This is a genomic window from Hassallia byssoidea VB512170 (assembly GCF_000817785.2).
GTDB classification, from domain to species: Bacteria; Cyanobacteriota; Cyanobacteriia; order Cyanobacteriales; family Nostocaceae; genus Hassallia; species Hassallia carrinoi.
The window spans coordinates 1-57,671 of sequence record NZ_JTCM02000005.1 but is presented as its reverse complement, the minus strand read 5'-3'; the positions used below and the strand labels follow the sequence as shown (position 1 = coordinate 57,671).

Annotated in this window: 57 protein-coding genes and 2 pseudogenes (1 of these 59 running past the window's edge); 9 read left to right on the top strand and 50 right to left on the bottom strand. The window is 41.1% G+C overall.

All coding sequences use genetic code 11. The features are described 5' to 3' along the window. The 3 genes from PI95_RS35545 to PI95_RS03945 form a co-directional block, all read right to left on the bottom strand. Positions 1-481, bottom strand: the 5' portion of a protein-coding gene (locus PI95_RS35545) for a YpsA SLOG family protein (RefSeq protein ID WP_236116919.1). 9,515 nt of this gene lie to the left of the window's left edge; the window shows 481 of its 9,996 coding nt (coding positions 1-481); its start codon is at positions 479-481; the stop codon falls past the left edge of the window. A 622-nt stretch (positions 482-1,103) separates the two neighbouring features. Beyond that, positions 1,104-2,861 (bottom strand): relaxase/mobilization nuclease domain-containing protein, encoded by a 1,758-nt coding sequence (locus tag PI95_RS03950; protein ID WP_236116918.1) that lies wholly within the window; start codon positions 2,859-2,861, stop codon positions 1,104-1,106. Positions 2,862-2,911: 50 nt separating this feature from the next. Continuing rightward, complete coding sequence (locus tag PI95_RS03945) at positions 2,912-3,259, bottom strand: plasmid mobilization protein (RefSeq protein WP_039744606.1); 348 nt, start codon at positions 3,257-3,259, stop codon at positions 2,912-2,914. A gap of 1,427 nt (positions 3,260-4,686) precedes the next feature. On the opposite strand from PI95_RS03945, the gene PI95_RS03940 reads away from it, so the two are divergent. Then, complete coding sequence (locus PI95_RS03940) at positions 4,687-5,229, top strand: hypothetical protein (RefSeq protein WP_039744604.1); 543 nt, start codon at positions 4,687-4,689, stop codon at positions 5,227-5,229. Positions 5,230-5,362: 133 nt separating this feature from the next. Here the strand turns inward: PI95_RS03940 and PI95_RS03935 are convergent, their stop codons facing one another. Both PI95_RS03935 and PI95_RS03930 read right to left on the bottom strand, forming a co-directional pair. Then, positions 5,363-7,300 carry a DEAD/DEAH box helicase gene (locus PI95_RS03935; protein WP_039744602.1) on the bottom strand — a complete coding sequence of 646 codons (1,938 nt, stop codon included), beginning with the start codon at positions 7,298-7,300 and terminating at the stop codon, positions 5,363-5,365. A gap of 441 nt (positions 7,301-7,741) precedes the next feature. After that, positions 7,742-8,029: a hypothetical protein gene (locus PI95_RS03930; protein ID WP_039744600.1), complete on the bottom strand. Its 288-nt coding sequence runs from the start codon at positions 8,027-8,029 to the stop codon at positions 7,742-7,744. Positions 8,030-8,161: 132 nt separating this feature from the next. Between PI95_RS03930 and PI95_RS03925 the strand changes: the two genes are divergently transcribed. Beyond that, positions 8,162-9,406: a ParM/StbA family protein gene (locus tag PI95_RS03925; protein WP_039744597.1), complete on the top strand. Its 1,245-nt coding sequence runs from the start codon at positions 8,162-8,164 to the stop codon at positions 9,404-9,406. 42 nt (positions 9,407-9,448) lie between these two features. On the opposite strand, the gene PI95_RS03920 is transcribed toward PI95_RS03925, so the two are convergent. The 3 genes from PI95_RS03920 to PI95_RS03910 form a co-directional block, all read right to left on the bottom strand. Beyond that, the gene (locus PI95_RS03920; protein WP_039744595.1) at positions 9,449-9,979 is read right to left on the bottom strand and encodes a hypothetical protein; all 531 of its coding nucleotides are present in this window, start codon (positions 9,977-9,979) and stop codon (positions 9,449-9,451) included. 1,119 nt (positions 9,980-11,098) lie between these two features. Then, entirely contained in the window at positions 11,099-11,401 is a 303-nt protein-coding gene (locus tag PI95_RS03915) for a hypothetical protein (protein WP_039744593.1), read from the bottom strand. Between the two features lie 28 nt (positions 11,402-11,429). Beyond that, positions 11,430-12,383: a ParM/StbA family protein gene (locus tag PI95_RS03910; RefSeq protein WP_039744591.1), complete on the bottom strand. Its 954-nt coding sequence runs from the start codon at positions 12,381-12,383 to the stop codon at positions 11,430-11,432. Between the two features lie 286 nt (positions 12,384-12,669). Between PI95_RS03910 and PI95_RS35540 the strand changes: the two are divergent. Further along, positions 12,670-12,789, top strand: a pseudogene (locus tag PI95_RS35540) (glycosyltransferase family 4 protein); the annotation flags it as partial. A gap of 559 nt (positions 12,790-13,348) precedes the next feature. Continuing rightward, positions 13,349-13,741, top strand: coding sequence for a hypothetical protein (locus tag PI95_RS03900; RefSeq protein ID WP_039744589.1), 393 nt, complete (start codon positions 13,349-13,351; stop codon positions 13,739-13,741). Between the two features lie 2 nt (positions 13,742-13,743). Here the strand turns inward: PI95_RS03900 and PI95_RS03895 are convergent, their stop codons facing one another. Next, complete coding sequence (locus tag PI95_RS03895) at positions 13,744-13,986, bottom strand: hypothetical protein (RefSeq protein WP_163518589.1); 243 nt, start codon at positions 13,984-13,986, stop codon at positions 13,744-13,746. 670 nt (positions 13,987-14,656) lie between these two features. Here PI95_RS03895 and PI95_RS03890 point away from each other — a divergent pair. Both PI95_RS03890 and PI95_RS03885 read left to right on the top strand, forming a co-directional pair. Beyond that, on the top strand, positions 14,657-15,520 hold the full coding sequence (locus PI95_RS03890) for a ParA family protein (RefSeq protein ID WP_039744585.1): 864 nt from the start codon (positions 14,657-14,659) through the stop codon (positions 15,518-15,520). Next, positions 15,520-16,683, top strand: coding sequence for a ParB/RepB/Spo0J family partition protein (locus tag PI95_RS03885; RefSeq protein WP_039744582.1), 1,164 nt, complete (start codon positions 15,520-15,522; stop codon positions 16,681-16,683). The genes PI95_RS03890 and PI95_RS03885 overlap by 1 nt, the downstream gene beginning before the upstream one ends. A 166-nt stretch (positions 16,684-16,849) precedes the next feature. On the opposite strand, the gene PI95_RS03880 is transcribed toward PI95_RS03885, so the two are convergent. From PI95_RS03880 to PI95_RS03870, 3 genes are all read right to left on the bottom strand, one after another. Next, a complete protein-coding gene (locus tag PI95_RS03880) occupies positions 16,850-17,272 on the bottom strand; it encodes a hypothetical protein (protein WP_039744580.1) in 423 nt (140 codons plus the stop codon). Between the two features lie 70 nt (positions 17,273-17,342). Next, positions 17,343-17,756 carry a single-stranded DNA-binding protein gene (gene ssb / locus PI95_RS03875; RefSeq protein WP_236116917.1) on the bottom strand — a complete coding sequence of 138 codons (414 nt, stop codon included), beginning with the start codon at positions 17,754-17,756 and terminating at the stop codon, positions 17,343-17,345. Positions 17,757-17,873: 117 nt separating this feature from the next. Next, positions 17,874-18,278, bottom strand: coding sequence for a hypothetical protein (locus PI95_RS03870; protein WP_039744579.1), 405 nt, complete (start codon positions 18,276-18,278; stop codon positions 17,874-17,876). Between the two features lie 44 nt (positions 18,279-18,322). Between PI95_RS03870 and PI95_RS03865 the strand changes: the two genes are divergently transcribed. After that, positions 18,323-19,543, top strand: a complete 1,221-nt coding sequence (locus PI95_RS03865; RefSeq protein ID WP_039744578.1) for a hypothetical protein — start codon at positions 18,323-18,325, stop codon at positions 19,541-19,543. 219 nt (positions 19,544-19,762) lie between these two features. On the opposite strand, the gene PI95_RS36640 is transcribed toward PI95_RS03865, so the two are convergent. From PI95_RS36640 to PI95_RS03700, 34 genes are all read right to left on the bottom strand, one after another. Continuing rightward, entirely contained in the window at positions 19,763-19,888 is a 126-nt protein-coding gene (locus tag PI95_RS36640; protein WP_268896635.1) for a hypothetical protein, read from the bottom strand. Next, positions 19,881-20,567, bottom strand: coding sequence for a hypothetical protein (locus PI95_RS03860; protein ID WP_039744575.1), 687 nt, complete (start codon positions 20,565-20,567; stop codon positions 19,881-19,883). Before PI95_RS03860 ends, PI95_RS36640 begins: the two co-directional genes overlap by 8 nt. A gap of 70 nt (positions 20,568-20,637) precedes the next feature. After that, positions 20,638-21,480, bottom strand: coding sequence for a DNA polymerase III delta subunit-related protein (locus tag PI95_RS03855; protein ID WP_039744572.1), 843 nt, complete (start codon positions 21,478-21,480; stop codon positions 20,638-20,640). A 5-nt stretch (positions 21,481-21,485) separates the two neighbouring features. Further along, complete coding sequence (gene holA / locus PI95_RS03850) at positions 21,486-22,523, bottom strand: DNA polymerase III subunit delta (RefSeq protein ID WP_163518587.1); 1,038 nt, start codon at positions 22,521-22,523, stop codon at positions 21,486-21,488. 303 nt (positions 22,524-22,826) lie between these two features. Beyond that, a complete protein-coding gene (locus PI95_RS03845; RefSeq protein WP_163518585.1) occupies positions 22,827-23,078 on the bottom strand; it encodes a hypothetical protein in 252 nt (83 codons plus the stop codon). A 168-nt stretch (positions 23,079-23,246) separates the two neighbouring features. Further along, positions 23,247-23,975: a hypothetical protein gene (locus PI95_RS03840; protein WP_236116916.1), complete on the bottom strand. Its 729-nt coding sequence runs from the start codon at positions 23,973-23,975 to the stop codon at positions 23,247-23,249. 72 nt (positions 23,976-24,047) lie between these two features. Then, the gene (locus PI95_RS03835) at positions 24,048-25,865 is read right to left on the bottom strand and encodes a ribonuclease H-like domain-containing protein (protein ID WP_039744568.1); all 1,818 of its coding nucleotides are present in this window, start codon (positions 25,863-25,865) and stop codon (positions 24,048-24,050) included. Positions 25,866-25,886: 21 nt separating this feature from the next. Further along, positions 25,887-26,807, bottom strand: a complete 921-nt coding sequence (locus PI95_RS03830; RefSeq protein WP_039744566.1) for a hypothetical protein — start codon at positions 26,805-26,807, stop codon at positions 25,887-25,889. Between the two features lie 238 nt (positions 26,808-27,045). Further along, on the bottom strand, positions 27,046-27,501 hold the full coding sequence (locus PI95_RS03825) for a hypothetical protein (RefSeq protein WP_039744563.1): 456 nt from the start codon (positions 27,499-27,501) through the stop codon (positions 27,046-27,048). A 299-nt stretch (positions 27,502-27,800) separates the two neighbouring features. After that, positions 27,801-29,087, bottom strand: a complete 1,287-nt coding sequence (gene dnaX, locus PI95_RS03820; protein ID WP_039744557.1) for a DNA polymerase III subunit gamma/tau — start codon at positions 29,085-29,087, stop codon at positions 27,801-27,803. 87 nt (positions 29,088-29,174) lie between these two features. Further along, a complete protein-coding gene (dnaN, locus tag PI95_RS03815) occupies positions 29,175-30,575 on the bottom strand; it encodes a DNA polymerase III subunit beta (RefSeq protein ID WP_039744553.1) in 1,401 nt (466 codons plus the stop codon). A 59-nt stretch (positions 30,576-30,634) separates the two neighbouring features. Next, complete coding sequence (locus tag PI95_RS03810; protein ID WP_039744551.1) at positions 30,635-31,651, bottom strand: DUF5895 domain-containing protein; 1,017 nt, start codon at positions 31,649-31,651, stop codon at positions 30,635-30,637. Between the two features lie 398 nt (positions 31,652-32,049). Further along, entirely contained in the window at positions 32,050-32,265 is a 216-nt protein-coding gene (locus PI95_RS03805; RefSeq protein WP_039744548.1) for a hypothetical protein, read from the bottom strand. A gap of 61 nt (positions 32,266-32,326) precedes the next feature. Continuing rightward, positions 32,327-33,373: a DNA methyltransferase family protein gene (locus PI95_RS03800; protein ID WP_052324945.1), complete on the bottom strand. Its 1,047-nt coding sequence runs from the start codon at positions 33,371-33,373 to the stop codon at positions 32,327-32,329. Continuing rightward, complete coding sequence (locus PI95_RS03795; RefSeq protein ID WP_039744546.1) at positions 33,336-33,677, bottom strand: hypothetical protein; 342 nt, start codon at positions 33,675-33,677, stop codon at positions 33,336-33,338. The genes PI95_RS03800 and PI95_RS03795 overlap by 38 nt, the downstream gene beginning before the upstream one ends. Further along, entirely contained in the window at positions 33,674-34,363 is a 690-nt protein-coding gene (locus tag PI95_RS03790) for a hypothetical protein (protein WP_039744544.1), read from the bottom strand. The genes PI95_RS03795 and PI95_RS03790 overlap by 4 nt, the downstream gene beginning before the upstream one ends. 37 nt (positions 34,364-34,400) lie before the next feature. Beyond that, a complete protein-coding gene (locus PI95_RS03785; protein WP_039744539.1) occupies positions 34,401-35,255 on the bottom strand; it encodes a ThiF family adenylyltransferase in 855 nt (284 codons plus the stop codon). After that, complete coding sequence (locus tag PI95_RS03780) at positions 35,243-35,839, bottom strand: Mov34/MPN/PAD-1 family protein (protein ID WP_039744536.1); 597 nt, start codon at positions 35,837-35,839, stop codon at positions 35,243-35,245. The genes PI95_RS03785 and PI95_RS03780 overlap by 13 nt, the downstream gene beginning before the upstream one ends. 3 nt (positions 35,840-35,842) lie before the next feature. After that, positions 35,843-36,613 carry a hypothetical protein gene (locus PI95_RS03775; protein WP_039744533.1) on the bottom strand — a complete coding sequence of 257 codons (771 nt, stop codon included), beginning with the start codon at positions 36,611-36,613 and terminating at the stop codon, positions 35,843-35,845. Positions 36,614-36,615: 2 nt separating this feature from the next. Further along, a complete protein-coding gene (locus PI95_RS03770; RefSeq protein WP_236116915.1) occupies positions 36,616-37,200 on the bottom strand; it encodes a hypothetical protein in 585 nt (194 codons plus the stop codon). 181 nt (positions 37,201-37,381) lie between these two features. After that, entirely contained in the window at positions 37,382-37,819 is a 438-nt protein-coding gene (locus PI95_RS03765) for a hypothetical protein (RefSeq protein WP_039744524.1), read from the bottom strand. Between the two features lie 8 nt (positions 37,820-37,827). Next, entirely contained in the window at positions 37,828-38,310 is a 483-nt protein-coding gene (locus PI95_RS03760; RefSeq protein ID WP_039744522.1) for a hypothetical protein, read from the bottom strand. A gap of 2 nt (positions 38,311-38,312) precedes the next feature. Beyond that, on the bottom strand, positions 38,313-39,290 hold the full coding sequence (locus PI95_RS03755) for a bifunctional DNA primase/polymerase (protein WP_039744521.1): 978 nt from the start codon (positions 39,288-39,290) through the stop codon (positions 38,313-38,315). Positions 39,291-39,352: 62 nt separating this feature from the next. After that, positions 39,353-39,571, bottom strand: coding sequence for a hypothetical protein (locus PI95_RS03750; RefSeq protein WP_039744519.1), 219 nt, complete (start codon positions 39,569-39,571; stop codon positions 39,353-39,355). 217 nt (positions 39,572-39,788) lie between these two features. Then, a complete protein-coding gene (locus PI95_RS03745; protein ID WP_163518583.1) occupies positions 39,789-40,385 on the bottom strand; it encodes a hypothetical protein in 597 nt (198 codons plus the stop codon). A 141-nt stretch (positions 40,386-40,526) separates the two neighbouring features. Continuing rightward, on the bottom strand, positions 40,527-41,273 hold the full coding sequence (locus PI95_RS03740) for a hypothetical protein (protein WP_039744516.1): 747 nt from the start codon (positions 41,271-41,273) through the stop codon (positions 40,527-40,529). A 111-nt stretch (positions 41,274-41,384) separates the two neighbouring features. Next, on the bottom strand, positions 41,385-44,111 hold the full coding sequence (locus PI95_RS03735; protein ID WP_163518581.1) for a DEAD/DEAH box helicase: 2,727 nt from the start codon (positions 44,109-44,111) through the stop codon (positions 41,385-41,387). 446 nt (positions 44,112-44,557) lie between these two features. Then, entirely contained in the window at positions 44,558-44,842 is a 285-nt protein-coding gene (locus PI95_RS03730) for a type II toxin-antitoxin system RelE/ParE family toxin (RefSeq protein ID WP_039744514.1), read from the bottom strand. Next, complete coding sequence (locus tag PI95_RS03725) at positions 44,842-45,120, bottom strand: type II toxin-antitoxin system ParD family antitoxin (RefSeq protein WP_039744512.1); 279 nt, start codon at positions 45,118-45,120, stop codon at positions 44,842-44,844. Before PI95_RS03725 ends, PI95_RS03730 begins: the two co-directional genes overlap by 1 nt. A 925-nt stretch (positions 45,121-46,045) precedes the next feature. Next, entirely contained in the window at positions 46,046-46,867 is an 822-nt protein-coding gene (locus PI95_RS03720) for a hypothetical protein (protein ID WP_039744789.1), read from the bottom strand. A gap of 131 nt (positions 46,868-46,998) precedes the next feature. Beyond that, positions 46,999-48,327: a DUF6884 domain-containing protein gene (locus PI95_RS03715; protein ID WP_039744508.1), complete on the bottom strand. Its 1,329-nt coding sequence runs from the start codon at positions 48,325-48,327 to the stop codon at positions 46,999-47,001. A gap of 400 nt (positions 48,328-48,727) precedes the next feature. Beyond that, positions 48,728-49,054 (bottom strand): NADAR family protein, encoded by a 327-nt coding sequence (locus PI95_RS03710; protein ID WP_052324943.1) that lies wholly within the window; start codon positions 49,052-49,054, stop codon positions 48,728-48,730. Positions 49,055-49,317: 263 nt separating this feature from the next. Beyond that, positions 49,318-49,563: a hypothetical protein gene (locus PI95_RS03705; RefSeq protein WP_039744506.1), complete on the bottom strand. Its 246-nt coding sequence runs from the start codon at positions 49,561-49,563 to the stop codon at positions 49,318-49,320. Positions 49,564-49,638: 75 nt separating this feature from the next. Next, positions 49,639-50,190: a hypothetical protein gene (locus PI95_RS03700; protein ID WP_039744504.1), complete on the bottom strand. Its 552-nt coding sequence runs from the start codon at positions 50,188-50,190 to the stop codon at positions 49,639-49,641. 669 nt (positions 50,191-50,859) lie between these two features. Between PI95_RS03700 and PI95_RS03695 the strand changes: the two genes are divergently transcribed. After that, on the top strand, positions 50,860-51,189 hold the full coding sequence (locus PI95_RS03695) for a hypothetical protein (RefSeq protein WP_039744502.1): 330 nt from the start codon (positions 50,860-50,862) through the stop codon (positions 51,187-51,189). Positions 51,190-51,423: 234 nt separating this feature from the next. On the opposite strand, the gene PI95_RS03690 is transcribed toward PI95_RS03695, so the two are convergent. The 3 genes from PI95_RS03690 to PI95_RS03680 all read right to left on the bottom strand — a co-directional run bounded on the left by PI95_RS03690 (position 51,424) and on the right by PI95_RS03680 (position 55,628). After that, positions 51,424-54,963 carry an RNA-binding domain-containing protein gene (locus tag PI95_RS03690; RefSeq protein ID WP_236116914.1) on the bottom strand — a complete coding sequence of 1,180 codons (3,540 nt, stop codon included), beginning with the start codon at positions 54,961-54,963 and terminating at the stop codon, positions 51,424-51,426. A gap of 11 nt (positions 54,964-54,974) precedes the next feature. Further along, a complete protein-coding gene (locus PI95_RS03685; RefSeq protein ID WP_039744497.1) occupies positions 54,975-55,304 on the bottom strand; it encodes a hypothetical protein in 330 nt (109 codons plus the stop codon). 75 nt (positions 55,305-55,379) lie between these two features. Next, the gene (locus PI95_RS03680) at positions 55,380-55,628 is read right to left on the bottom strand and encodes a helix-turn-helix domain-containing protein (protein WP_039744496.1); all 249 of its coding nucleotides are present in this window, start codon (positions 55,626-55,628) and stop codon (positions 55,380-55,382) included. A gap of 1,150 nt (positions 55,629-56,778) precedes the next feature. On the opposite strand from PI95_RS03680, the gene PI95_RS35535 reads away from it, so the two are divergent. Then, positions 56,779-57,198 (top strand): hypothetical protein, encoded by a 420-nt coding sequence (locus PI95_RS35535; RefSeq protein WP_236116913.1) that lies wholly within the window; start codon positions 56,779-56,781, stop codon positions 57,196-57,198. A 287-nt stretch (positions 57,199-57,485) separates the two neighbouring features. Here the strand turns inward: PI95_RS35535 and PI95_RS03670 are convergent. Next, positions 57,486-57,671, bottom strand: a pseudogene (locus PI95_RS03670) (tyrosine-type recombinase/integrase); the annotation flags it as partial.

Genomic DNA, 57,671 nt, shown 5'->3' with positions numbered 1-57,671 from the left:
GGTTGGTAAGTTCGTAATATAATTCTGTAGAGATTTGCCCGTAACAGTCGCCAGTTAGTCGATATGCCTGGTCATTGTTAATGATGCCGCCATTTTCACCATTACTGTCATCAACAATTAAGATGTTTAATTCTCGGTTGACGGCATTTTTGCACGCGCCAAGGAAGATAGAACCATAAGCGCCTCTATCTTTATTGTCTGGGCATAATTGTCTAATTGTGTCTAGACATTCCTCTGGTCCATATAATAACCGAGTTTTTGATGATAGTAATAATTTGTGTCTTTCAGGATGCTGTTCTAGCTGAAGAGCAGTAGACTTTTCGTCCATATGTCCGAACGAAAAGTTTACTCCTGGAAAGAAATGTTCTAGTAGGGTATTGTTAAGTTCTTCTTTTAAGAGTGAATTTGGGTTATTAGTATTACCATCGGTATGGATCCATTGATTTAATCTAGTATCAAAATGTTTAGCTTGAATAGTCATTTTTGAAATTATCAGTTAATTTAAATAAAAATTTATTAGTAAAATTATTAGTTAATTTAAATAAAAATCTATTAGCAGGATTTTACTTCTTATATTCTCAAAATACATCTAATAATTTTCTGATTTATGTATTTAAATTGTTTATTATAAAAGATACAGATTAAACCAGTATAAACGCTTAGAAGAGCAAATTTACGTCTTGACTATTTCTGGAATAAAGTAAAAATATACACCTGCTTTGGCAAAGGACTTAGTTTGGGCTGAAGCATTATTTTTTTCAAGTTGTTTGACGTGCGAATACTAATGGATATACAAGAGTTTGACTGTTGCGGTGCGGCAGGCTTTTGCCGATCAAGAGGGTTTATTTTAGTTAGTATCGGGCGTGTTGCGTTTTATTTTTCCACAGCAGCCCTTGGATTCTAGCTTGCGAAGGATTTAGGTTTTATCGACTAAGATGCGTAAAACCCGTGTTTATAGACACACTAGTGGTTTTTTATGCTATGATTATTGTTTTACTACTGATGCGCTGCGTGTTTGGTTGCGGGGCTACATGATTTTGGATACAGCACAGCTATTACTTCTATCGCTTTGATGGGGAAATCTGCTTGCGGGATGACCAAACTCAAAGTTCCATCCTTGCTTGGGATTGTGACTTGACTTGCGCTTGTTGGATATATCTTTTAAGGCTTTCAATCTGCTTGATTTCACTCTCAGTAAGTCGGGTGGGTATTTCTTCATACCACTTGCCATCACTTTTTCGGGTTTGCATCACAGGCGTATCATCAGAGTGTCGCCAAACAGTTAGGATATCCCCATCCTGGCTTGCACTCAATTCCTTACCTCTAATTCGGGGACTATTTGCTGCAAGCATGTACTCAGTGATGACTGAAGATAAGGTAGAAGCGATCTTTTCTTCTTTAGGAAGTGACCCAGTAGAAGCAAGGGTAAGGGAAGCGAGGTGCGGTTGTTGCAACTGTGTAGGGGGATATTCTTCTGTTTCTTTGGACACTTCACTTTCGGTCGTGATGCCCTCTTCTGAAACGTAAGAGTGTGCCAGTGCTAGTTCATCAAGACTAATTATTGGTTGTTCTTCTAGCGAGTGAGAGGGTACAAGGGTTTGGGAAGTTTTAATAGGCTCCTCCCTTTGGGGAAATTTCTTATGTTTCTGTTGATTCTCAACTTTAAAAAGTTCTTTGACTGGGTTTGGCTGTACCACTTCTTCCTGTTGTAACAGAGTCGGCAGTTGTTCCACTATCGCTTCAACTTCAACTGGTGTGGGAGGATTTTGGTTTACTATCGGCTCCAATTGAGACTGTTCTTCCGGTTTTGGTGATTGTACCGAGGTTTGTGGTTTCTTCCTTTTACCTAGTGTCTCCTGCCCTATGCCTTCTTCTACAACTAGTGTAATTATTAAATCTTGGTTTGGAGCCGCACTATCAATACTCAAGGAAGGTAAATGAGTTGTGTTACTATCTGTATTACCACTGCTGCCGCTTGTATTGCTATTGGTTGGTTTGTGGGCAGTATATTCTGGTTCACGCGATGAGGAATTATTGATATAGGCGATCGCTCGCTTGGTGCTAGATTGCAGTATGCTACTATCCCGCCCTTGGTCGTAAGATAGCCCATATTCAGATTGCAGTTTGTTCCAACTGTAGGGTTTGTATACTTGATAACCAGCTATTTTGACATCATTGTGGATGTAGGTAAAGCCGAGTAGCTCGTCTCCCCTCATTTTGGGTAATACCCCAATGTTGTTTTCCTCCAGTCGTTGGATGAAAGTAGATATGGTAGGGCTATCCTTAATCGCGTCCCCTATTGCTTCACGGATAATTTCCTTACTGGTCGGGGTTTTGTGCTTGCTGTTGATTGCCCTTATACTTTTCGAGCGCTTGGGACTGGTGGGAACGGTAATCTCGTACTCTTGTTTTAACCTAGAGGCGACAGCTTCATTCGTTGTTGGTGTTACCTCCAGCCCCAATTGAGCCGCAATGCGTCTGGTTGAAACCTGGGAGTTGAAATAGTCGTAGGAATCATCAACTAAGCTACCATCTAACCGAATCCGGGAGGCAATTATGTGCAAGTGTTCGTGGGATCGGTCATGGTGGCGCACTGCTACAAATTGACTCGTAGCATGGGATGCTTCGTCCTTGGGCAAATACCCCATGTCTCTTAGGAATTCCCTCGCCACATAACTATACTGACTATTGGACAAATGCTCGTGGTAGTCGGGACGGTGTGCGATTGAGATGATGAGGTGGGCGCACTGCCGTTTGACTGCCTTGTTGGTGTATTTAGTACTGAGGAACTGTTCGTTAAAAAAGTGCGGACTTGTTCCCATCATGTTGGTATCAACAATCGCAGCATCCTCCTTCCCCAAGACATACTTGAGTGTGTCGAGAAAATCGGATTTTTTGTAGATGACGGGAATCAAGGAGTAGGGGGTAGGGGGTAGGGAATGTCTAGGTTAAACGCAGCAGCGATGGTTTTATCTACGAGCGCGATCGCATTCTCGACAGTGTTGATAATTTGCTGGTTGTTTGTCTCAACACCGAGGTGCATTAGCAGCATCAGTTCGCTTTTGAGGGTTCCTGCTATCGCACGCACGGTTATCAAATCGGCGGGTGGCTTGGCTACTAGTACCCGCCTCAACCCACACGAGCGCAAGTACTCTGATGCAGTTACCCCCGTCGCGGCGGCTTTCTCCTCGATGGTGGCTTTCTCGTCATCGAACAAGTAAACCTTGATAGACTTAGTTCTGGTGGAGTTATTTACCATGCCTTGTTTAGGTGAGAAAGCAGGGGTAGTTGGGCTATTCGGGGATATTCAGTCCTTACAATTGTTATAACCTATACTAATGCCGTATATCTCCAGTGATGGTACTGCAACTACTACGCTCTACTGCTACAAGTATTGTAACTCAATGCAACCAATGTGTGCTGCGTTTCAATTTACCCACATTAATACTTAAGAAACAGTATTATTTACTGCTTAATATGTAACCGGAGTTTGAAGCGGTTTTATTGTAGTGGGGTGCTTCGCCCGGAGTGCGATCGTACTCTTGGCGCTAGGTACTTTCAAGCGCATAAAGTGCTTTTTTACAGAAGTATCGCATTCTTGGGTAGGTGTGCTTGTGGTTTGCACTACCACCTGATTGCCCTTATTTATAGTTTTTAGCTAACGGTCATTGGTTGGAGAATAATAACCGACCGGGCGGGTTAAAACAACGCAAAACTCAAAATTATCCTTTGCGTGAATGCGAATTTTAGTGGGCGATCGCGCTCTATATGACAATTGTCGTAAATTGTATTATTTAACGAGACGCACAGTAGGAAAATTATTATCAATTAATTATAGTTATTGACAATGGAATGAAGATACTACTGACCCTACTCTCCATACCTTGTTCAAAGAGGTCAGTTAAGCGATTGCAGTCAATGTGCAGCGGAGGTTTGTTCATAACTGCGGGCTAGACACAGAGAGGGCTGTGGGGTTTTTTAGGGTCTGGATGTCACTCTCGCTTTGCTCGTTTTGAGTAGGGGAGTATACCGGGAGTAAGAAGGGAATATACCAGGATTGTAGCAATTTGGTTGAGCCTTGATTTGAATTAAAAGATAAAGTGATATATAAATTGAACTGGCAATTAGATAATTATTCCCTTAGTGAGTAGGGACTACTAGGGGAATTAGGGGGGAATACTGAGGGAATAACCAGGGGCGTACAGCTATAGTAAAACACAATACAACCATTATACTGATAATCTTGAGTTAGTCTATCGACTATTAGAAGATATTCACTCCTATGTTGATAGGGATAGCGAGGATAAATTCTCCTATGCTTCGTGACTATCTTACTCCAAGTCGCATTTAGAAAAGTGACGAGCGAGTGCTGCTAACGGTTGACGGTAGAAAAGTAAGTACGGCGATCGCCCTTTAGGGTACTGCGCTCCGCGCAATCGCCATGTTTAGACTGCCTGCTAAAACTGGATTTCTTCATGCGGAAAGGATTGCTTAAGAGTCTGCCTTACGTAGGGGTAGTTGATACTTTCATGCATTGGATCTGGCAAGGGTGCTTTGTGTAAGTACTGTGTTCTCACTCGTGCAATCGATAAAAAAATTTAAGGGATTTAGGATTTGGGATTGGGACAAGGCGCTTTTTATTTTTGTTTTTAGTTTGATTAATTTGGAATTGGAGGAGTGGGGCATATGCCGAGGAAGAAGGTATTAGAAGAATTTGTGGAATTATCGATAGTTAGGAAGCGTACCTCAACTGAGGGGAGGTTGATTACACACTTGAAGGAGAGTGAGAAAGGGGCATCCGAGATGGTAATGCAGGCAGCTAATGCGTTTTACCTGCCATTTTTCTTGTACTCGGAGGGGGCGCGGGGAGAGGAATTACACTTTGCGCTGAGCGAATCAATTACCCAACTGGAGGCGCAGATAGTCAAGATAAAACGGGCTTTTGGGATGGAGGGGATATCGCAGGTAGTGCTGGTGCAGCCAACATTGGGAGAGAATAGCCCTTGGGGATACTCCAAAGCGCAAATTTCGGGTCACTCGAAAGGTGCGGGTGATTCTACGATTGGTACGGCGGTTATGTCACCCCTAGTAGAATCCGTAGTGGAACAAAAAGAAGAATTACTCCCAGTAGGGGATATTCAAGAGGAAGAGGAAGATGATTTTTTTAATGATGATTCTGATGTGATACCCGAGGGGTTAATAGAGGGAGATGCGGGATTTCAGGTGTAGGAAAGAGGAAATATGTGCTAAAGATATTTTTAAAGATTAATAACGCCAGTTGCGGCAGATTGCGGGAAGTTGTACATTTCTTGTTTACGTTCCTGATGCTTCCGAAATACAGCATCTGTGCCTTTTTTCTTGGTTAAGCAACAGGAATACTATCCCAGTGGTGAACGATAGCACTATCGATTTTCTCTTTTAGTTCAGTATTAATTGAATTTTCAATAATTTGTTTTTCTATCGAGCTTGAAGTTAGATACGCGGCGGCTAGAGCTTTGGGTTTATCTTTGAGGCTGTAGAGTATTTCTATCTTTGCTTTCGCTTTTTGTGTTACATCAAGGTAATATTTTAAGCCTTCATCATATGCTAAATTAAGTAGAGCCAATAAGTCGTGAGCGAATGTTTGATATTGGTAGTATTCGACTTTTAATTTGTAGCAATCGTCCATTTCTTCCTTACTATTAAAAGGTTTATCCTCCTGAAAAATTTCCCACCATCGTTTTAACTGGCAATCAACGCGCTCTCCAAACTCTAGTTGCATCATCTCGACTGTCCATGCTGTAACCTTACCGTTAATTGACTGCGGTTGTCGTAGTAGATAGCGTAAGTATATTTGTTGGTTGTAGTTTATTAACCTGGATTGGTTGTTGAAAACAGCATACTGCGCCCACTCTGGCGGTGCATTGTAGTTATATTTCTCCGTAAATTTTTCTTCTACAACCAACCGGGGTTTCTCTTCCTTGAAAGCCCAAACTATCAACTTGCGATAGTATTTAGCTTGTCTTTTTTGTCCCAATGAGAAGATTTCGCCAAAAGGAGGCAGTTCTTCTGGTTCAATGTCGGAGTTTTCACTTAGAGGAAAGACATATCCGCAATTGGGGCAGATTCTACTTGGTTTGGGGACAATGGCGTGACAATTGGGGCATTCTTTAAACCAATCGTCAAGTTCTTCCGAACGCTTGAAGGTTGGACACAGTGGCGTAGGATATCGATTAGTGGGAAATCCCATCCGGCTGATATTTTCGCAAAAATCAACCAACCAGCAATCTTCCTTACTAGGGTGCAATCGTAACCCTCGACCGCACATTTGTACAAGTAACGCCCTGCTTCGAGTAGGACGTGCCAAAATTACCGCTTCAACGGAGGGTTCATCAAAACCCTCGCAAAGTACGCAAACAGAAGTGATGATTTGAATTTCGCCAGAAGCAAATTTCTCGAAAATCGTAACTCTTTCTTCTTCAGGAGTGTCTGCAACTATGTAAGCTGAAGTGATACCAAGAGCGCTAAATTTAGCAGCCAAATCCTGCGATTGATTCACGCTAGCGCAGAATGCGATCGCCTTCCTTTGGGGACAAAGTTCTAAGTATTTTTCCACAACTTCATCGTTAAGTTGTGGCGTGCATACCCGTTGCATTGATTTTAGGGTATAGTCCCCAAGAGACGAGACATCGAGCTTGCTATAGTCAATTAGTCCGTTATAGCCAAATTGTCTTGCACGACACAGATAACCGGATTCGATTAGTTGTTGGGGATAGGGGGCGCGGGCGATCGCACCAAAGAATTGGCAAAATCCCTCAGTTGTCTTACTACGCCAAGGGGAAGCACTCAACCCAACAAAAAAGCATTTAGATAGTGCCCAGATCCCACCAGAATAGGTATCAAATATTGAGCGACAAATCTTGTAATATGCGCTCGTGTGTGCTTCGTCTACAATTACCAAACCAATATCTGGCGGTAGTTCCCGATGCTGGAGGGTTTGCAGCATTGCTATCTGGACGGGCTTCTCGTAATCTATCGGATAGTCCGCCCAAATGATGCCCGACTCGATTCCAAAATGCTTCAATAAGGTTTTTTGAGTTTGCTTGACCAAGCGTACCCTATGGACGCAGAACAAGACCCGCCGTCCTTTTGATATTGCGTCTGCTATAAACTTGGACGCAATCGCAGTTTTGCCAGCACCAGTAGGGGCATATACAAGTACTGATTTGATGCCGCATCTGTAGTAGTCATAAACCTGAGATCGTACATCAATTTGGTAGTCTCTCAAGCTAAACTTTTTCGCCTCTACTGGTAATAGCATTACTGTGTAAACTTTTTACATAAAGATTAAGTTATGTTTAAGGGTAATGGTATCTATAATGATACTTACAGCAGTACTTTGATGGCAATCTGCCGTATCTGGGTAATTACTGTAGGCAAGTAACTAATAATTTATATTTATAACCTATCAACTAGCGATCGCCTAGATGATCTTGGAGGGTTATTGGTTTGAGTGCGTGATTTTAGTTTGATGACTTCGGCAAGCAGTTTTTTCACGGGTTTGTACAGGTTGTATGAACTCATACCAGTTTTAACCCAACTATTTTGGATAGTAGGGATTCAAGATTGATGGATTTGAGCACTTCGTTCCCCATTTTCTTCGTAGGCGATGCCCTACGGGCATGCCGCTTCGCGGCATCGCACTCTTTAATAAAAAACAAACTCTACCTGAAGTAGGGTTTGTTTAAAGTAGATTGTGGATTTAGTCTTGTGGCGGCGTTATTTCGATGATTCGGAACCGGATTTCGCCCTCATCGGAATACCAGCTTATCGTGGTCTTTTGCTCCCCACTGATGGGGGCTGACTCAATTTGGAAGCAACCAGATTCCAACCAAACACCCCGACTGTCCACAACATTGGGTATGACTTGCCGGAATGCTGGACTGTCGGGACACCTGCCTTCTAGCAAGTTGTAGCGGATACGCCACTCAATTGAATTGAGTACGGATGTTACGAGGGAGTCGGTTGCGCCGTCGAAGAACATAGCCATAAGGTTTTTCTCTCTATATGTGTTTCCTGTAAAAACAGCGTTAGCTGCTGTAAAGAAACTGTTTAATAACGGTGTGCTTATTTCGGTTCGGTTAAATTGGGAACAATAGGAAAGATTAATAAAACTAAAGATATGGCAAAAACTAAAGAGAAAGCAGACTTAAAGAAAATTGCGTTAACGATCGATATGGGTGGCAGTAAGACAAAGGCTATTGTTCAAGAGTATCCAGAAGGGGAGCCTTTTGTCTTGCTCGTGGATTCAGAGGTGGCAGACGTGAGTAAGCCCTCGGTTGAGACTGTTGAAGCAGAAGGGCTACCCGAATCTCGTGCTTGGGTGGGAATAGGCGGAGAATACTACGCGCTGGGAGAGTTAGCACGCCGTCGGTTTGGGGGTATATTGCAGCTAAGAGAGCTTAAGTACGAACTAGCGGTTCCTAAGGTGTGCGGTGCAATTTGGCTGGCAAAGCAGAAGTTGAACCTTGATAACGATGTTGCAGCTTACTTGAGTATCCTGCTGCCGCCTGGGGAAGTGCAAGATAAAGAACAACTACAAACCCGCTTGAAGGATGCATTTCGCTCTTTCGATACGCCAACGGGTAGGATGCGGGTAAAAACGCTGCATTGCAACATAGCTTCAGAAGGAAGTGGTGTGTTTTTCCAACGCAAGAGAGTGTTTGGCGAGAATATGCTGGCTGAGATGTACGTGATGCTTGGTTATCGCAATGCGAGTATTTTCATTGTTCGAGGTGGCTCAAGTGGTGCCGGAACAACCAGTAATTTTGGGATGTCCTGGTTAGTAGATAATTTTGTCTCCAAGGCATCGGGACTAAGCCCTGATAATCCCAACATTGTCGAGGTATTGGTCGAAGCTGGCGCTAGTTGCGACCCCCTGGTGATGCAAAAACTCTCGCGTAAACGCAAACGCGAGGAAATTAAACTTGATGGCGAGCTGATGTCGAAGGCACTATTGCTTGCCAGAAATGAGTATTGGCGTGCTATTGTGAGGTGGCTGCGCTCAAAGATGGATGAAGATATTGAAGAACTAGTATTTTGCGGAGGGACTGCCGATTACATTCGCCCGGAGATAGACGCTTACTTCCAAAAAGAGGGGATTAAAGTGTCTTGGCACGCTGATATTTTTATACCCGATAAGATATCTTCTGGCATGGGTAATCGAATGGCGGATGTTTACGCATTGCACCAACATATGATTACTCAGCTTGATAAGATAACTGGCTATGTGCGTATTCAGGAGGAACAAGCTCGACCTTCGCAGCCTGATAATGTTAGATTGCTGCATAAGTCTCGGAAATTCGTTCCAGATTATACTCCCCGTCAAGCTCCTGAAGGTTTTTTGACTATAGATGATAATGTCTAGGAAAAATCAACCAGCCATCTTGAAAGGCTGGTTACGAATTTGTTAGAAGAAGGTATATTCCTTTTTGAATACGAGGTCGTATTCATTGATTTCATTTTGTTTCCATGTGATGGTTTTTACTTGCCCATCTTCTTCATGCGCAAGGATACCTTTGTCAATATAGTTACTTACCCAATAGTACAATTCTTCCATACTAAGAGTGCATGTATATAACATTATGTTGCGTTTATCTTGTTGCCAAAATAGTTCTTTAATGAGTTTAAAGATTAGCTCCCTTTCTTCAAAAGAAGCTATAACTTGTGGTTGGTACTGCTCCCAACGGGCTAATTCTTCCTCAACTTCATTATTGGATAAGAAATTTATGCATCCTTTTTCACTTGCATCAACTGATAGATGCAAAAGGCTACAATACTGTATTGAAAAAGCAGCACAATTTCCGCAACGAATTTCTTTACTAAAATCGTGTTCGTATTCCTTGCACGCCTGAGTCCATCCTCCTTTACAGTGCGTGGGGTTAACTGTACAACTTAAATTTTGGTTGACTGTAAAGAAACTACATGTAGAGCAATTCATGTTCCTATTTCCCTATATTTAATCGTTAAATAGTGCGTAGCAAGTGGGTTTGGAGGTGATACTAGATAGCGTTAGAACTTACGCATTGACAGAAAGTTGAGCATGTGGATTCAAGCCCACCTTTTGTTGAAGATGTTCCAGAATGAAATCACAAGCAATCAATAATGTCCTAACCTATGTGACGACGGCTATACTTGCTCAGATGTCTGGCAGTTAGACAAAAAATTTCAAATAACTGTCCTATAGATGACCTTGTAGTGACTTAACGCTCTCACACAACCGATGCCCTTAAAGTACCGTCTCAACCAGAGTTTTGCGCTTCTTAGGTACTGTTAGACCGTGTTCGCTTGCTCCAGTAGTCGTGCTACGCATGTGAACCATGTTACCGATTGAGCCAACGTGATAGCTTTCTTGCCAAAAATGGCATGACCCAGTAGCTCTTGATGACAACAACGCGCCGCCGTTGTACTATCCCCAACTCGCGACCCTGCTCCCATTGCACTGACAATGCCTCCAATCGTAAATGCAAAGACAACAGTTGCCAACCAGCTAATCAACGTCTGCTTATGTGGATTGGCTTTAGGGACACGCACAACAGTCCACAATGCTTGTTCGACCTACACTGGCTCATAAGATGGTATGCTATCAGTAAGCGGATCGAGTTGGGCGAGACAATCGCGACGCTCAGGCGAGTTGAACCATCTTTCTAGAGATTCTTGATCGGCAAACCGAAACACATAGCGCCTGTTACCCAGATTATCAGGTTCAACCCTTGGTCGTTCCGAGATAGCCTCTAAAGGTTGCTGATCGCAGAATCAGTTCAGAAATACGCTGCTCGAATAGGTCGCTTCTTTCCCCGGTTTGGGGGGAGCGAGTATGAATATAGGTTGCTCCGAATAGGTCGCGATGCCATAGAAAGGGTTACGGGGGTAAATCATAATACTGAGGAAATGCTGTGGTTATTTATAAAATTGCTACTACATTACCTTCAAGATGGAGTTGTACCTGTGCCAGTTTAAATCATCCCGCACTCTCTGCAACGCCGCAATTCTTGCTACCACGGAGCCGGAACTTGTCACAGTCGGTGCAGCGCTCAGTAGTTTGGTAATCTATAGTCATTCACAATTCCCAATCAAGCGTAAAAGTTTCCTCACCATCAACGGATTCAACTTGGGGGTCAACTGGGGTATGAGTTGACTCATCTACAGTAGGCTGATTTTGTTCTATGGGGGTTGTATGGGTGTTAACTACCGCAGACTGTATTGGTAACACGCCCTGCTTAAACGCAAAGTAGCAATCAACAATAAAGTATAGCGTCTCAAGGTAACTTTTACCCAATCGTTGCGATTCTGCTTTGATGCGATCGCGATAGCTGTCTTTGATTCGGACTTTTTCTGGAGTTTTATCTTGCTGAGAAACCATAATAAATATAATTCGTAATTCGTAATTGCTAAGCTTCGTTGGTAGAAGAAGAGTTGACAATGGTTTTAGCCATTTGCAATAGTCCACAAGAATTAGCCTCTACTGGGTTGTCTAGAATTTCAAACCCGTTCTGCACGAGCAGTTTTTTAAAACCAGGAAGCAAGCAACCGCCACCGATCGCCCAAATGTCATCCCCTTGGTGTTTGGCATCAAGAGCGAGATTGACTGGTTTTTTCAAATAGCTTTCATACCATTCCTTTAAGCAAACACTGTAAACATCTTTGATATCAATATCGCGGCTGTATTTGGTGTGTCCCATTTCTAAACAAAAGCGAATTTTCGATAAGTCCCCAAGCTTACCACCGTTGAGAGGTTTCATCTTCTTGGCAATCTCACCAATGAGAACTTCCACTCCTGCAGCGTAGGGGGTATGGACTTCTCTTTTACCTTGGTTGTAACGAGAATAAAGTGTTGTCCCATTCCCAAAATCTACAACAGTTAACTTTTTGGGGAGTTTTCTCCCCACCAGAGCACCCATACCTTCAGGTACGACTTTGAGAACTTCTACTTTGATATCAGATAGCTTGCCAGCCAATAAAGGTTGATATTCACCATTAAGCACTTTCAGCAAGTCATCAGTTAGAGCCACGTCATGCAAGCTAACAACGAGCTTTAAGTGCCAAGCCTTACGATATGGCAAGTGAGCTAACGCACCCAATAAAGTGATAAGGGCGTTATTTACTTTGTTAATGTTGTTGTCCGTATTCCGTTCAAAGTAGTATCCAGTGCGGAAAGCCGACTCACCAATAGTGTAGGCGTTGCCGTTATAAACCACCCGACCGGGTACATCCTCCATGTCTTCTCGTGAGATGTAACTGGGAATTCTCACCACATCAAAACCATCGACCAACAGTTTGACGCTTCCATAGCCATTATCAAAACCTGCACAAAAAATTTTTTGATTCGCGTGAATGTTCTTCATAGGGGTCAAATGGGGTATAATAACTTTAGATATTAAATATACCCTAAGAATAACCTATATATACCCGGTATAGGGGTTAATTTTCCAAAATTGCGATTAGGGTACGCATAGCCCCCACTCATACCCCATATGCTATTGAACAACTCAATCTACGGTTGTTCTCATAAATTAACATAACTTTGGTGGTAGATTTTGATAACCTTCAGGTTAAAAGAAAAGCAGAAGAACTGCATTGGTGCTTATCATCTGACACAATAAATTTAGTTGCGGCGACTCAACTTTTGAACCGCAGCATGCGATCGCCATTGCAAAAAAAGCTGGTTGGCATCTAAAAATGGCAGGAAAAATTAAAGCAATAGACTCTGAGTTCTTTGAACAAGAGGTTGCCCCACATATTGATGGTGAGATTGCGGGATGACAAAGAGGCTACAATGCTCCATCGATAGGAGTTGTAACACGTACAACTCTCGGAAAATCGGGTAGTTGTTGAGGCTTGAGACGTAGGGTGCGTTACGCGATTGCGCAGAGCGCAGTGCCCAAAGGGCAATCGCACTCTTGTATGCACCTACCTAAAAATCATTAAGCTGACTGTGCATTTGCTATAAATATTGACAAAATGCTGGTGTTATAAATGAAAATGCTTTGGAAAAGAATGCTTTATGAGACGTTGCAGAACTGGCGTTCAACAACTTGAAAAATTCCGCAACAACAGATTGGGAAAATTGTTTACTTCTTTATCTAATTCCAATTAGATGCGTAATATTACCGAACTGGATATGATAAGTGCATCTCTCAAGATTGTTTTAAGGCTATGGACGCATCTACACTTGTGCTTAATAAATTTTTCCGAGTAGGAAATTTGTTTTACAAGTGTAACTGTGCGTTCCTGGTAATAGAACAAGGGCTAACTACTTTTATTTAACTAATTTTTAAACCATTAGATTAAAAATTTGCGGTAAGCGAGAATGTACGAAAATCAATACGATGAGATAGCCACTCCACGAGCGTTTAAACATGCCACTTCCGGTATGATTCGGGGAATGCTTGAAAGGTCATTTGTCGATGTTGCTTTATTTCCTTGTCCTACCTATGGTACAGGAGCAATTTGGGATCTGGGAATTTGTGTAGGCTACTTTGTCTATGCCTTACCAGAACACATTGGCTATTTAAAAAATTGCGAAGATATCTTATCTCAGCTTGGGCATACTTTATCTCGGCTCTATTATACTTCAGATGATTTACGTCCTTATGGGATGGTTCGTGTTGTTTCGGATGTTCGCCTCTTTAATGCTTCCCTGGAATACAAAGCTTACTTCCTTGAATGCTGCTGGACTAAAACAGAAGTAGGAAAACAGTAGTTCTATTCTCTTACTAGTTCTTCTAGTTGAGCAAGTAACAGTGTAATTATTCCGTAAGAATATTTTTTTATCAGCCCTTCGGGCGGCTGTGGCACGCAAGTAAGGCAGAAGGGAAGAAAAAGTTTCAAGGTATGCCCTAATGCTAAAGCCCAAACCGCGTTTAAGATTAAGTAGCCAATATCTTTGATTTGTTGCACAGTGAGATTGGGTGGGGTCTGAATCCCCATCCAATTGCCGTGACTCATAGCTGCCTTCTCCTTCTCCTGCGCGAACGTCGCGAAGGTCGTCGCTGCGCGAACGTACTTCTGCCTTCTGAAATCAATTCAACACAATTAACCCCTAAGAATTACTCATAACTTTTTTCGGTTAATACAAGTGGTAGACAACCAATCAGTGTAGAATAAACTAACGTTAGTTTTGCTTGAGTTCATGAAACTAACGTTAGTTTTACTACTATTAGTAGTAAAACACAGCATTTTGGGCTAAACCTTGCTCAAAATGGAGCAACCTCAACTTTGGGTTATAGGTTCCGATTGACCGGGGAGAGTGGCAAAGTCTCCTAAAACCAGAAAATTAACTAAAAAATCTGACCAATAAGTGGAACATTTTGCCGAAGTTGACTTTTGCTTAAAAAACAGTTATGAAACTCCAATTCATTACGAGAAGTGGGGTTTTTAAGTTGGTCAGAAAAATTTATGATCTAACAATTTTCCACTCAGGTTCACTCACTCCTTACCATAGCCATTGGCTATAGCCAATAAGTCCATGAGTCTTAGGCATCGACCTGAAAAATGCCCAGATGTTGCCTTCTACCCAAAAGGCAGTTAGCGACACAACGAATACTCCAGGAGCCATTTCGATAACTGAATACTGTTGAGCATTTTAATAATTGCTTCCCTCTTAGAAGGTATTTCTATGAAAAAGAAACCTGCTCGAACCCAGGTTCGATTAACAATCGCCAGCAATGCGGGCGGATCGGGTAAAACCACAATGGCAACTCATTTAGCGTATGCTGTTGGTGCCAAAGGGTATAAAGTCACCCTGATAGAACTCGATCAAAATGGGTCATTGTGCATTTTTGCAAGACTTGCACCTGCGTCTATGGAGCAATCTCTTGCTACTGTCCTTAAAAAAACATTTAAAGGGGATTATCCCCTTGTTCCACTTTGGTCTGAACATCTTTCCACAGTAACGGCTATACAAGGTGGTAAATTTTTAGAAGAAAGCATCGGAGAAATATACAACTACAGTCGCCGTCACTACACTTTCAAAGATAAATTGGAAGACTTCCCCTTAAAGAGCGACTTGATTATTTTTGATACTCCTGCCTCTTTAGAGCCAATGGGGTTAATGGCACTAGCAGCAAGCACGCATGTACTGGTTCCCATCAAACCAGAATACAAAGATACGGGAGCTTTCGCGGGCTTTTTGGATTGGTTCTACAGCAAAGTGGATGACTTAAGACTCAAACCCAAACCCGAAATTCTGGGGTTTGTACCTACGCGGGTGGATTTGTACGACGTAGGGGCACACCGGGATATTCTGGGGTTAGACAAAAAAGGGAAACCAAGAACTGACATTGACCCAGCCAAAACTCTCCCCTTCCTGATTCAACAGATGGGTATTCATTGCTTCCCTTACATTAGAGAATCTAATTACCACCTCAAAGCTAGTGGTGCAGGACTACCTCTACACTTGTACCGACCTGGATGTGATGCCAGTGAAGACTTTAACCCAATAGTGGAGCGCCTAATCAAGTTAATGACGGAGGAATTTTAATGGCAAGCAAAAAACCCGTGGATATGACTCAATTATTCGGGCAAGCAGGGCAAACACAGCAAATCCACCAACTTAAAAGTCAGGTAGAGGAACTCGAAGCAGAAATTACACAACTGCGAGCAAATGCATTCAGTTCTGAAGAAAAAACTGCATTAGAGCAACAAATTGAGTCACTCACCAATCAACTAGCTAACCAAGGCGGAATACACGACATTGCGATCGACCTCATCGATCCCGACCCTACTCAACCTAGACAAACTTTCCCAGAATTAATAATTCAAGAACGAGTGGAGAGTCTACGTCGGCAGGGGCAAAAAAACCCAATTGTGCTAATTCCACAACTTGATGGACGGTACAAACTATTTGACGGAGAACTTAGGTGGCGATCAGCTCCATTAGCTGGAATGACAACCCTAAAAGCTGTGTTTCTGCTTAAAGAAGATGCTCAGGACGAAGCAGCAGTGTTTGAAGGTCAACTAGTAACCAGTATTCACTCCGAAAAACTTCATGACCTTGACTTAGCAACTGCTCTGATTCGATTAACCATTCATAAATACCCCAACTTCAAAGACCGAGAAAACGAGATTCCAAAGCTTCTTAATGCTTTCATTAACCGACTAATTCGTAGCAAGACCCTTGAGGAGCTTGCACTGATTAAGGATGCCGACCTGACAACTCAAGAGCAGTGGCTAGAAACGGCTGACTTCAAAGACGAGGAGGAACAAGATATTGTCTCAGTTTTGCTGGGGCTACAACTAAATCCAGTATCCATCAACAACAATATCTTTCCCCTACTCAAACTGGCAGAAGATCTCAAATGTGTCATTCGCTCTGTTGGACTGGAAAGCAGCAAAGCGAGAGAACTCAACAAACTCTCCTCTCTCGCACTGAATGTTGATGAAAATGAAGCTGTGGCAATCCGCACTCAGGTAACTCAGCAAGTTGTTCAAGAGAAACTATCACTCTCGCAGACTAGAACACTAGTCAAGCAAAAGCTTTTGGTGTACAATGCCCCAGATTCCAAAACCAAGCAGGACAAACAGATGGACAAAACCATCAAAACCGTCCAATCGATTGATCCCAAAGAATTGGGGCGAACCCGACTTGCCGAACTGCGCCAAGCCCTTCAAGAAAAGCTACAGGAGGTTGAAACCCTGATTTAGATATGCAGTCGAGTAAGAAGAGTTGACATCAACAGGTATTGTCAGGAAAACTTTTGCTGCTTAAAAAAATAATGCCAGTATGAACGTGTGCGTCCATACTGGCATTATTTTCTGATTTTCAGCTAACTACTATTTTCAAATTGAACACTAACAAAAGGTTCTTTTGCTAGAACGGGATCTCATCAGCTTGGTCTTTGTTTTCGTCTGCTACACTGTCATCTACTTCTACTAACTCCTTGGCGAAATCAGGAGTTTCAGGCTTTTGAACCTTAGGGTTGAACCTTTCGGATGGATTAGCTGAAGAAGGTGCAAATTGTCTTATGACGAATGTGGCAATTTTTTCCTTGTATGTTCCTCTGTCGTCTGTTTGTAAATCTATAAATCCTATTGCCGTTCCCAGAGTGGCTTCTCCAAGTTCGTTGATGATAACAGCAGGTGCACCTTTACTGCGATAAGGGATTTCGTCTGCTGTAGGTCCTTCTTTAGACCGATAGTGGAATTCCATGACTCCAAACACTATTAAACTTCCAGAGGAGTCGTGAGTTTGGTTGATTGTTTTGATGGTTGTGGTGCAAATGCTGTTAATCATAATTTTGACCTATGTAGATAAATGATGTTTGTTGCCCCAGGCGACCACATTCGCCTGGGGGTTGCTTTTGTTAAAAATTGGCGTTAGCAATCGCTGTTTCGGTGTTGCTGGGTTGTTCTTCTTTGCGTCCTCCCAGTAGTTCAATGGCATTGACTGTAATTACCGGTCGTTGTCTTGTGACGCCGGAGTTTCTATCAGCCCAGCGGTCGAACCCAAACTCGCCTGTAATCGCAATTTGAGTTCCTTTGCGAACGTAATTTCCAATAATTTCTGCTTGATTACCCCATGCGACTAAATCGAACCAGAGGGCTTGTTCGCTTCTGTAGGGAGGTCTGACAGCGAGGCTGATGCTTGCTTTTACCGCGCCCGACTCGAAATACTTCAGTTCGGGATCTTGTCCGCATCTGCCAACTAGCATGACCATGTTGAGGAAGTTGCTCATAGGAGTACTTGTTAATGTTTCCGCTCTTATTTGCGTAAGCATGAGTCTTCCTTCTGTGGTTATTAACTGATTATGTGTAATTTTTACTTTGACGTAAGCCACATCTGTAGGGGAGTTTGGTGTGCAGATGCGGACTCTCAAACGGAAGTGTTTACTTAATTAGGATGGTATTTCTTCCCTGGTTGCTTTTCCTTCTAGTTTTGCTGCTAACTTTTGTTTCCCCATCCTTTTATAGTTGCGTATTTTGTGGATTTCCCCCAGATGTTGTAATTGCTCGATTTCTAGGTTATCTAAATCTTCTTTTGTAAGCAGTCTTGGTACTTCTTGAGATGGTGTACCACCTATGATTGTTGCTATATCGACTGTTGGTTGACGCTTAAGGATAATTATTCGTTGATTGTTTGTTCCTTTTTTTACAATTACTATTGCACCATGTTGCCTAAGCAGGCTAGAAATTTTATCTAGTTGATTAAACTGTATAGAGATAGTATTCATGTGTGTAATATTTGTGACTTTTTGTTTCAAGTGCTTGGCACTTGATGTGGTTTGTATTTCTATGGGCATTTTGATGATATCTAATGCCTAAATAGTGATTATTGGAGAAGTTTATGACTAAACTGGAACGTCGGTTGCGGCGGAATATGGCTGTCTGTAAGCTAACCTTGCTTGCTCTTATGTGGTTGCAGCAGGATGAAGACAGTTATCTGCGATCTCAGGGTGAGATGCCCGCTTTGCCCGCTGATTATAGTAGCCATCTAGAAGTAACAAATGAGGCTTGGTTAGAAAATACCGATGGAATTGGGATTCGTCATTTTGGAGATATATCTAATACCCAGAGAATTGGTGTGCTACGAGAAGTCCTCGATTTATTGCTTACTCAACCTTTTGGGCAATTACCTACTTGCGTGCATGATGCGGCTTATTTTTCTTTGAGTGCGATCGCCCTCATTGCGGTTGAAAAAGAACTAAGTGGGCAACCGATAAATAAGGGTAACGAGTATTTTGCCCGTCAGCTTGTACTTGAATGTTTACAGGACTTGGCAGATCCTTATATATTGATGGGACATCCCTATTTAGACTATCCCTTGAGTTTGGATGAGGTAAGGTGTTTGTTGCCACCTCATATCAAAGATGAACTAGAGATTTCCTTACAGCAATATATTGCTGCTGAACCGGATTTAGTGGAACTAATAGCAGCGGGAAAAACTGATTGTCCGGGATACTACTTTAAAGATTTTTTTGAAAAATCAACTTGGAAAGATAACTTAAATTCAGAAGCTGTGGCGGCGCTACAGCAAAAGTACGGTCGGCATCATTCAGAGGTAGCAGTCGATATATTGGAAAAAGATGGCAAACGTTGGGGAATGACGCTTGTTTATTTAAGAAGAGAGTTGGGAGCAAATACTTTATTTACTATTTCGGATAGTGATTTAACTTTATCTGAAACAGAATTACTGGATATGGAATCGAGTAATATCTATGAAGATGAGGGTATTCCCACTGGCTATTTTCGTATTAAGCTACATTTTACTAAATGGTCAGACCGCTTGTTGTTACTTCCTTCTTTAGTACAGATGATTGTATTTTACTTCCTTACTGGGAAAAATAACAATAGTCACTTAGAGGCTTTGATGAGTGTTCCGATGCAAGTTACTAGGATTACTACTGGCTTCCCAATTAACATGAGTGTTGCTGCTTATAAAAGTGGGTATTACATGACGCTTAATTGTATTGAAGAGTGGGAGGTTGGTAGCAATTGGCTGTTTAAAACTTTTTCCTCTTTACGTTCCTACTACGAACGTGGTTGTCAGGATTGCCACAACCACTAATTATATAGCAGGTTAATAGGCTAACCTGTTACTAGAAGATAAAAAAGGGTTTAGTCTTTTTTGAAAAAAAACTTGCAATAGGCTTCGTTATTTTGTACCCATTGCTTACGAAATCCATTATTGACAGTATCCTGGGCGTGATGATTTAATCAACTCTCCACCGAATGGGTTTGGTGGAGAGTTGATTAAAGCCCATCCTTTTGAAAACTGTCTATTACGTCAGTTCCTTATTGCCGGATGTGGTAGAGTTTGCTTGTGAGACGCGATCGCTTGGGAATTAAGAACTGGCTGCATTGAATAAAGCTTAAAGGCAACTATTTGCTTTGCTTGTTCTTTGTTACTCAAACAATGTTAATTGCCGTGCAATATTTGTGGTCTGAGATTCGTTTGTAGTTAACTTTTCAGGTGATTTATGCCTTTTTCCCCATCCTTGTTTAGCGGCATGGCTGACTACACGAGACCGAATATCGGCTGCTAGAGACTTATAGTTATGCTGGATTTGTTTATAATTGATAGGCGACGTACCTATCTTTGCCCAGAGGTTTTCATAATCGTAATTGGGGAATGGTTTGTGCTTGACTAGTGTTGTGTGAGATGCCCAAAAATAGACATTTACCCAATCAGAATGCAAAGGTGCTTCAAGACTAATAGGCATCATGACGGTAAGTACCTCGCTGGGTGTTGCAAGTTCTCCAATACTGCCTTTTTCTATTTCCTCTAGTACTGTGTCTAGCCTATCAATGGTAACTGCTTTATATACCCACTGGGGAATGCATGATTGCCAGCAGTTAGTTGAAGTAATTACAGGACCGGCGATATATTGAACTAGCTGTTTATCGACTTCGGCTATTTCTAATAAACTGGCAGTAGCTGCTGAATTTATTTCTAATTCAGCTACCATTAGTCTTAATAGCTTCTGAGTTGATTGACTGAGTAAAGTTGATTTATTACCGCAAATTTTTTCAACCTCAAATAGAGTAAGATTTTTATTTGAATCTGAATAACCTTTTTTTCTTTTTGTCATCTTCCGTCACTTAAAATAGTTTAGATTGTAGGTTTTTAGGAATTGTTTATCCTAAAAACCCAATGCATGATTAAGGTATCAACGCTGTATCCCAAACAGCACGAGTTTGCACTTGCTGTAGTAGCTTTTGCTTTGATAAATGCAGTTTTGCTCTTTTTTCTTGCCAAAGGTACTGCAAATACTCGATTAGCCATAGCTGGGTAGGAAATTCTAGAGAAGAGATTTCATTACTGAGGCTGATGGCTGTGGTAATGCTTCTGGGCGGTGTTTGGAGACGGTTGACAATAGAAGGTATAGATTGCAGATATTTGATATGCTTTATTGCTACACCTGGGCTACCATTGACGAGTGCTATTATCTCCTGGCTGACTTGTTTGTACTCTGGCAATGAATCCAGAACTTTTGCTACTTCATCTGGTGTTAGACGTGTAAATGGGACAACAAACGAGCGGCTTGTAATAGTGGCGCTTATCTTATCTGGATGAGACGAAATGAGAATGAAGACGCAATTAGACGATTCTTCTAGGGTTTTGAGTAGTGCGTTTGAGCTTTTTTCTTGTAGTGTTTCTGCTTCATGGAGGATTACCACCTTGCGTTTGGCGGCGACAGCAGTAGTGCTGGTAAATTTGATGATAGTTCGTACTTCTTCAATACGAATAGATGCTGGCGTATGGAAGGTTTTTCCTTCTGGGGGATAACTTGGTTTTATCACCAATACATCTGGATGATTGGTAATATTTTCGTCCTCTACTAATGCAGCGGTAAAGGCAAAAGCTGTTTTTGCTTTTCCTATACCATCAATATTGCTCCAAAAGAGGTAGACTGGAGCAATTTTGTTACTGGAAATTGCATTTTTTAAGATTACTTTGGCAGTATGCTGTCCAATGATGCTATTAAAAGTGGGGTTTTTCATAATTCTTAAATGCTGCAAATTTTGATAATTTGTGCTTCAAGGTTATTTATTCCTTGTTTTAGTTCATGTTCTATAGAGCAAATAAACTCTAGGCTTTGCTTGAGTTTTTCAACGCTAGCAAACTGTATTTCTGCTTTGAGGAAATATAGTCTTTTGGGATTTTTTAAGTTAGCCAGCCTAACTATTTCTTCATCCTTGAGTTTTTCTATCATCCCAGCTTTGACAATTAGCCAAGTGCGGAAGCAACTGTACAGTGTAGCTGCAATTATAAGGGGATGTTCGTTACTTAACATTGAATTGCTGAGTAACTCCAGGGCAACTTTTACCTTTCCTGTAAGACAAGCATGAGCAAGTTCTATGCATTTAGAGGTGTTGTTGTTAACAAGTGGGATTATTGTTTCCTTATTTAAAATTTCTCCGGCTGCATAGATTGATAGCTTTTTCAACTCGCTATCAAGTCGTGTTGTATTGTTGGCAATAGCCTCAACTAAATAATCTATTGCATTTGACGTAAGTGATAGTTTGTATGAAGAAACACTGTGATTGATAAGATTCCTAATTTCCTTTTTATTCCAACTGGGAATGAGAGGAAATTCCTCTATATTTCCGTATTTGGAAAGTAGTTTTATTGCTTTGCCTCTACAGTCTATTTTAGTAGAAGTGACTAATAAGACGTTTCCATTTGTAGTACTAATAGCTTTTAAATTTTCTTCCATAAACTGAATGATTTCATCTGCACAGTTGTTGAATATTGACGCTTGGTTTATGTGAACTACTTTTGCTCCCTCTCCAAAAGGGATAGTGCGGATTTCAGTGATGGCGTCTGCAATAGTATCTTGATTAGTAGAATTTAACTTGATATAGTTGAATGTGCGCCATTGAGGATGAGTATGTTCCTCGACGATTTGGTTGATTCTATTGTTTAAGGATACGGTATCCTCGCCACTTAGTATATGTATTAGCATCGCTTGTTTAATTAACAGAACTTCGATTTGAAATTGTGTTAGCGATGAGTGGTGATTTAAATTGGGACGATTATCCACTTACCAGTTTATGTGGTAACTGGTAAATGAGAGCGAGTGCAATCTAGTAGCATTCGGAATACTATTTCTCCTTTTGGATTGATAACTTCTAATTGGTTATCTAGTTTAATTATGATTTGCCATTCTTTGCGTTCCATCCACTGGATATAGTTTCGGGTAAGTGGTGTTATGCTTTGGTTAAACTTTGAAAGGGCGGGTAGGAACAATATTGGTAGTCTTTCTTTTTCTAATTAGAAGGCGTAAACCAAAAGGGTGGGATAAAAAAACAATACCCAGACAAATCAGGGTACTGTTCTTTTGACATTACAAACTATCTACTGCTAGAAAAGCTTGAAAATGTTCTTCAATTCGGTTTTTAATTCTTTGGCTGCAACTGCCGCGCCACAATGCAGTTTTTTCACCTCCGACGCAGGTTAACATACAACTGAAGCCATTTCCCTGGTAAATTAGAGGTAGTAATATTTCTCCTCTAGCTGTTTGCCTCGGTCTTATGTCTATGCCGAAGCTTCTTAGAATGCGTTCTAGTTTATTTAAATTTTTGATTTGTGAAGGCATAAAACCTGTTCCCCTATTATTTATAGGAGTTGCGCGTAGCGTCGGTAATATAGCCTTTGGGCGCTTTTGAACCATTTTGAATGGCTTTTTTTAGTGCTTGAGAGACTGCCACAAACTGAAAAATAGTCGGTGGCAATCCAATTTATTTATTTTTGGTAGTGTGGCTTTCTACTGGTAGGTGCTTAAATATTTGCGCCAAGAGTCTAGCTGTTGTAGATACTCTAAAACGCAAGTTGGTCCCGCTACTTGATAAAGTGATATGGCAGTCTCAGATTCTTTTAGGCTTGCTTTCTTCTCTTTGAGGATTTTGATGATGGCTGCTGGAAGTTTAACTTCTTGAACTGTGTTCAAGTCCGGATGTGAGATTGTCTCTAGCAGCAGTTCCTGTTCTGATAGGGCTACTCCTCCCTCCTGAAGGTTTATGGCGTTGAGTTGGGCGGTAATTCCCGATAAAGGAAGAGTTTGCTGGACAAACTTCTTAACTTTTTTAGCGGTTTTGGCTTTTTGTTTGGGTTTGACAATGACAGGGTTAGTCGGCTCCATAACCCTGTAAAATTGAGGAAGTTCCAAGCAGAGTTGACCAGTTAAGCGGTAAGATACCGTTTGTTTCTCCGGTGGGGTAATGCGGTACGAGAATTCTGCCGTTTTCCTGACGTCTCCAAACTTTCGTAGTTTGACTCGTATTTGATAGGATATTCTTCCTCGTATATGGGTGTGCTCATCTAGTATCACCGGGTTTGTGTTTTCCCACCACTCGATTTCAACTACGCGATCGCCATCCAAACTGTCGTAGATATTTCTAACTCTAGCGTTTGGATGGGACGAAACGAACGAGTTTACCCAAGCTCGCTGTTTTTTGTTGAGCCTGGGCTTACGATCTGATGATTTATTTTTCATTTAATTGTCTTTACATTAATGAGTAATAACCCCACCAATCAGTTAATTAATGATTGATAGGGGTTTGGTTCTTTAGAACAGAGATAATTGACGCTTGTTGGTTTCTAGTATTTCGGGAGCAGCTATCTTGAGGATTTCTGACCGCGAGTGCTCGATCAGGTTAAGATAGTGTAGAGGTGAATATTTATCATTACTAGTGATATTTGTTATACCTCTGATACCGTAATAGGAAGTTACGACATCTCCGGGTTTTCCTAGTTTGAGAAGTTCCTTTTCACCCTCACGAATCTTGCGAGTGATGGCGAGTTTTTCTACAGGGTATTTTCCCGATAAAATCTGTGATTTTACTTCTTTGAAATATGACTCTGCTGTGAATTGGTTTTGGATTAAGTAAGTTAAGTATTCAACAGGGAATTCTTTCTCTAGATTTGAGCGAGAACGGCTTCTCCAACTACCTTTGCGGATAATCCTGTTATCTTTCAGCCATAACAAATAGTTCTTAGTTCCCCTCTGGGGAATGAACATCGCTTCTGCAATAAACTCTAGCTTGACGATTATCCCTCTGGGTAATTGAGATTGAAGTGTGGTGTATACTTTTTCTGGGTTGGGGTGAGTAAAGAACACCCCGTCAGTATCGACTTCTACAGGGGTTGCACCAGCTTGATTGATTACCTCAATCATGAATTGTAGGATGCGCCTACCGTAAGCTGTTACCAGGGCGGCTGCTTCCATATCGTTGAAGGCAAGTTCAGATGTTCCGAAGAATCCAAACTGAGAATTAGCCAAAACTTTAGTGGATTCTCTTTTTTCCTTGGCAACGATATCTCCGGCTGCGGCAAGTTTTTCCAACCGAGATTTCTCATTTACCAAATATTGCAAGATGCTCAAGCCGATTCGCTTTGTATCTTTACGAGAGACAATCCCTTTCGACAATATGGTTCTGGGGTACATGGAACTGATATCGATGTATCCAACCTTTTTATAGAGTCCTGGAATGGAGTAAGCACAACCTCCTTGAAATTTGTACTTGCGATCAGGTTTGGGTTTATATCCAGGATAGTAATGCTCAAAAATTCTTTCCCACTTTGTACCGTTACCCGCGAGAGCTAACTGCTGGAGGTTCATGCCCGGTACAATCATTGTTTCATAGTAATATGAGGGCACAAGCCTGTTGGCTATAAGTTGAGTATCTTGTAGGTCGTAGGTAAGATACTCCTTAATTTTCTGCCATCCCCTACTACCGGAACCTGCTTTCCAGCAAGCGAGAATTTCCTCGTAGGGGAGAACCAGTCGCCCAAGGGAACGCAATCTCATTTCTAGTACCACTTGTTTAAGCGATCGCCCGTTAGTAAGTTGTTTAGCGACAAAATCCCACCTAAGAACGCAGATAAAGATATCTACGTGCTGGCAGTTGCGGATGAATACCTCTCGAATCTCCAGTGGTTCGCCGCGTACAAGGGCAGTTCGGATGATTCGTGTCTTAGATGCAATTCTAAATGGATGAGGAATGCCGTGTAACTCGCAGCGGGTGATAATAAACGGTAGGTCAAATTCTGTTCCGTTGTAGGTGTAAATTACTTCTGGTTTGCTTGCTTCTAGGTGGAGGAGAAACTGCTGGAGGATTTTGCTTTCGGCTTGATCCATAAAGATGACAATTTCCCCTATCTCGCTCAGGCAGCCAATTGCATAGATCCGATTTTCTCTTGGGTTTATCCCTGCCGTCTCAATATCGACTACCAGAGTTTTGAGGCTAGAGTACGGGGCAATATTTACCGTGGGATGCCACTCAGGTATTGGGGTGGTATCTGGCCAGAATATGTCGAGCCTTTCCTCATCAACGATGATTTTATTACCTGATTTGGTAATAAAATCTCGGTGGTTGTAATTCATAATTTACTAAACTTTACAGAATTACTTACTTTTCTTTGGCATGAATCCTTGTGGTTTAGTATGGAGTTTTTTTGTTGGTAAAAATACCTCAAAAATGATGTCCAGATTATTAGGAAGTGCGAAGATTGAAAGCGGCTGAACTAACGGTTCTTTTTCTTCTAATAGTGCAGTCATAATCCTGTACCAGGGTACTGCTGCTAATATTGATGTTGTTGCTGTTAGCAGCCATACTGGAAATTCGCATACTTTTAATTGATTGTAAGTGTTTTTAAGCTTTGAATTGTATTCCAGCCAAGCAAAGGCTACTAATTCTTTGAGGAGGTCTTGCCTACCATTACTGAATATATATTTGCACGCTTCATCTACACAACGCTCATGAGTTTGTTTGTAAGCAATTGTTATTTCTAGCATTTGGATTTTTTCTGCTTCTGGTACTTCCCAAGAGTTAATTGAGTCATTGCTGTATAAATTTTTGGCACAGCTAGAGGCAACTACTAGAATACAGTCAAGGTTTTTTCTAAATCTGTCAATTTCTAGCAGACAGTCGTTAAAATGCGCTATTCCATTACTGCATTGAACTGAACTTCCCTTAACCTGTTCTGATAATTGTCTACTGGCGAATGGTCCATCAATAGTCAGTGTGCCATTAATTGCTATATCTAAAATTTCGAGAAAACGTTTTTTAAATAGTGCAAGGGTTTGCTTGCGGTCTAATGTTTTAGGTTTGTGATAAATAACTCCGCTAATTTCTGATTTATCCGGACATTCATTTCCTACGCCTGGAAAATGTCTCCAGTAAGGCGGCATTTTTTCACCCTTGGCAAGGCATAACTCGCCGAAACATTTGGAGCATCGTGGTAATTCGTCAATATACGTATCGAAATCTGCGATTGCTGCTGGTAATAAAAGTCCTGTACGAAGGCTAATTGCTTTAACTGACATAATTTTAATCAGATACTTCCAGAATGCCAGTTGTTAAACTCTGTTGTAGTCAGGCTTGATTTCAGCGCAGTTGCCGCTACCCAATAGTGATTATGGGTAGACAGCATTCTTAAATATTAAGTTGACGTGCGGAAAATTATGCCAGTGTTGCACCCTCGACCCGAATCCCAATACCACCAGCTTTTGGATGATTTAGATACAATGTGCAGAGCGTGATAGTTACTCCATCGTAATTTCGCTATTGCTCAATCCATTCGATTGGGGGTATAGTTTCCTTCTTAGCGGCAAGTATTCTAACTTCATAACCGTAGAGAATTAATTCGTGTAGAATATCTGATAGTTTGTTGGGTGAAATACTGTCCCAAAGGTTGCAGTTAAAGATATGCTTTAATACATGTAGTGGAGCATCAGTTAACCAAAGGCTGTGAATTTTTCTGTTACTAAATCCTCCATATAATTGAACAATCGATTGTAGTTCGATTATTGTTTTTTGTACCTGTACTATTGCTGAACTTTTAGCAATTGTTGGTTGTACTTCCTGGTTTATGGGTATAAAGTGGGGATCGCTATACCATTGTCCATCGATTTGGTATGCAATCATCTGATGTGGTAATGGTTTGATGGAAGTTACAATCCCTTCTCTTTCTGTTTGTCCAGCACAAAACCAGACATAAGAGCCGTTACGTATTATCATGGCTATTTTCTAGTATTTACTATTTAATAAGGCGCGTAGCGCAGCTTAGTTGTTAATAATCTTTTCTTTTTTTATGCAAATTTTAGTATTTAGCCCTTGCTGGTTATGCTTTTAGGCGATCGCCTACTTCCAGCAATTGAAGCCAAAACCTGCTACCACAGTCAACTACCCCGTCGAACTCACGTTGTTTATATGTAATCTTATACATTGACTAGGATTTTTTTTATTTAATAAAAATTTTTCCCCAAAGTTTTTATTTGGGGAAAGTGAGTGTCTTTATAAAGTGATGAACATTTGAACTAGGCGGTTTGTAATCGAGATTCTATCTGAAGCTTTTGCACCAGTTGTACCCATGCAGGTGCTTTTTTACCATTAATGGGAGTAAGATTGTTCCAGTGTACTTCGAGTTCAGATTGGGATAAATGTGGGAGTTGTTCCTTACTCCAATTTATCGCGTCTTGGATTGTTTTCCAATTAGCCCAGGGTTGTTCTTTTGTCTTTGTTTCCATGATTTGAGCAAGTTCTATCAGTGTAGTTTCTAGCCACAGGTGAGCGAGGTTATCTCGCATAAGCGTATATTTTGAACTAACTAAGCTGATTGCTGACTGGATGTGTTTAATCTCCCAAGTGCAAGCAATATTTACTAGTTCTTTCCAAGTATCATCTTCTCTTTCAGTGAGGTTTTCGCCCCCACTAGCTTTGGCAATTAGTAAATCTTTGAATATCCTAACTAAGTCAGTGTAGATATTGAAGGGGCTTTTTCCAAATTCATAATTGCTTTTAAGGATTTTGATACTGTTGATTGCGTTACCTCGACCAAGGTTTTCTAGAATTGTTAATAAATCGTATTCTGGAATTAAACCTGTAATTTCCCAAACCCAGTTGGCGGTAATTTCAGTGTCGAGGTTACTAAGTTGATCGAGTAGGGTTTGACAGTCACGCATATGTTTGTTTTTACTCCGTGCAATAGTACGGAGGGCGCTTTCTGTAACCTTGATTCCTTCTTTTTCGGCAATTAGTGCCAGATGGAAGACAATAGTTTGGATACTGGGTGTATGAAAATCGAACCAGTGACTGCGAGAGCTAATTGTATCTGGAACTTTGTGCGCCTCCGTAGTGCAAAGGATGAATACTACGTGTGCTGGGGGTTGTTCGATTGTTTTGAGCAAGCTTTGCCACGCAGCAGATGATAGAGCATGGCATTCGTCGATTATGACAATTTTGTACCTGCTTTCGACAGTCGCAAACCCTAGTTTTTCAATGATGTCCCTCGTCGAGTCCACACCAGACTTACTGGCGGCGTCTAGTTCGGTTACATCAAGTGAATTTGAGAGTGCGATCGCACGGCAAGAGTTGCATTTACCGCAAGGTTGGGTAGTGGGAGAATTTGCGGAATGGCAATTGAGAGATTTGGCGAGGATGCGGGCAGTGCTGGTTTTGCCAGTACCTCTAGCACCGGCAAATAGGTATGCAGGAGCAATTTTATTTTGAGCGATCGCATTGTGTAGGGTACGGACGATGTGTTCTTGTCCGATGAGATCTGCTAGGGTTTCAGGACGGTATTTTAGGTGTATGGGTTGATACATATGTTGATGTGGGTGGTAGTTTTTGAGCAAAGTGATTTTTCCACGGGTTTTTTGTAAGGGAGGGTTACTTCCTCCCTCAGCAGATTTCTAAACGGCTGCTACTGGTTTTTGATTACGCTTGCGTGACTTAGAACTGGTATTTAGCGTCGGTGTTTCTGGTTCTGTTGCAGTATCATTTAGAGCTTCCTCCACAGGTGGCGAGTGTTCTTCTATTTCTTGAGCATTTGTTAAATCAGGTAGTTCAGGAGACTGTGCGCGGTGTTCTTCCTTTTCCTGAATGCCCTTTGGTTCTGACGATTCAGAAAACTTGTCTGTGTCATTTTCTTGGGTTTGTTTACTAGTAGTAGGAATTGAACTGAATTCCTGTTTGATTTCTACAGGCATAATTAGTGATAGCTGGTTGAGTAGTCCTCCTACGGGACAAATAACTACTGGCTGAAGGGAATTGTTGCACTGAATAATTACCTCATCGGTAAGGATGTGTCGTAACGCCTCTTGCAAGTACTGAATATTCAACCCGATATTGATATCAACAGTGCTACTGGAGTATGGCTTCATTAGCAGTGAATCTACCGCATCGCCAATATCACTAGCTTCAGTAAATAAGGTTGCTTGCCCGTTGCTGACTTCCCAAACGATTTTGACTATTTTCTGTTTTCTTTCGGTGAAGTGAGCAATGCGTTTGAGGGACATTTCAAATGCTTTGCGTTCTAGGGTAAATTTGTGTGCGAATGATTTGGGGATTAAATTATTGATGTGAGGATAGTCACCTTCGAGCAGTCGGGAAGTGATTTTGGCATTAGCTAGGACAAATCTGACGGTTTTCTCCTCTACCAGGATGTCGCAAGTACTATTTTCTGCTGTTTGGGCAAGTATTTTATTTAACTCTACCAAACTCTTGGCTGGTACGGTAAATTCAATTGGAGTTGGATAGTCGGTATCTAACGATCCTGATACTAGCGCTAGTCTGTGTCCATCGGTAGTCGCAGCCTGCCAAGAGGTATTGTGAAACTGGAAGTTGACACCAGTCAAAACCAGTTTTGTTTCGTCGCTACTACTACAGTAGAGAGTAGCATCCATTGCTGCTTGTAATTTCTTACAAGGAATGGTAATTATTATTGCGTTACTACTTTCTGGTAGCGAGGGAAATTCCTCTGGATTGCCACCTTGAATTCTACATTTACCCGTAGAGTGATGTATTACGCAGGTACGGTTGTTTACTTCAATAGTAAGTTGCCCTTTAAGGTTGCTAACCGTATCGACTAGTAATTTTGCGGGAAGGGCTGCACTGCCGGCATTTTCAATGCTTGCTTCAATTGTAGATTCTATCGAAAGATTAAGGTTAGTGCCAATCGCCGTTAGCTTCCTTTCAGCGGATGCTGTTATTAATAGGTTGCCAAGAATTACATCAGTTGGTTTGGCAGCAACGGCATTCTTGGTGGTTTCGATTAGTTCTTGTAGCGTGCTTTGTTCGATTGTCAGTTTCATATGCAAATGTGGGTATGAATGGTTGAAAGGGTGCTGAATATTAGCACCCTAGCTGTTTTTTAGTAAGGCAAATCTTCCATCTTGCTGTTGGTGGTAACTAGTGCAGCAGTATGATGTACAGGTGCGCTTGGTAATGCATTCATCTCGTGACTAACCCCTACTAGGCGGTGGTGTTCGGCGACGACAGCAGAGGTTTTGCCAATTCTGTGAGAGAATTCAGGATTAGCCTGTATAAGCGTCTCGAACTCGGCTTCTTTCTCCTCTGAGAAGAATTCTAGAAAATCGCTACCATCTGGTTTTGGTGACTTGTAAGAATCGACTACAGCAACCCAGGATTTGTCCTTTGGATTAGGTGCATCCTTTGGTTCGTGGGATGGAATAAATGTTGGCTGGAAGATTCCTAAGCGGTGGAATTCTGTACATTTCTCCGCAACAGACGATCCCATGTATTTGGCAAATGCAACTTCTAACTCGCGCTGGAATTGTTTGTATGCTTCGCCGAATTTGCTAGAAGCGATTCCTTTAATAGAAAGGACGATAGGCTTTGCGTGCAGGTTTTGATTCTTCTCATCAACTAGATAGATGAAGTAAAACCGTCTTAATACTACTTTGTCCTTACCGAGGGTTTGGTACATGTCGTACCCGTTAGGCGATTCGTAGATGCCAATGATTTCTCCTTCATCTCGTGTCTCAATATATCTAGGAGATATGTCAAGGATGTGCAGGCGAGGAGATTGCAGCAGTACTCCCATTTCTGGTGTGCCTGAAGAGAAAGTATGCTTGTGGGTAGGTTCGCTTCCTTTCCAATCTATTCCTATTAGCTGCTTGTCCTTGATAAATAAGCCAACCTTTTCAGCCTCCATGTGGTTAATTACCTGACAAATGCAGATATTGCTGATGGGAGCGTTATATTCAGGGCTGGCGAATTTAGAGAGTGCAGATTTTCTTTGTTCGCTGTTATCTTGACTGGGATTTTGAGTTTCTTGTGTTTGTTCGCTGTTATCTTGACTGGGATTTTGAGTTTCTTGTGTTTGTTCTTGAAGGGCAGTTGTTTTACCTTGGTTTCTGATAGCCATAACTTACACGATTGATTTAACGTCAATGCAGAAATTGCGTTTAGCATTGAGCCGTGGTAAAAAACTAAAGTCGCCTAGTGTTTTTAGGCGACTTACGTGTTGATAAACTTTAAAGGTCAATCTTCACTATCTGTTAGTAATTTTTAAAATTCTTGATTGCATTCCTCTTGAATAATTTCGGGAGTGGTATAGGCGAGTGTCTGGTATACTTCTGCTAAGTTTTTAATCAGTTGCTTGACTACCGAGGTACTTTCAGTTGTAAATGTTAGAGATACATAAGTACTGCTACTATTATGAATAGCAACTGTCTGTTCATCTGGACTACCGTAAGTAGTAATTTTGCTTTCTTTTCAGGGATAAACCTATACGAAGTGATTATTTGAATAGCCATATTTTCCTTAACTTCTAGATTTAAATGGTACTGGTTCTAGCATTTTATTGACTAAATTAGTAGCATTGATGACTTTCCATCCGGCTTTATTGCATTGAAAAATAGCTGTTTTTATCTCCGATGGGTTGAGAATTTTGTACCTAATATGCCCTCCCGATACAGGAAATATATATGTAACGAACTTGTCTTCTAATTGGCAATATGCCATGCGTTTGTAGTACATATTTGATGCCTCAGTTATATAACAAAAGGCAGTCAGAATAATCTTACTGCCTTTTTTTCTTTTATGGCTTGATAATTTTGATGATTCTAGTAGCTACACCAGTTGGATTATTTGACTGGAGAAATGCTTCTTTCTCCAATTTCTCATCGTAAGTATTTCTTGAATATAACCACTCCTTAAAAACTTTATACTTTCGGTTAAAGAAGACTGATTCTGGTACGATTGAGATGAGAATACCTTTACGACATATCAACTTCCAAGCGTGATAGATGTGTTCTTCAATTTCACAAAATGGGGGATTCATGATGCAGGCATTGTATAAATGGTTAGGGTTAAACTCTAGAAAGTTTTTTCCTACCAGATTAAACCCTTTTAGTTCAAGAAGTTGTCGCAATGTCGGGTTAATTTCAACTACTTCTAGTTGAACATTTGGGTAATTAGTAATACAAGAAGCTATGCTTCCGCTACCAGCATTGGGCTCCAAAATGCGCCAGTTTGGTTGAATATCCGCAAGTTCAATAAGGCGCTGACAAACTGATTCAGGAGTAGAGAAGAAATCTCCAGATTTCATTCCAATGATTTCCAACTCAAGCTTGTTAAGTTGTTGTTTGGTGGTATCAATTTCTTCAGGTTTTACTATCTGCTGAATCTCTTCTATTGCAGATACAATTTCGCTTGCTGTGTGTAAACCTGCACGACTGAGTGATTTTAGCCAACTCTGATAATTCTCTTCATTGAAAATTGCTTGTATATCCTGGGGTGTGTTTTTTCTCTGAGAAATTCTATACAGTGCTTCTACCTGTGATTTTTGGTAGAAGCCGCGCAGCACAGGTGGAATATTTCCTACTTCCCACATTTGTGCGATCGCCTTTATCCAAGATTGGATAGTCTCTAGTTCGATGCCTTCTTGGATAATTCCTTGGGCAATGGTTTTCCGGCGGTGTGTCGCCCTTTGATTCCCGATAGCTGGGTTTTTCTTTTGATCAATAATTGATTGCATCTGGGCTGCAAGTTCCCGTAGCTTTTCGGCTTTTTTGGTGTCGGGAATGTTGAAAATGTCGAAGCTGAAATTATCTTGTTGTGGTAGACTGAATAAGGATAGTTGCATTAGTCTGTTCCTTTAAATCTTTGAGGGCGCACTCAATAATTAGTTCAGTTGGTACATTCCAGGCTTTTACCTCAAATAAAGTTTTGAGGCGTTCTGATGGGCGAATAACGGCATCACTGCATTTATTTTTCCTCTTCAGCCATTGTTGAAATTTTTGCGCTTGATTTTCATCATCAAAACCAAAATAAGTGGTTTTGCGAACGCCTAAAGGATTAGTGATTGTTCCTACCCGACGGGAGAGGATATTAAATGTCCAACCGTCGGGGGTAAGTTCGATTTTGGTAATTTCTAATGCTTTGTTCATATTTCAACTTCTGGGATAGTGGCAAGATATTCTTCACCAGTTATTTCTTGCCTGAATAGTTTCTGGAGGTTTTCATTATGTTTTTCTAGGAGTGTTTTATCACTTACGGTTTCTTTCCCTGCTTGTTCTGTAAATGGGGCAAGAGTTCTTTCTAATCTTTCTTTAAAAGCAGTATGTCTGGCTTTAGAGTAAGTAAACTGATAAATAGGAAAGTCATCGCTATTGACAAATAGGTAGATGAGTGAGATTGCATCGTAGCTGAAAGTTGTTTTCTGCTGTAGGAGGAATAACCTAAGTTGCGTTTGGTATCTCTCCTCTAGCATTTCAAATTTTGTAGGTTTTTGGATAGTCCAGTCGAATCCAATTACCTGATTTTCCGCGTAAATTACTAGGTCATATTGACTGTAAATTATGTTAGACTGGTAGTAGTATTGTAATTCTGCGTTCCATTGTTTGCTACCATAAAGATTGAGAAATGGTTTGACTTTATCTACCCAGTTAGCAATCTGAGGATATGCTTTTAAGAAAGGTTCTACTGGAAGTCCTAATCCAATCTGCTGCATGATTAGATTAAATTGACTTCCAGCTATTTCCGAATCTCCCCTGATATAAGGTGAGTATGTAGCTTCGGCAAACTCTGGGTTTTCCTCAATAATTTCCAATAGTTGATGGTTAAACCGATTCATACAAACTGTCCAAACTTTTAGGACAGTTTGCGTTAGCTTAAAGTGGTGGTTTCTTTATCAGGTGATATTTTTTAAGGTTGTCGATACTGGTGTATAGGCTGCGGGTTGACATTGCTTTCAAGTCAAAGTAGCTGGCGAACTTTTTTAATCCTCCAGTTAGGGTTAACTCTAGCAGGTATTGAGCAGCGATCGCACTTGTCATGCGGTTGATGAATAGGGATTGGTAGTTTCGTGCTTGGATTTCGGCACATGATAGGTTGTTGCTGGTAAGTTCTTCTGGTAAGGGGACTAACAATTCGGGATGAACTAGCGTTGGTTGGGGAAGATGCAACCAGAATTTAGGATTATCTGGGTTATCACAAGCCCGCAGGATATCAAAATCGGAGTGGGTTCCAACTACTATTTGTCCGGAGTGAGTGGTATTACCACAATCTAGCCAAAATAGTAATGCTGGTTCTTTAGCGTTGTTTAGTTTGAGAACCGAATGTATTTTGCCCCTGGCGGCGGCGTTATCGACACAACCAATAATTACTGTTAGGCTGTTCCACGAACTGGTGGCGTGGACAATCTCTTCTTCAAACCAGTCGCAAATAGCTGTAATTTCAATCCCATACTTGGCGCTGCATTTTAAGGCAAGTGCATCTGCCTTGAATAGTCCAACCTCTGCTGGTTGGTAATTTTGGCGGATAGTGTTTTCGGTTGAGACGATATCGCCATCAACGACGGTAAAACTAACTTCTTTTCCGGTTTGTTGAAGTTGTAGGATAATCCGGCACAAATCTTCTGCGAGATACTTTCCTGTACCCCCTGCTCCGACTAAGATGAAGTTGATACGAGTGTGGCGCTGGGGTAGAACTGGTAAAGCCTGTTGGTAAGCAGTTAGTTCAAGCATATGATGTGAGACGGTAGTTCAAATATTAAATTGGGGTCGATTGGAAAGAAGTGATTGTAGAGCCCAATACGGGTATAGATTGTGGGAGTGGCATCAAGCGTACCGATGATGGCGAACACTCGAAATTTCCCTCTTTCCTCTTCATTATCAGTACTTGAAGGGTAAGCTACTAGATTTCCGTGACTGTGTATTTCTACTAGCGCTTCTGTATAGGTTTGTGAAAGTGAACTTTCTAGGGATGCGACTTGGGTTGAGGAAGCTGTCTGCAACGGGGTATGGAACCACCATTGGTTATTTGCCACACCCAGGTAGAAAAGGATTTCCTGCTCTTGGTTGATAGTAGCAGTGTTAATGATGTCCGTAATTATCTGGCTCTTGACTTTTGGGACTGTCAGGCGGAAATACGGTTCAATGGGTTGTAGTCCGGCAACTTGAGTTTGGGCAATTTGCAGACAAACCTCTAACTCGCGGCGGTGCGATCGCACAAAAAGTCCGTTTGATGCAAGCCAGTATTCTTGGAGTTTTTGACTGTAGGCAGGGAGATTATTGCTTGTAGCGAGGTGATAATCGATAAAAGGATTCATGGGCTAACTGAACAGTTGCTTGATAATGTCTTCTGGGGTTTTGAATTTCCAGCTTTGAACGGGAACTAAGTCGCTTGAAGGGTAAGATTTGGCTTTTGACTCGTGTAAACTGACTAAGGAACAGCAGATATCGTTGCTATGGGTTTTTGACTTTCCTTGAGCCAAATCCCTGTTAAAAGGCGATTTCCAGAACAACTCCCAGGTTTGGAGTATGGTGCTAGCACTGCACGCACCAGGAGAGTTTTCTCCAAAGCAGATGCTAGAGTCGTCGCGGACGTTAGGTAGGGGTGGCTTGTACAGTTGAGCATCTGGTTTGAACGTCTTTCCTTTAACCGCCCACAGGTAATATTTGCCACCACATCCTGCAAATAGGAATGCAGGCATTGGGACGTTGATTATCTTTGCTTCCTCAACGGACACTTGCCTCAAGTCGGGTTCCCCGCCCACGGCAGTGTCCTCTCCTACAAGTTGGATTTGGTACTTTTGGGTCGGGTAAAACTGAATAATTGCTTCCCCAGCAGGAGTTCTCCCCCACCAAACCGTGTTGCTAGTCAGCCACCCAGATGTAGCAGTTTTACTCGTAAAAGCTTTTTCTACCGCTTCAGGGGAAAGGAACTTGTAACTGCATTTTTTACCGAGGCGTTCGACTAAGATAAATTGCCCCTTGAGAATAATTAATTGCGCGAGTAACTCGGACTGGGGAATACTTGCAATAAGACTTTGAGAGATATTTTCTAAGTCGATTATTGGCAATATATTGATATCAGTATTCATAGTTATGATGCTTGATTCCAGAGTTTAACTATTGTTTTTCGGGTAGTCAGAGATGTTTCTATAAGATGGGCAAGTGCATTTGAGTTTTCCATCATTAATACAGCTTCAAGCCACTTATGAGCGAGAAACATGACATTTTCGTAAGTCCATTCCAGCCAGTCGCTTGTTTCACACGTAACATCTAGCCAGATATTCTCAGTTGAGTAATCGATAATTCGTATGGCTGTAACTAGATGTTGAAGTGGGCTTTTGTAGCGACGGCATAGTTTAGTAAGCGAGTCGGGATAGATATCTTCTGCTGGTGTGATATACTCAGGAGTAAAACCAAAATGTAGTTCCCATTCGCCGAGATTGTACCCTTGTCCCATAAGTGAGAGGAGGAACTTTTCGGAGTATTCTAGATCCTCAAAGTCTTCGTACCACCACTCAGGTTTTTGTGGTGATATTGGGATATTACTACGATCGGGACTAAACTCTATATCGTCGATGTACTCTATTGGAAATAGATGTTCATTAACGAGTCGAATAAACTCAATTTCTCTATCAAGGTAAGCACTTTCTTGATGTGAGTGTTTATCAATAGTCATGGATGATTCTAACCACTGCTCTGGGAAGATTTTTTGGTACAGACTTAAGATATTTACTCGTTGGGAGAGATTTTCAAGGTAGATAGTCGCTGTTAAACAAGTGATTGGTAGTTTGAATGAGTGTATGTTGGTAAGCATAATTAGTAAGCCGCTACGGGTAATAGCGGCTATGCAAATGTTATTACAGTACGGGATATTTACTTGTGGCTGCGGGTTGCTGCTTAAGGCTTTGGGTTACTTTTTCTGTGTAAGTCTCCCAGCTTTGAGCCGATTTTATTGCCTTATCTATTTCAGGTTGTATTGCGATTAAACCTGAGAGAGTAATTTGATTTTTCATCTCTAGAAGTTTTAACTGCCACCCTAACTTTAGTGCAGGATTTACTTCCAAAGGGGATTCTTGCAATTGCTGTATTAAGACTTTTTGACCTAAATTACCCTTAGTACCTGCTTTCTTTACTAACCGAATTGAAACCGTGTCATCAGTTATTTGTCGTTCAATTTCGGCATTAGCATAGTCTGGAAAGTAAACGCTAATAGCTGTTTTGAGTGTATTATCGTCAGAGGCAATTGCTTCATCCAGTGGGATTTGCTGTCCTTCAATGTGGGCAATATATTTCATAATAGTTGTTAAAACAGTGACAGTTGGTTACTAGAGTTTGATGCTTTATTTTTGCTTTCGGGTAGTTCGCGCTTTTGTACTGATGGAGGCGACTGCTGATGATTGTGATGTACGATCTGATTTTCCTTTTGCTTGCATATAGCTAACATTTCTGGTAGCGACTTTTCTAATTCCACTAAACAGTCATTTATGATAGGATGAGATGTTAACTCAGCGGAGCTAATTGTCTTGATAATCGGAGTCGCATTCTTGATTCCAATTGAAATAATTGCTGTTGATGAATTTTGTAGGATTTGAATGGTAATTAGGACAGGATTTATGCTCTGGTTATCTAGACTTATCTCGTTAGATGAATCTTGATTTATGGCTTCAGCGTTTGTAGATTCATCTGATGCTTCATCTTTATTATTGCTATCCTGGGTATCTGAATTAAAATCTCTGTAACTAGCCTCTGGGTTAGTTACATTTTCGTTAGGTGGTTGACTGTTCATAACTAAGAAAGGTTGGCGAATCTGAATAAGGTACGGATAGTGATGCCAGTTTTACGGAACGACTGCCATTTGTAGACGCATTCACCTGGTTTGTACTTAGGGGAAAGTTCGCTCCAAGCGTCCCATGCTTTCAAAAGGATAGGGCTAACACTATGAAGTGCCATCCCTACTTGAATCCATGAATCGTAATCATCGGCAAATCGGGGGTGGATAACTTCGAGAAGTGCAAGCGCGGTTTGAATGTTTTTCTCGATTTGGGGGTATAAACAAGCATAAGTATCTACTCCGGAACGGCGGTCGTATTTTTCCTGGGGTAAGTTGAACTTTCTTGCTTTCTCCTGTTTGACAAGCATCTGGGCAATTACCCAATCGGGAGCTATCTCTAATTGGCGATCGCACGGGCTGCAACCGGGGAGCCATTTGTACGTTCTCCCGAATGGGTGATAGGAGGGAGGGAGTATTGACGCAAGGTTTTTGCCCCGAAACTCCAGGTGTTCGTCAAACCCAGTTTTGACTTTACGAGATTTTACCTCCCAAGTTCTCAAACCAGGAATAAGGTACAAATGCTGGCTTCGGTATTTCCTGCCAGAGGTAAATGCAACTGTGGGAGGAAGGTATTTTTGAGCGCGTTCCCGTGAATCGGCAGGTGTTATTTGCTCAAGTTTCTCTGGCTTTAACCCGTTTATTTCCAGGATTTTTCGCCATGAGGTTTCCCCGTCGCAGTCGATAGCTACCAGATACCCTTGGGGGTGATTGGGTCCGCATACCAAGGCGATGCCGGTGGGGACGATGTATCTGTCATTGATCCAGATTTTAAAGCGGCGGCGGCTAAGTTCGGCTTGTAGTTTTCTGGGAGAGTAGGTGTTTTTTTGCCATTCTTTTCCCAAAGGACGTTTACCGATCGTGGGGACAACTTGCCATTCTTCGGGTAAAGTGTCTAGGGAAGATACCAACTGTCGAATTTGAGCGTGTGCGTGCATGAGTTCATATATTTATCTGTTTAAGTGACTCATGCACGGTTTGCGTAAGTACCTGTGGTGGTTTACAATTGCGCTGATGAATGACCAGCTTCAACTAGCTTGGCAAGGGTATTTTGGTCAAACGCTTTGATACCCGATACTAGCTGTTGCCACTGTTGCCATTTTTCGAGGGAGTAGGCGTGGTTGGGATCGAAGTTGCAGATTGAGCAGAATTTATAAAAGTCTGCGTTCCAATAGAAGGTACAGATGCCTTCTAGCAAATATTTGACTTCTTGTTCCATAGGGATAATTCCTTCCTTTTTTTCAAGAATTGGTGTGTTAGTTATTGTGGTGATATGTTTAAGTTATTGGTAGTAAAGTTGGTTAGATGTCACTAGTTCTCGAACGATGTTCCGGCGGAGTTGTGCGCTTTATGTATCATTTGGACTGCCGATATCTTGGCTTGATATTTCTGAGCCAGTTATACAATATTCATCTGTGAGCTTATCGAATTCAAACTCAATTTTGATGCCGTGCCACAACAGCCATGCCATACAGGTTGCAAGACTCATTGATGCGCGGAATGTTAAAATTAGTGCCAGTGTAAGCAACCACCGGAATCAATGATTCTGGTTTTTCAGATTCGTATTTTTGTATTTGACATCCGATGTTGTCTTTATTTCTGAACCACTCCAGCACTAATCCCATGCGATGCTCCAACGGAGCCGCTACGCGATCGCATTCTTCAAGTAGAATATTCGTATCACGACCTAAGGAACTAAAATAGGGTGCGCCTCCATTTTCGTACCAGTCTTCGTGTTCATAAGTCCATTCTGACTCACCGCCTGCATTTACTACCTCTTCGGGGAAAAGTAATTTTACTTTTATGGCATAATAATCTCCTCCATAAATCCATGTTGCCCCTGGAGTAAACTGACTGCATTCTTCTTCTATTTCCGATTCAACCCAACCTAACAAGAGTGCAATAATATTGTCTATTTCTGCAAGTGAATTTATCTTGACAATGTTCATATTTATGGTGGCTTGGATTTTATTGACTGAAGGGGAGTTTGAGGGGCTATGGAAAAAGGCAGTTTGACTGTGAAGTGTTGTCATTCCTGTTATTAAGCAATTGGTTTGTTGTTATTCATGACAAAAATTTTGGTTTGGACTCAAAAGTAGCCGAGAGTAAAGAATATCTACACCAAATAAGTAACTAATATTTGGGATTTTTAAACTTAAATGGTGTCGGCGCAATTAAGCTAATCTTTGATTTAGAGCATTTTCGACTTGGTAAGTCCCAAGAGTACAATTTTGATTGAGGGGCAAGATGGGAAATTCAGAATATTTGTCCAATGTTTTGGTTACTCGGCACAGCACCATTACTCCCTCTCTACCCTTTTTATTGTAGTCATAGTAATAGTTGATAATTTCAAACTCATTGTTACCTGCTTCAAATCTTTCTCCTGCATATTGAGAAATAGCTTTTTTCCAATTTGGTTGCCAAACCATTAGCGTATCTAATGCCATTGACCTAATAGTTGAATGGTCAAGTTTGCTAAGAATATCTGGTAGATATTCGCATTGATTGGCGATAACTTCGCGTGCATAATTTACTAACCAATATTCAGCTTCTTTAAGAAGTTTTCTTGATTCGATATTTTGACATACCTCATGATGAACCTTTGCCATTAGATATGCCCGCTGCTCGAAAACCATCCCGTTAGTCCGCATTTTTAAATCTGACGGGTAATCAATCATCAAATCAGTAAGTTCATCGCTGATAGCTGGTAAGGGATATTTCTTGTCAGTCTGGTTTTCCGGATATGATATTTTGATTTCATATCCCTGGTTAGTAGCATAATTGATGATATAATCGATGCGACTATATTCAACAAAATCACCTAATTTTAGGTTGGTTTCTAGCAGGAGATATGTCGGTGCATGAAGAATTTGAAACCTGCTAGGGCTTTGACTTGAATCGACTAATAATTCAACGTACATAGCTGCTATTTACGAACTGCGGAAACTCGTGCGTGAGCAATGTACGTGGTTTCTCCCTTGCTACTAATAAAAAATAGTCCCACCATTACTAGGTAGGACTATCTTTAGACTTTACTGATTAAAGGTGATTGTTTCCGATGATTTGGTTATTTCATCAAGTAGGAATAATCCAATTGGTTTAAACAACGCTTTGTTATCTTCAGGACAGCGATGAATAGTTGTACAAGAGGAACATCCGTACTTACAGGGACAGTTTTCCACTAGAAACTTAGCTTTCATAAAAGCTGTTTCTAAGTATTTGATGAGGGTATCACACATTCCCGTGCCATGTTCACAGGTGTCGAAGAAGTAGCCTATAGTATAGGGTTTATTAGCTGTTTTTACTAGCATGAAATCTAAATCTCGACTGTTTGCGCCATGTTCGACAAGTGGTAAGCTCAGAATTAGTTGATGTGCCAGAGTATGAATACAGGTGTCGTTTTCATTATTGTCGAATAGTTCTTTCTCTTCTTGAGGGATGTATTTCTGTTTTTTGAGAATTTCTTTTCTAAAATTACTAACTACATCTGCAAAGTGTTTCTTTGCTTCTGGATTAACTTCAACTCTGATGCAGAAAGTATTGTAGCTTATAGCGAGTATTTCCTTATACTTATTTTCCTCCATGAGTTCGATAGTTTCTTTTTCAAAGAGTTGGTTATTGCACGTAGGACAAGTTTGTAAATGTACGTGCAAGTTTGAATTATAATTTTTGCATTTGTTGTTAATGCAAGTCCATTTTAGTTCTCGTCTGTACAAGTTATAGCCGTAAATCTCTTGCTTGATTAGGGCAACAACTGGCGTAAACCTAATTGCACCTTGAGGGAACCTGACAATTTTATTCTCAAGAGCAAGCTTGATTTCTTCAAACTCCAGGACACCCAAAGCGCGGGTAAACTGGCTAGTAGTGCCAATTGGCTTGAGACAAGCTTTCCCTTCGCTAAGGTTTAGTTCAATGGATTTGTACCATACAGGATTACCATCGAAGTCTTGAGCAGGATAAATCGCGCCTGGATAGACTTCTCGCAATGCTGTAGAGGTACTGCTTACCTCGAATTCTTCCCCACTGTCAAGGTTCACATACCCGACGTTTCTGTCAGTATTACCCCTGACTTTGATATTTGAGTGTACGTAACCCTGACTGCGATTGGTAGCTATTTTCTGGTTATAGCTGAAACTTATTTTGTTTTCCCCAATCAACTGTTTTGCGATCGCTTCACCAAGACTACCAAAATGACGGCTAATTTGAGCTAGCGTCGGTTTATTTTCCTTGCAGCAGGCGAGAATGTGCTGTGAGAGGATGGTTTCGTAGTTGTGGTTGAAATTGATTATTTCTGGAGGATCAGATAACAGCCTTTCCGGGTGCAAGGCATAATATCCATCCATAATTGACCTTTTGGATGGTATAAATATCAACAATCCTTCTTTTTGCCTGCCAGATCTTCCTGCCCGTTGGCGAAAGGCTAGAATTGAACCGGGATAGCTGTGTACGACGGTTGCGTCAATGGAGCCGATATCCAAACCAGCTTCAAGGGCGGAGGTTGAGACTATGAATTTAACCTTTCCTAATTGTATATCTGTAACAATTTTGTTCCTCTGGTTTGGCTTCATACTTCCATAAAATGCAGAAATGGTTTCTCCAAGGTGGGCTAGTTGCATCTCGGTTAGGGCTTTACGGATACTATTGGTTAAAACTTTGACCAGAGCGCGGTTATCGCAGAAGCAAATTCCAACGATGCCTCTGCTTACAAGCAATGCTGCTATCTGGGCAGTTTGGTATACGGTATTGTTTCGTGGTTTGAGGCTAAGGAAGGTGATTTCTGAGCGGTTCGCCCCACTTTGGTCAATAATAGTAAAGTTGTTTTGTCCTACTCGATTGGATAGCTTTTGGGCTATTTCCCTGCTGTTACTAATTGTTGCTGAAGCAAAGATATACTTCAAATTTGATAGTTCATTTCCAGCAATTTCCATCATTAGTTGGGTGCGGCGATTAAGCAATGCAAAATGCGCCCCAAAGATGCCCGAATAAAAGTGCATTTCGTCACAGACAATAATTGAGATATTTCTGATTGTTTCTCTAAATCCCCAATTTGAGTCGTATTGGAAATTGTTTAACTCGTGGTTCCAAACATCAGGTGTGACGCATACAATTGACGGTTTATTGCTGTAAAGTTGTTTGCGTTCTTGAGGCGGTATATCCCCATTGATGTTAATAACTTGCGGACGAACTTCTTCATTTAAATAGCTAACAAACAAGCGAATTTTATCCTCCTGGTCTTTTGCAAGCGCTTTGAGGTTAAAGAACACCAAAGCCGATTTACCTTTAAGGCATTCGTGCATAACTGGAATCAGGAAAGATATGCTTTTACCACTGCTTGTAGGAGTTTGGAGGATGATATCTGAAGATTGCTTGTAAGCTGACCACGCTTCGATTTGATGGGAATATAACTGAGTGATTCCTGATTTAACTAGAGCATCTTTAACCGCTCTGTGAATATCATCTGGTATAGGATAAATTTGTGCTTCTTTTGCTGGTATTATATCACAGCTTTGTAGTTTTCCAGCTCCATCAAGGATAGCTGCTATCTCTTGATAGAGGATACTTTTACCGCATGGTGCTTCGTTAATGGGTAAGAGTTTCCCATCTTGGACTTCTTGTTGCCAGTTAAAGATAATTTGGCTAACATTGCCTTTCTTGAAGTAAAGGTTTTCATCAATGATGGCTGCGATGTGAATAACACCGTGTTGTTTGGAATAAACTAATTGATTGGGAGCAAGCCATTTAGGTTGATTTGGTTTCATGTGAATAATGCTTGTTCTATGTTTAATCAGAAAGGCATTAGCTTGTGTTGTGGTTATTACTACGACGGCTTGTACTAATATTGAATTAAAAAAATCATCGTCCTCTAAATAGGAGACGATGATTGATGGGTTATGCCGTCAGGAGTGCAAGCGTAGCTTTATGCAGTGATTAAGGATGTAAAAAATAGCTTCTATAGCTATATTTGACTCTGGTGATCTCCGCCAATCCCGGACATGAGAGCGCCTCATCTTAATGCAGGGACACTGTGATTTAAAACGAGTGAGAAAATTTTCTGACGGGCGTGCTGATGTCTTCAATCTTTCAGCTTAAGCAAGCGTGAGCTTTCTTACGATAGCCCCCCACTTTTAAAACATTTTCTTAGAAAGGAACGATATGGGAGATCGTTCCTCGGTATACCGTCGTAGAGGGTCATCAAAGTGACCCTTTAAACTAAATCTCCGAGCCGCCGCGCACCGTGAACAATACGTTCGATGCGAACCGAGCGTTCCTGCACGCGGAAGAGAATGAGGTAGTTTCCATGAACGGCCATTTGAAGTCCTGGGGCAAGGTCTTCCCGCCTGGGAAAAGCGTTCGGCATCTGGGCGACCCGATAACAGTACGCTTCGATCTCCGCCAAGAACGAAAGTGCTCTCTCGGGATTATCGCGTGCGATGTAATCCCCTATCTCTTCAAGGTCGAGTGCTGCTTGAGGTGAAAAGGAAAGCTGCATTACACCTCTTCAAGATTCGGCATTGCCGCGTATTTTGCTCTCAAGCGGGAGAACACAAGCTCGGCGTCTATGCTCGGTCCGCTTGAGATGCCCTCATGAACGAGCTGCCGAAGCTCTGAAAGCTCAAGTGCCTCTACCTTACGTTTGAACTTCCAAGCTCGGAGTGCCTCGCGGATGACCTCGCTTGCACTCGAATACTCTCCGCTCTCGACCGCCTCCCGAACCAGGGCGACCATCTCAGGCGGTAGCGCCACGCTAATTTTCTCTACCGTTGCCACAGAAAACCTCCATGAAAGGCTCCTTTTATGGTAGCAATTATTCCTACCGCCAGCAAGATCTGAAGAGAGAACAGTCCATCTCCATGAAACGTTGGAAGGAACGACACGGGGACTTGTTCGCCTCACTTCCCTTAAAACAGCCACGAAATCGTTCTCTACACTGTAATATTAAGTAACGACAAACGTAATTCATTCTTCAATTCAGCAACGTCCTCCTAGCAGAAATAGTTAAAACCGCTGCACCCGATTGGTGTACAGCGGTTGGTGTTTACTGCAAGTAAAGGATCTTGCTGCGTTCAACCTGGTGGATTTAGTCAAGGGAGGAGGATTAGTTGACTACTCTCTAGCTACTGTTGTTAGTTGGTTAGCGATCTTTTACTGACCCCATCAGAAGGTTAAGTAAAAATAATTCTTAACTAGATAGAACTTTATCAGGAACTAAAAGGTTTAGCAATCAATATTTTATAGAGAATATTTATCAATAATATTGAAAGTATTAGATTTGAATATCAGAAGGATAATTCTGCTTTTCTGCTTAGATTCAATAATGAGCTATATATTAAGAAATACTGATACTATGAGCAGTGCCACCAAAATAGATGTAAATTATTCTCATTTACTATTTCCTGCGCGTCGGATTAGATGCAAATAGATAACCCCTGCAAAATCATCGTTGCTTTATACCGCACCACCCATTCCAACGCCTGCGCCTGCGGTAGCGCCAAAAAACGCATAACTCATTCGGCAGTAGATTCTACCCCAAACATGATTGTAAAGAAATGCTTAACATCCCGGTCATAAGCTTTACGAGTCGAAATACTGCGTTTCGAGAGACAACAACAGCGCCAAAACATCTGGCAATGTCCACTAATAAACTACTGCTGGTAGAGTATTATTAGCTACTTTAACGATTGACATATTGTTATTAATATAGTACGAGAAGATTAATCACTTCAGCCGTGCTTACTCCGTATTGTGCTGCTAGCTTGCTGACGTTAGCTTCCCCGGATGCATGAGCTTTTTGGATATCTTTGATTAAAGAAGCTTGCTTTGCTTTTTGTGGCTGTGGTATTTCCTTGTTCTTTTGTGGGAAGAAGATTTTTCTAACTGCCATTTGATGGATATGTTGCTGATGGGTTTTTCGTTCTATCCACTGGCAGTTACCAGGGGCAAAATCCCCTTCTAGGTCGATGCGATACAAAACAGTACCTGGGGGTGCTAGTCCCATGTCGCGCTCAAACTGTTCAAAGTTATTTTGCCATTCTGGTGCTACTTTGATGCCGCAACCGCCATATATCTTGTAGTAAGGGTGGTTCAAGTCATAGCAGACTCGTTTGATGTATATCCAAGCTCGGTATTCATGGCTGGGGATTTTGCCTTTACCATGCTTTCTTCTGCTCTCTTTCTGCAAGCAACCGCAGCTTCGAGTGAGTCCATTCAAAAGACAGTTGTTATTTACGTACTTCTGAATGCCGCAACTACACTGAACTAATACTTGGTATTGACCATCTTTTCCTTTTGTCTCAATTCCATCTACCACTGTTAGCCTATCAAATTGTGTTCCAGCTGCAATTGGTTCGTTTCTCCTCTGGCAACCACAACTAGTTGACTTTCCGTTTTTGAGTGAGCTTTTATATATTAACTTTTCTGTTCCACAGCCGTGACAAAGGCAGGGAATTCTTTTACCTCGGTTGTTCAATACTTCCCAACAACCGAACCTTTCTCCTATGTCAATTGTACTGCTCATAAAAAAAATTACCGTATGTTTGTTCATACAGCACTTGGTTTTTACAACTATCTTATTCCGTATAAATTATTTTTCCTTAATCAGGTAATAAAGATAGCGTGTATTTTTGGTGAAGGTTTTAAGTTTATAAATTATAAATTGAGCGTCTGTTGTCTGTTTACTAATATCTGTGCTTTGAGCCAAGCTAGCTTTTGTCCAATTCCCAGGTTATTTGCTATCGTCCTTGTTTTGTAACCATGCGATCGCGTTTGAAAAATTACCTTCTCCCGATACAATCTGCCTGTGAGGAATACAAATTCTGTATCTTCATCCGCTGCGATTTGTACAAGCTGTTGGGTGACAGTCGTAGCCCAGGCGCTACGTTCATCCTCTGACATAGAGTGAGGAGACTTGTCGTAAGGTTGGATTAATTGATTGGGGTGAATAGTATGGTGGAGAGGTGACAGGATAAACCATTTAGCATTGAGATTTTGGACATAATCTCGGCTAGCTTGGAACAGCTGCGAGCAATATAGTTCGCGTGCAGGGGCTGGGTGATATAACTGCTTACCACAACCGGATATCAGGTAAATTCTTTCGTGGTTGCTGATATTATCGATTGTAACTAATAACTGATTTAAATTATGAGCCATCCTTGCTGAATCGTGATTGCGTCCTTTGCCCCAGTAATGGGGGTTTATCCCATATTTTTTAACCATTTGGCATACTCGACACAGACATCTGGGCGCATGAGAAAGGGGATATCTAACTATATCTTTCCCGCTGTTGATAAGGAAGATGCCTTCTGTAAATGCTGTGCGTGCATGGGTTGAACCATCAAAGCTTAAATTCATTTCCTGGAATGCCGAGGCGTACTTGGGAGCGCATAACCCAAAAACGTGCAAGTGGACACTAGAATCAACAGAACGTAGTTTTTCGACTATAGCCCGGATGATTTGCAAGTTGCCCGAATAGTCGCTAGCCGATCGCACTAACCCCCCTATCCCCAGGTGACGATAGCCCATCGTATATAGTGCGATCGCGTTAGATAATTTCTCTTGCAATGATAACCCGTGGATGGTCGCCATTGGGATTCTGTCAGGAAGGGAATCTGCTGCTTTGATAAAATTAGTAGCATTTTCTAGATTGAATTGCCGTCGCCAGTTGATATTATCCCCCATGAGTAAATTGTCCGGACTGACTATAATATCACCTGCTTTACTACGAAGACGATACTTATGAATTACATAATATGCGTCTACATACCTGCCGTTTATAGTGGGATAATCTTGTTCTCTATAGCTATATGCACCACAGTCCCATATAATTGGTGTGTTTTCTGGGATTACTTCAGGTCTGGTTTGCAGCGAACACAACCAGCCTGTAGGCTGATGCTCTAATAACTCCCAAATAGGAACTTTTCGGTTATTTATCTTAATATAATCGCTATTACCTATAACGGCATAAAATCCTGGTTTCATGGTTTAATATCTTCTTGTTAACAAAATTACCTGCACAGCAGATGTAGTGATTTAAATGCTGTATTTTGTTAAATATCTTGTAGAGTTATTGTACTAATGTAGTGATATTTAACCAATAGTGAGTGTCAGTTACACTGATCGGGCTACGCGCAAGTACCAACGTTCATGCTGAGGATTTTAGAGAATGTTATCAGCTTTTGGTTTTCGTATTGCTGAGAGAACATCAACGGCGATCGCGTCCGATTTGCACAGTCTTCCGCTCGGGCATTTTTGCTCAATATCTTAACATAAGATTTGAATAAATATAAGTGCTGTGGGTGCGTTCAATATATCCACAGCGACTATTGACTATAATTTTTTGTCACCTAATGTAGGTGTACGCACTTTTCTAAATGTGACCTCACTTTTTTGAAAACTCTATCAGTTCCTCGCCCCCAGTTTCTATCAATTCGTTATGCCAATTGCTACCCGGACTGAATTTGGCGAGTAAGCCTCTTAGCATAATGCTTAACTTTACTTGTTCCCAATCAGGACGAAGTGCCACCTTTAAGGCATATTTTTTGGCGGCATCGGGGGGAAGTAATGCAATATGCATCTTCTCTTTTACGTCCAAACTTTTAGATGCAGCATAGAAATTTTCTACTGACCAGTAATCTATCCCATCTACTACTATAGGATTTTGCAAAACCTCTAAATTAGAGAACCAGTTTTTTATCCAGCTTTTCATATGTTTTTTGAACAACACACATTGAGTTTTTGACTAATTTATTAGTCGTTCCTCCACTGCGTTAGCAAATGCCGGGAATACCTTTTTTGTTCTATTATTTTTAGAAAAACGCCGCCATCATTTTTTTATTAGGGAATAAATCCACAAACTATAGGTATCAAGAGGAATTGAGTCTCTAGCTATGTCGAATGCTTGTACTATTTTACAACGAAGAAAGTAGTGTGGGAAAAATAAAAATCCCTCTAAGAGAGATTTTTCGAGGATTATTGATACAACTTTTCGATTTTTTTTTTTATTTTGGGTGATTTGAAGTAGATGCGGAACGAGCCATCTGAGTAGTATTTGATATCTCGTTCGTCGAAAGAGATATCATCTTGACTGAGCCAACTTTTGATGAAGTCTTGGTTTTCTGCCACAAACATGGCTGGAAAGTAGACTCTACCTGTTTGTTTGCTCGTTACTTGATGTGTAAGGATTTGGGCTTGGGGTAGGGTGAGTATATCGGACATGGGTGATTGCGACTTATGAAGTGTCACCCGTTTTCCGCGTTAAGCGGCTGTTATGGATGTGGAGGGCGCAAGTCATTAGGCTCGATTAAACTGTTTGGTTTCATTCATAGGAGCAGGTGGTGTGCGACTGCCGTTCGCCCTTTTAACCAAAGCGTTATCTTTTAAGATATTTAACCAGATCCTTCTAGCAGCGCTTGCTATATAGTTTTGCCCATTTTCCAGCAAGTATTTTTCTAATTTTGCACGCCAATTTCTCTCTCTATACCAACTTGGGGGTGAAAATGTGCAAACTCTTACAAAGTATTGTGGATTATTATGCGGGTATGCCGCATACCATTCACCATTAGCGCAGGGAAATATTAGTAGTTCGAGAGTTGGACATATTTCTCCTGATTTCCAAGTTTGTTCCAAGCTGCATAAAGTAATTGTATTGCTATCAAGATGGTTCAGCCATATTTCTAATTCATTTACTGACCAATACTGAAAGCACGTTGTAGATTGATAAGGCGATTGGGTTGTAGGAGAAACAATAATACAATCATCAACGTATTCTCCAGTTTGAGCGGAGATGATATTATATTGACACAACCATCTATTAATGCTCCAAAAATCTTTGAAATCTTTCATACTGTAACTTGTTTTTGAATAAATATTTTTGAGCTATTAAGTGAGTACATTGATGTAGAAAGTACTATGGTGTATACTACTTTCTGTTTATGAATACATTTCTTGCACCACTTTATAATTACGATGCGTAGCATTTGCTAGTGCTGGTATTTTTTTGTTTGACTAGGATAAATTCCTCACATATTGTCAGGGCAAACGCATCTTAATTGGGTTAGAAAATGAAGTAAGATTAAGGGTAGGCATTTTTGCTGGCACTCCAGGCGTTCGGTGCATCCCCTAGTTATAATCCCAAGCATTTGAGCAATGCTTTCGTGACTTAAGTTACGTCAATTACAGAGGCTATAGGTGTATTCGTTTAACTGCTTCGGATATTACTCGTCTTAGATACTTAACTCTTTCTTAAATACTAAGACTTCGCTTCGGCTTCGTAAATGCGAGCGCGGTAGTTTTACACTTATCTCCTGTTTTGTGAGAGAATCGTTTAACCAATATGACTGTATACCCTTGATATTATCAATATTTAAATGCCTGTGTTTGTACTTTATAAAATTGTTGATTGTTACCGATTAACTAGGATAAAATATTAATTGTGATGGAAATAAATCCATCACGTAAAACTAAAAAAGGAGGTAAAAAGTCTGAGTAACAATGGTAACGGTCGTCTGCACTATGAATGATTTAGACGCATATATTGTTGCACCCGTTTATTACCGCGTTGTGCGCCGTTGCGGTACTCAATGGCATTTTATCAAAGGTGAGTCTTTTTACAACCCGCTTAACTTACCATCTATGTCACTGGATGATTTGTTTAGCTCTTTTGGTATAAGTATGCGTGAAGCTGCAAGCCAACTCCGCAAAATTAATGGTGGCGAAGAAGGATTTTATCTTGTTGATATTATGCACAAACATTATTATTACTGCGGTACTCTTCCGAATGGTGTTAGAGATAAATTAATTGAGCTTGGAATTGGGCGGAGAGAACCAATAACAGGACATTAGTATAATCAGAATGACTCAAATAATGGCAGTTTAATTACTTGAGATGTTTGAACATTATCGGATATTATTCATATTCCCCCCTCCGCTGATTTTCAATTTTTACCCCTTGCTGTGAACTACAAAATATATTCAAACACGTTATCTATATAGTGACACTATTATGACGATTTTGAAATCGTTTTAATACCTAGTAGGTAAATATGAAGCACGATGAACTGCTTTATCCATAGAGCTTCATAAGAACCAAGGTGTTTTTTCTAGTACCTTATTAAGGCGAAACGTTGGACTTTGACGTAGAAAAGCATCTGTTAAATAAGCGATATTACCTGCATACTTAGTAGTGATAGGTTCCGCACATAATGAGTCAGTGGAAGCCCAATTGAGTTTAGTTAAGCTGAGAATCTGCACCGCTAATGCTTTCAAATCGGGTGGTGAATTTGGGGCATTTTCTGGATATCCTGTCCAAGCATTGAGTTCAAGTACTTGCGGTGTACCCAGTGCTTTACGGTATGAGTTGTACCCCGTTGTTGAAAGGTAAATTTGATTGGGAGAAGTAATTACGTAGCTACCACGACTCAAACTTCCATCTGTTTCTACGCGACTGTCATAAAGTCGGACATTGTGGTGTGTGTTGATCCAAATAAATGAATAAGTTCCTTGCGGACGAACGCTACGGGCAGCTTCTAAAATAGCGTCACGGTCTGACCGCGAAAACTTTGCCGAATAGTGAAAATAAATGTGCGGGGTTTCTTGAAGATTTAGACGTTCCAAAGTCTGCTGAATCAGCACCTTAAAGTACTTTGTACGCTCATCGTAGGCAAATGTCTCTGTGTTTCCAGAATAAAATACCCACCTTCCGTAACTATTGAAAACATTCGCATAACCCATAAGCCGCTGAGAACCATTTCGTCTACTTTGTGTGTAGGAAAGACCTACAAAAAAATCTGCATCGGGCAGCGCATCGGGAAGAACCCAAGGAGTAACGCCGCATTTAGCAATTATATTCAAGCCTAAATTCAAGTCTTTCCAATCTGGATTTTGTAGCGTTGATGTATCAACCATCTGGCAAGGAATTCCATTCTCAAGCAAAAATCGCTTTATTCTGTAATAGGGCGAAGTTTCATCATCCAATGCATAGCCCTTCTCAGGAGTATGGACTAAAAATAAGCGATTGAGAAGTTTGTTGTCAATCCAGTTGGAATGCTCGTTCAGTAGTCGCTGACATTCGTCAAGAGCTAAGTTAATTGTTGGGATAGTAATAATCGAGTTATAAGTAAAACGGGTGCTAAAAGTTCGCTCAGAGCCACGATATTTGTACTTGCCAATCTTCAAGCGTTCGATCAAGCTAGCCATGCTTGAGCGTAAATCAGATGTACAAATTGGTACAAGCTCGATTGTCTTTGGTGAGTTTTCAAAGGCACCAAATCTGGTGATGCCATCACGAATATCTGGACATGCCCGTCCCTGATTGAACTCAACATTGGGTTCCTGTATACTTCGGAGAATGAGTCCTGTACCAACTGTTCCTTGGCGAGATAGCGCTGTAGGAGTTGGTTGAAGTCCCACTTTTACTCCATGCACTAACAGTGGAAAGATAGTCTGTACCAGTTCTCCGGCTACAGCTTGGGTTTTATCAGCGCGTGTACGCGCTGCATTTGGTTCTAGCGATAGGCTATGTTTCTTAATAGCTTGCGACAAATCGAAATTAATGTTACGCGCACGTAAAACTTGCTGAATTAAAGTTCTAGAAAGGCTGGGAATAACTTTAGTGCTGATGATTTGCTCTTCTTTATCAAACTCAAAAAGATACATACGACTCCACTCTGCATCTATAGAGGTAATCCGCCCCATGTACCATCCATTCCACTGCGCTACAGCAAGCTTACCAACTAACTCACTTGGTTTTAATAGACTTAATAAAGCTGCGACTGAGCAAACATTCTTAACTTGTAATGTATAATCAACACATAAATAATAGCTACCCCAGTAGCGACGTAGTTGAAATTCATAGGCAGGATAAAACCTCATAACACTATCCACTTCTTTAGACAGTGGAAGGTGAGATTTTTGGCGATGAGCCGTCAATTTGCTAAATTTCAAATTATCGATATACCACCCACGAGCAACTAGAGCATCTTTCAACGAGGACATGATACCTCGTTCAAATTGTCTCAGATATTCAGTATTTGATTTCTGTTCCTCCTTAAGCACAAACGTTAGAGGAAACAAATTGGCAAATTCTGTTACCTTTACCACCGCATCTGCTTGGAGTGCAGCCTCTCGCTCGGCTGCTCTACTAAACAGCGTTACTTGAGTTTGGTTAGGACTCACCCTATAGTCTGGAGCTGGTAGTTCTAACTTAACCATCTCCTTGTACATCTGCTTAGTTCCTTCACTGAGCGCTCGTACAAAAGCCTTGCCACGCTGGTCTTTCATCTGTTTGAGCCACTCAATTAATTTGGGATTGCGTGGCGTTGAAACTAGGACAGTGTTATCGAGCGAGAAGTGTTCGGGGACATCTCCATCCCTTTGAATAATTCGTCCCGAATTACGCACAACAAAAGCGTCTTTATAATACTCACACTCAATTGGAAGAGTAATTTCATAATCTCTATGAGCTACCGCATTGACTATCGCTTCGTCAACTGCAATTTGTGGATATTCTGGTTCGTCAATAAACCCACCACCAGCAGGATTTCTTCTAGAGTAGGTTTTGAAAAAACCAGACTCCTGAAAGAAAGTCCGAATATCTCGAATTTGCTTGGTAATTGAGCCGCTAAAGTTGCGCTCAAATGTTGGTAAGGCTCGCTCTTCACCAAAATTTGTTGCAAATCGTAATAGCCGAATATAAGACCAAGAAAGAATTCGTTGCGGGTTCGCTACAAAGAAGAGAAAACCTACTTTGGTGAAAAAGTAGTTACCTGAATCATCTTTACCCAAAGCACCAACGTTGTAGAGTAACTCTTCATTTGTGAGTTCAGAAACAAAATCTTCTGCGTCAACTTGACGAAATGCTTCTAATACTCCCCGATCCAAATATTCTAGATTGTAAGGACAGCAATATGCTTGCTCGTGGTCAACAATTTTCTGATATTGCTGAACCCATTGCCTTAGTTGTTCAAGTTCTTGAGTTCGCTCAAAAGCTCCAGGCTTAATCACACTACTGGAACGAATGTTTTCATAGGGCTTTGCATTTGTAAGAGATAAACCAAACGCCTGTTTCTCCTGTTGAATTTTGTCTTGTTCCTCACGAGAAGCCTCGTAAATCTCCTCGCCGTCCCCGCGACGAATCAAAACCGTATGCGGGGAGAATTCCTTTTTGGGAGTCCTCAACTGCTTGGATAATTTATGTAAATAAGGACTTGGCGGAATGGAGATCACCAAAAGCCGTTTGCTATCCAATTCGACTCTTTCACAATAAATATCTGGAAGACGAGGGTCGCAGTATGAATTGACCTTTTCGTATATTTCCTTACGACTTGGTGTTACATCTCCTACATCACGCAAGTTGGGTGTGCCATTTGACTTCAACTTATCATCAGCACCAATAATGAGATATGCTGTTTGGTCAGCTGTACCGATATTCCCATTAGTTAGTGCCAAAATATCCTTAACTAACTCTGCCCACTGCTGCTCCTTTGCATCCGCCCATTTTTGAACTTCAGCGGGAATAGTTGGTTTTTGCTCGTTAATTTTGTATAGTTCAATTTTAAAATCCAGCTTGGCACTTTCACATGGTTGGCTAACGAGTTGTTGGAGTTGTTCGCTGTCCATAAGCTGTACACTCAGCTAAAAGTTCCCCAATCACGCGGTAGAAACCAGGGAGATTTCTTAGTATCCCATATAATAAACTCCACCGGATTAAAAGAGTCTTCAGTAGCTTTAATCTGAATTACCTGCTCTGGTAGCAAGCTGAGAGTATGGCTTTTAGTATCGCTGTCGTAATCCCAAAAATGATAGCGATTTGACGTGTCTTTTGCACGTCGGCTAGGTCCGAAGTCCATAGGAGCGCACGTTCTAACTAGCGGCACTCCATCTTCTTTACTAAAGAATGTTAATTTCAGTTTACTCTTGAAATGAATTGCTTGGACAAAAATTTGATGTTCTGAATGCATTTTTTATCTACTCTATCTTCAAATTTACAATTACTTATAATGGCTAATAGCGCTGAGAATACATCCGTCAAATGCTTAATTTATCAAATACTTATTCAGTAATTCCTCACCCTGTTCTCCCATTTCATATAGCTTCTGTTCAATTTTTTGCATACCTAATGGTGAAGGTTTAGCACGTCCATTCTCCCACCTATTAACCGTAGGATAAGTAACACCCAGAACAGCTGCAAACTGTTCCTGTGTCAGTCCCGTCAAAAGTCGAAGTTCACGAATGAGCTTGCCTACCTTCGGCTGGTCAATTACCAAAGGTTTTTTTATACTCATCTGGCTTTGGAACTAAAAAGTACACATGATATAGCAGGCAATATATCATCTGTTACAGGCTAGCTAGATTCATATGAAAATGACATTAGTAAAAATACGGAAAAAATTTTTATTTAACGCAGTTAAAACCTTTTCAAAAAAAGTACCAGAGCAACTACCACAGTCTTTACTCTGAGTTTGATAAGGTAATTCCTGTATATTTCGCGGACTAATTGAAAATTTCTGACATGAGAGGAAGATTTCAGCCTGAAATCTTCTTGTATCTTACAATAAAACCATTTAAGCAGGTAGATTTTCCCTCTTTCTGTTACTAAGCAAGTATAAAACTACGCTACAAACACGACGAACTGCGCTCGCCTGTTGGGAAACTCAATAACCTTTTGGCAGGCGACATATGTGTGTTTTCACACCTTCAAAATCTACTCTTAAGCTTCCTTATAATTTTCAAATAGTCCGCAACAAATTTTCAAATAGTCTGCGACGATTTTCAAATAGTCTGCGACGGTTTTCAATTAGTCTGCGAACCTACAAATGTCACTGTAAGGATATTTTGAGCAACTCTTAAGGCATAAGTTGAGCAATAGATTCCTTGAAACCCTATTAAACACGTAAAAGCGTAAAAGTAGAAATAGAAGTTTTGAAAGCATAATTTGAGCAAATGTTATAATGAGAAACTATAAGTTTAGCAAATATTTTAACCACGAGCGTTCATAAATATATAGCGTTGTGCTAGCATAAACAGTAGTCGAGACTTGCACACTCGTCTAGAGCGTTATATTTTCCAATATTATTTTTGTAAGCATAAGCCCAAGCAAGTCTTTTTGTAAGCATATAAGCAAGTTGCTCATCTTATACTTACAGTTACAACTTTAGAGCATGATTTGAAGTAAGCATCCCTAAAGCTGTAAACTGTCTACACCAAGTACAGAAACTAGTGTAGATGGCAAAAGTTGAACGGGAATCGATTAAGTTTAAGCTGCCCAAGACATTGGCAGCTGCACTCCGTACCGCTGCACGCGATCTGCCGTAGGCGGCAGCGCTTCCGCAGAGCGGACGCTTACGCGGTTTTCATGCGCGGAGCGCTGTACGCTATCGCAATATCACCGCAACAGATTTAGTCATCCAGGGTTTACATCACGTTCTCGGGCAGGTGACAGGTACAGAAAACAGTGTAGAAACTCGTCTACACCAAATTGAAGAAGAATTGGGACATCTCGCTAGTAGTATAGAAAAGCGTATGGAAAGCAGTGCAGAAAAAACTGACGCTCGCCTGAGCAATTTGGAACAGAAGCTAGAAGCAGTAACAACGAAGTTAGCGCAACTGGAAGGGGCAATCATGGTTCTTGGACGTAACAACTCTTCAGGGCAAAGACCAAAGAACAGGTCTTACTCCAATCAGTACTATCCTAGAGTTCCTCCCCAGCTTCAGCCCTTCCAAGCGGAAAATTTGGCTCTGCGGCTAGTTACTGATGTCGCAACTTTACGCGACAAACGCGAGACTCTGACGGACCAAGAGTTTGTGAGGTGGTGCAAGGATCGCGATCAAGCGCGGTATGGGCTGGCGCTATGAGGAGGGGGATAAACTTTATCATCCTGTGAAATAAAAATTTAGTTTCAATAGCTTCATGTTAAGCTAGAAGCAGGCTTTAGGGTAAAATCCTCGAATAATGTCGGAAATTTTCAATTAGTCCGCGAATAGAAGAGGTATTTTTCACTTACTCCGCGACAAATTTTCATCTTATTCGCGACAAGGAAAGCCAGAATTATTCCACCCTTGAAAATTTCAATAAGTCCGCGAACCGATACCCCTGTTATGGGCTGTACCATCCTGCGCCGCAACAGGTGTCTTGAGCACATCTAATCAATCATATCTGCCAATAAATTCGTCAAAACTTCCTGACCTTTTTTGCGGTTGTCGTCGTACTGGTAAAGCACATCCAGTTTAGCATGGCGGCTGACTTTTTGCGCCTTTCTCACATCCCCTGATGTTGCTTCCAAAAGTGTTGTAATACCGCTGTGGCGGATGCGGTGTGGTGACATTAA

Coding starts and splice junctions, on each gene's coding strand:
- PI95_RS03945 (WP_039744606.1), bottom strand. CDS start 3,259: ATGGTAAATAACTCCACCAGAACTAAGTCTATCAAGGTTTACTTGTTC.
- PI95_RS03940 (WP_039744604.1), top strand. CDS start 4,687: ATGCCGAGGAAGAAGGTATTAGAAGAATTTGTGGAATTATCGATAGTT.
- PI95_RS03935 (WP_039744602.1), bottom strand. CDS start 7,300: ATGCTATTACCAGTAGAGGCGAAAAAGTTTAGCTTGAGAGACTACCAA.
- PI95_RS03930 (WP_039744600.1), bottom strand. CDS start 8,029: ATGGCTATGTTCTTCGACGGCGCAACCGACTCCCTCGTAACATCCGTA.
- PI95_RS03925 (WP_039744597.1), top strand. CDS start 8,162: ATGGCAAAAACTAAAGAGAAAGCAGACTTAAAGAAAATTGCGTTAACG.
- PI95_RS03920 (WP_039744595.1), bottom strand. CDS start 9,979: ATGAATTGCTCTACATGTAGTTTCTTTACAGTCAACCAAAATTTAAGT.
- PI95_RS03915 (WP_039744593.1), bottom strand. CDS start 11,401: ATGGTTTCTCAGCAAGATAAAACTCCAGAAAAAGTCCGAATCAAAGAC.
- PI95_RS03910 (WP_039744591.1), bottom strand. CDS start 12,383: ATGAAGAACATTCACGCGAATCAAAAAATTTTTTGTGCAGGTTTTGAT.
- PI95_RS03900 (WP_039744589.1), top strand. CDS start 13,349: ATGTACGAAAATCAATACGATGAGATAGCCACTCCACGAGCGTTTAAA.
- PI95_RS03895 (WP_163518589.1), bottom strand. CDS start 13,986: ATGAGTCACGGCAATTGGATGGGGATTCAGACCCCACCCAATCTCACT.
- PI95_RS03890 (WP_039744585.1), top strand. CDS start 14,657: ATGAAAAAGAAACCTGCTCGAACCCAGGTTCGATTAACAATCGCCAGC.
- PI95_RS03885 (WP_039744582.1), top strand. CDS start 15,520: ATGGCAAGCAAAAAACCCGTGGATATGACTCAATTATTCGGGCAAGCA.
- PI95_RS03880 (WP_039744580.1), bottom strand. CDS start 17,272: ATGATTAACAGCATTTGCACCACAACCATCAAAACAATCAACCAAACT.
- ssb (WP_236116917.1), bottom strand. CDS start 17,756: ATGCTTACGCAAATAAGAGCGGAAACATTAACAAGTACTCCTATGAGC.
- PI95_RS03870 (WP_039744579.1), bottom strand. CDS start 18,278: ATGCCCATAGAAATACAAACCACATCAAGTGCCAAGCACTTGAAACAA.
- PI95_RS03865 (WP_039744578.1), top strand. CDS start 18,323: ATGACTAAACTGGAACGTCGGTTGCGGCGGAATATGGCTGTCTGTAAG.
- PI95_RS03860 (WP_039744575.1), bottom strand. CDS start 20,567: ATGACAAAAAGAAAAAAAGGTTATTCAGATTCAAATAAAAATCTTACT.
- PI95_RS03855 (WP_039744572.1), bottom strand. CDS start 21,480: ATGAAAAACCCCACTTTTAATAGCATCATTGGACAGCATACTGCCAAA.
- PI95_RS03845 (WP_163518585.1), bottom strand. CDS start 23,078: ATGCCTTCACAAATCAAAAATTTAAATAAACTAGAACGCATTCTAAGA.
- PI95_RS03840 (WP_236116916.1), bottom strand. CDS start 23,975: ATGAAAAATAAATCATCAGATCGTAAGCCCAGGCTCAACAAAAAACAG.
- PI95_RS03835 (WP_039744568.1), bottom strand. CDS start 25,865: ATGAATTACAACCACCGAGATTTTATTACCAAATCAGGTAATAAAATC.
- PI95_RS03830 (WP_039744566.1), bottom strand. CDS start 26,807: ATGTCAGTTAAAGCAATTAGCCTTCGTACAGGACTTTTATTACCAGCA.
- PI95_RS03825 (WP_039744563.1), bottom strand. CDS start 27,501: ATGATAATACGTAACGGCTCTTATGTCTGGTTTTGTGCTGGACAAACA.
- dnaX (WP_039744557.1), bottom strand. CDS start 29,087: ATGTATCAACCCATACACCTAAAATACCGTCCTGAAACCCTAGCAGAT.
- dnaN (WP_039744553.1), bottom strand. CDS start 30,575: ATGAAACTGACAATCGAACAAAGCACGCTACAAGAACTAATCGAAACC.
- PI95_RS03810 (WP_039744551.1), bottom strand. CDS start 31,651: ATGGCTATCAGAAACCAAGGTAAAACAACTGCCCTTCAAGAACAAACA.
- PI95_RS03805 (WP_039744548.1), bottom strand. CDS start 32,265: ATGTACTACAAACGCATGGCATATTGCCAATTAGAAGACAAGTTCGTT.
- PI95_RS03800 (WP_052324945.1), bottom strand. CDS start 33,373: ATGCAACTATCCTTATTCAGTCTACCACAACAAGATAATTTCAGCTTC.
- PI95_RS03795 (WP_039744546.1), bottom strand. CDS start 33,677: ATGAACAAAGCATTAGAAATTACCAAAATCGAACTTACCCCCGACGGT.
- PI95_RS03790 (WP_039744544.1), bottom strand. CDS start 34,363: ATGAATCGGTTTAACCATCAACTATTGGAAATTATTGAGGAAAACCCA.
- PI95_RS03785 (WP_039744539.1), bottom strand. CDS start 35,255: ATGCTTGAACTAACTGCTTACCAACAGGCTTTACCAGTTCTACCCCAG.
- PI95_RS03780 (WP_039744536.1), bottom strand. CDS start 35,839: ATGAATCCTTTTATCGATTATCACCTCGCTACAAGCAATAATCTCCCT.
- PI95_RS03775 (WP_039744533.1), bottom strand. CDS start 36,613: ATGAATACTGATATCAATATATTGCCAATAATCGACTTAGAAAATATC.
- PI95_RS03770 (WP_236116915.1), bottom strand. CDS start 37,200: ATGACTATTGATAAACACTCACATCAAGAAAGTGCTTACCTTGATAGA.
- PI95_RS03765 (WP_039744524.1), bottom strand. CDS start 37,819: ATGAAATATATTGCCCACATTGAAGGACAGCAAATCCCACTGGATGAA.
- PI95_RS03760 (WP_039744522.1), bottom strand. CDS start 38,310: ATGAACAGTCAACCACCTAACGAAAATGTAACTAACCCAGAGGCTAGT.
- PI95_RS03755 (WP_039744521.1), bottom strand. CDS start 39,290: ATGCACGCACACGCTCAAATTCGACAGTTGGTATCTTCCCTAGACACT.
- PI95_RS03750 (WP_039744519.1), bottom strand. CDS start 39,571: ATGGAACAAGAAGTCAAATATTTGCTAGAAGGCATCTGTACCTTCTAT.
- PI95_RS03745 (WP_163518583.1), bottom strand. CDS start 40,385: ATGACAACACTTCACAGTCAAACTGCCTTTTTCCATAGCCCCTCAAAC.
- PI95_RS03740 (WP_039744516.1), bottom strand. CDS start 41,273: ATGTACGTTGAATTATTAGTCGATTCAAGTCAAAGCCCTAGCAGGTTT.
- PI95_RS03735 (WP_163518581.1), bottom strand. CDS start 44,111: ATGAAACCAAATCAACCTAAATGGCTTGCTCCCAATCAATTAGTTTAT.
- PI95_RS03730 (WP_039744514.1), bottom strand. CDS start 44,842: ATGCAGCTTTCCTTTTCACCTCAAGCAGCACTCGACCTTGAAGAGATA.
- PI95_RS03720 (WP_039744789.1), bottom strand. CDS start 46,867: ATGAGCAGTACAATTGACATAGGAGAAAGGTTCGGTTGTTGGGAAGTA.
- PI95_RS03715 (WP_039744508.1), bottom strand. CDS start 48,327: ATGAAACCAGGATTTTATGCCGTTATAGGTAATAGCGATTATATTAAG.
- PI95_RS03710 (WP_052324943.1), bottom strand. CDS start 49,054: ATGAAAAGCTGGATAAAAAACTGGTTCTCTAATTTAGAGGTTTTGCAA.
- PI95_RS03705 (WP_039744506.1), bottom strand. CDS start 49,563: ATGTCCGATATACTCACCCTACCCCAAGCCCAAATCCTTACACATCAA.
- PI95_RS03700 (WP_039744504.1), bottom strand. CDS start 50,190: ATGAAAGATTTCAAAGATTTTTGGAGCATTAATAGATGGTTGTGTCAA.
- PI95_RS03695 (WP_039744502.1), top strand. CDS start 50,860: ATGAATGATTTAGACGCATATATTGTTGCACCCGTTTATTACCGCGTT.
- PI95_RS03690 (WP_236116914.1), bottom strand. CDS start 54,963: ATGGACAGCGAACAACTCCAACAACTCGTTAGCCAACCATGTGAAAGT.
- PI95_RS03685 (WP_039744497.1), bottom strand. CDS start 55,304: ATGCATTCAGAACATCAAATTTTTGTCCAAGCAATTCATTTCAAGAGT.
- PI95_RS03680 (WP_039744496.1), bottom strand. CDS start 55,628: ATGAGTATAAAAAAACCTTTGGTAATTGACCAGCCGAAGGTAGGCAAG.